A 57,447-nucleotide genomic window follows, 5' to 3' on the forward strand; every position below is an offset into this window, starting at 1 on the left:
AGGCCCAGGGAGACGATCAGGCCGACGCTGCCCAGCGCCGCGAACACGCAGCCGAGCACCCAGCGGGGGTTGCCCAGCAGGACGCGGGCCAGGTGCAGGGGGCGGTTGACGGAGATGGACTCCGAGCCGTGCAGGGCCCGCTGCTCCACGGTCAGGCCCACGGTGTAGACCACGGCGGCCAGCAGGGCGACCACGAGTCCGATCACGGATGCGCCTTTCGGATCGGGGAGGGCGGCGGGGTTCGGGAGGGGGTGTCGCGCCGGGTACGGCGTACCGCTAACGTCATGCTCTGCGGCCCTCTCCGCGCGGAAAGGGTGTGCTCGGGTTGACGGCCTCCATATAACCAGTTCTAGTCTGGTGTGGCCAGCTTTGTGTTGCGCCCGACGCTCCCTGGCAACCGGCTGAGGGCGTGGCGGATGTTGATGTAGAACACGTTCCGATACCGCTGTGGCGGTGGGATTGGGGAACGGTGCGGGAGCCGGGTGGGCCCGACGGGGACGCCTCCGCGTCCTCCTCGGCGGAGGGCGGGGCCGGGCCGAGTGCTGCCCGGGCCACACTGCGGGAGGCGCTCGCCCGCCGCCGAGACGCCCTGCGCACCGCGGTCACCGAACGCCTCGCGCACTGGCGCACCCTCACCTGGCAGGACGTCAGCTGGCGCACCCTCACCTGGCGCGGGCTGGCCGCCTGGCGCCACCGCGGCTCCGGAACCTCCCGTTTCGAGCCCGGGCCCCTGGGCCTGCTCGGCATCATGCTGGCGGCGATGGCCGTCACCCTGCTGTTCATCCAGGCCGGCTCCCCGGGACTGACCGGGCGGGGCGACGAGGGCTCCGACGGCCCGGTCCCGGTGCCCGGGCCGCCCTCGGGCGAGCTGAGGGTGATGGTCGTCGGGGACTCCCTCACCCAGGGCAGCAGCGGCGACCACACCTGGCGCTACCACCTGTGGCGGCACCTGACCGGGAGCGAGGTCGCGGTCGACTTCGTGGGCCCCTACGACGACCTCTACGACCTGGCCGGCGAGGAGTTCGGCGACGACTCCTACGCCGTGCCCGACTTCGACCGCGACCACGCCGCCCGCTGGGGGTACTCGGCGGGGGACCTCTCCGACGAGGTGTCCCGGCTGGCCGCCGAGTACGAGCCGCACTACCTGCTGCTGCTGTCCGGCCTGGAGGACATCCTGGGCGGCGGCACCGCCGACCACGCCCTGGAGGGGGTCGGGGAGACCGTCTCGACGGTGCGGGTGGTCCAGGGGGAGACGCGGTTCGTCGTGGGCGAGCTGCCGCCGGTGGAGGGGACCGCCGACGACGCCCGGGCCAACTCCGAGATCGCCCGCTTCAACATGGGCGTGGTCGCCCTGGCCGAGCAGCTGACCTCGGCCGACTCCCCGGTGGTCGTCGCCCGGGTCGCCGACGGGTACTCGCCCGCGCGGGACAACTGGGACGAGGCGCACCCCAACGCGCGGGGGGAGCTGCGCATCGCCGCGGCGTTCGCCGACGCCCTGGCCGACCCCCTGGGCGTGGGGCCGGCCCACCCGCGGCCGCTGCCCGAGATGGAGGTCGGTCCGCTGACCGCTCCGGAGCCCGGGCACGAGGAGGGCGACGACGGGCTGGTGCTCAGCTGGGAGGCGGTGCCGGGGGCGACCGACTACCGGGTGACCCAGCGCAGGGTGGCCCCCGACCCCGACGGCGAGACGGTGCTGCCGCTGGAGGTCGAGGAGGACGGCGGGAAGTACTCGGCGCTGGTGGAGGGCCTGTTCAGCGGGGCCCGGTACGAGTTCACCGTGATCCCGTTCAAGGGGCGCGACTCCGGCCGGGCCTCCGAGCCCGTCCAGCTGGTGTGGCGCGGGGACCCGCCGCCGGGGCCCGCCTGGATCCGCCTCCAGGACGGGGGCGCCACCCTGGTGTGGGAGCGGGTGGAGGACGCCACCCACTACGAGGTGTGGGTGCGGCCGCTGGAGTGCTCGTTCGCCGACGACCGGCGGGCCCCGGCCGACACGACCGACGGGGTGCGCTCGCCCGACGACGGACCGGTGGAGCCGCCGCCGGGCGGGGGCGACCCGAGCCCGGGGCCCGTGGACCCGCAGCCGACCCCGACGCCCCGGCCCGACCCCGGGCCGGACCCGGAGCCCCCGGTGGCGCCGCCGGCGCCCGGCGACCCCCGGTGCGAGCGGCGCGACGGCCTGGGCCCCGACGACGGGGAGGGGTGGCGCACGCTGGGCTCGGCCGGCGAGGACCCGCGGTGGGCGGTGACGGTGTCGGGCGACTACGAGATCGTCGTCCGCTCCCACCGCGACTACGTCGAGGGAAGGTTCTCCGACTCGATCCTGACGGCGCGTCCCTAGGGCGCAGTGGTACCGGTGAGGAGGTCGCGGATGTCCCGCTGGCTGCCCTGGGCGGTGGGCCTGGTCGCGGCGGTGCTCGCACTGGGCCCCGCGCTGGGGCCCGGCTACGTGCTGCGCTACGACATGGTGTTCGTGCCCGACCTGTCGCTGCCGACGGTGCTGCGCGGTGCGGACGGGTTCCCCCGGGCGATCCCCAGCGACGCCGTGGCGGCGGCGCTGTCGTGGGTGCTGCCGGGGGACGCGGTGCAGTCGGCGGCGCTGGCGGCGGTCTTCGTGGTGGGCGCCGCGGGCGCGGCCCGGCTGATGCCGTCCCCGGCGGCCGCGGTGGTGGCGGGCGCGGCGTACGTGTGGAACCCGTTCGTGGCCGAGCGCCTGCTGCTGGGCCAGTGGGCGATGCTGCTGGGCTACGCCGGGCTGCCCTGGGTGGTGGGGGCGGCGCGCGGGCCGCTGGCGGGGGTGGTGCGTTCACTGGTCCCCGCGGCGGTGGGCGGGTTCTCCTCGGTGGTGCTCACCGCTCTGACGGCGGGTCCGGTGGCGCTGTGGGGGCGCGGCGGCCTGCGCCGCGGCGGGCTGCTGGCGGGCGCGCTGGTCGTGGTGTCGCTGCCCTGGCTGGTGCCGGCGCTGACGGCGGGGGCGGCGGGCGCGACGACCGACCCGGCCGGAGTGGAGGCGTTCGCGCCGCGGGCCGACACCCCGCTGGGGACGGCGGGGTCGCTGTTCCTGCTGGGCGGGGTGTGGAACGCGCACGCGGTCCCGGCGGGGTACGGAGACCCGGTGGCGGTGGCCCTGCGCCTGGCGCTGTGCCTGGCCGCGGTCGCGGGGTGGGCGTGGTGGCTGTACCGGGGCCGCCCGGGGTTCGGCCCGGGGCTGACCGCGGCGGCGGTGCTCGGGTTCGGGGTGGCCCTGCTGGGCGCCACCGAGCCGGGGCGGGGCGTGCTCGCCTGGCTGATCGGCCTGTGGCCGGGGTTCGGCCCGCTGCGCGACGGCCAGCTCTATGTGGCGCCCCTGGCGCTGGTGCAGGCGCTGGGGCTGGGGGCGGCGGCCCTGTGGCTCTCCCGGCCCGCCGGGGGGACCGCGGACGGTCCGGGGGGCGGCGGGGCCGGTGCGGCGACCCGGGGCACCGGGGAGCCCGGTACTCCGGCGGGGTCCGGGCCCGCGGGCCCGGCCGGGCGGCGGACGCCGGCGGCCGGCCGGATCGCCGGGGCGGCCGCCGCCGCGGGGCTGGCGGTGCTGCCGGTGGTGGCGCTGCCCGGGCTGCTCTGGGGCGCGCAGGGGGCGCTGGCGCCGGCGGAGTACCCGCGGGACTGGCTCGCGGCGCAGGCGGCGGTGGCCGCCGACGACCGGCCCGGGACGGTGCTGGTCCTGCCCTGGAGCGCCTACCGGGGGATCGACTGGTCGGGCGGGCCCGCGGTGGTGCTGGACCCGGCGACGAGGCTGTTCGACCGGCGCACCGTCTGGAACGACGACCTGATGGTGGGCACCCCCGACGGCGGGACCGTGGTGGTGCGCGGGGAGGACGGGCTGGCGAGGGAGGCGGCCGCGGTGCTGGGGCCCGACCCCCGGACCGGGCTGCCGGAGTCCCTGGACGCGGCCGAGCTGGCGGCGCTGGGCGTGCGGTACGTGGCGGTGTCCGCCCCGGTCGATAACCGGTTCTGGTCTGATGCGGACGGGTTCTCGGTGGTGGTCGAGGGGCCTGAGATGACCCTTTTGGAAGTGCTCGCAGGGCCGATCAACACCGAAGAAGCGGACATTTCGGGGTTGGAAGTTACCTGCGGGTTAGTTACAGTTGGGGCAATCATCTGGTCTGTAGCTAGATCAGGTTCTAGTCTCGGGTTCCAGCGCACCGGCGTCGAACGGCGTCCGGGCGCGCGGAAGGAGATCCCCTAGTGATCAAGGTAATCGCCGCCTGCGTGATCGGTGCGGCTCTGGCTGGCGGGTCGGCCTACATGGTCACCAACATCGCCACCGAGTCCACCGCCACCGCGGAACCGGTGAACGAAACCCTCTACAACTACGGCGACCGCTAGGCCGCCCGAGTTCATCGAGGTCCTTCGGGCGCCTCGCCCCCAGCGGGGCGCCCATCCGTCCCCCCGTCCCGGCGGTCCTCTGCCCCGACCGCCCCCATCCCCACAGACGTCCGGTCGATGGGCCTGTTCGGCGTGCCCACCGCTCTTCCCGTGCGCCCTCGCCCTCCGTGTTCGATCCACCCCGGAGGGTCTCGGACGCGCCGGGTCCCGGACACCCCGCGGAAGGAGAGCGCGTGGTCTTCTCGAAGGCCCACCACCGAGGCCTGCCCACGGTCACCGCGAACCCCGCCCCGGTCCCGGCGGCCGCCGAGGAGGACCCCGTCGACCTCGGCCCCCGGCTCGACGGCGTCCGCCTGGTCATGATCAACTGGCGCGACCCCTGGCAGAGCGCGGCCGGCGGCGCCGAGGAGTACGCCTGGCGGATCAGCCGCCACCTGGCCGAACGCGGTGCCATCGTCACCTTCCTCACCAGCCGCGAGCCCCACCAGGCCCGCGTGGAGACCAGGGACGGGATCGTCATCCGCCGCATGGGCGGCCGCTTCACCGTCTACCCGCGCGTGATGGCCTGGCTCGCCCTGTGGCGCCGCGAGTACCAGCTCGCCTTCGACTGCATGAACGGCATCCCCTTCCTGTCCCGCCTCGTCCTGCGCCGCCGCACCAGGGTGGTCAGCATCGTCCACCACGTCCACGACCTCCAGTTCAACGCCTACTTCTCGGCGCCGCTGGCGTGGTTCGGCCGGTTCGTCGAGTCGACCGTCGCCTCGTGGGTCTACCGCGACTGCACCACCGTCACCGTCTCGGAGTCCTCCCGCCGCGCGCTGCGCGAGAAGCTGGGCTGGCGCGCGCCCGTCGAGATCATCCACAACGGGGGCGTGCAGGGCCCCCTCAAGCCCCTGGACGACGCCCCCGACGACATGGGCGACCCGGCGATCGTCAGCCTCGGCCGCCTGGTGGTGCAGAAGCGCGTCTCCCAGGTCGCCGACCTGGCCCGCGCCCTGGAGGGGGAGCACCCCCGGCTGCGGGTCCACATCGTCGGCCGCGGCCCCGAGGGCGAGCACCTGGCCGAGCAGATCTCCCGGGACGGCACGGCCGACCGGGTCCGCCTCCACGGGTTCCTGCCGGAGGAGGACAAGAACAGCGTTCTGGCCTCCAGCCACCTGCACGTCACCGCCTCCGAGTTCGAGGGGTGGGGCCTGACCGTCATCGAGGCGGCGCGCCTGGGCGTGCCCACCGTGGCCTACGATGTGGACGGACTGCGCGATTCGGTCCGCGACGGCGAAACCGGATGGCTGGTGCGCGAGGGCGAGGAACTGGCCGATGTCGTCTCCCGGGCGTTGAAGGAGCTGTCCGACCCCCACCGCAGAGCAGCCGTCCGCCGGGCCTGCCGGGCCTGGGCCGACCGCTTCACCTGGGAGGCCAGCGGTGCGCGGATGACCCGCCTGGTCGCCCGCGAACTCGATCTCCCCGGTGGCGCGGACGCCCCCGACACGACCTCAGGCAGGAAAGCAGAGAAGTGACTTCGGCGGAATCCACCGCCAGGCGCGAACCGGAGGATTCCAGGACACCGTCCCCCGTCTCCGGGGGAGTGGACGAGAAGCTGCTGCGGCGGCTCAAGGTCCTCGCGGTGTGCCTTCTCCTGGGCGCGCTGGCGGCCAGCATCGACCCCGGCCGGATCGTCAGCGACACCAAGCTGGACCTGACGGTCAACCCCCTGGGGTTCATGGAGCGCGCCCTGCACCTGTGGGACGCCTCCTACTTCGGGCAGATCCAGAACCAGGCCTACGGGTACTTCTTCCCGAACGGGCCGTTCCACCTGCTGCTGGAGTGGCTCGGCATGCCCGAGTGGCTCGTCCAGCGCTCGTGGATGGCGGTGCTGCTGGTGGCCGCGTTCCTGGGCGTGTACAAGGTCGCCGGAGCGCTGGACATCGGCACCGTCAACACCCGCATCCTGGCCGGCGTCGCCTACGCGCTGGCCCCCCGGGTGCTGACGCTGCTGTCGTACAACTCCGCCGAGCTGCAGCCGATGCTGCTCATGCCGTGGGTGCTGCTGCCGCTGGTCCTGGGCGCCCGGCGCGGCTACCCGCCGGCCCGGATGGCGCTGCTGTCGGGGGCGGCGTTCCTGCTGTGCGGCGGCACCAACGCCGCCTCCGAGCTGGCCGTCCTCATCGTCCCCGGCCTGTACCTGCTCACCCGCTCCCGCGGCCCGCGCAAGCGGCGGATGATCTTCTGGTGGTCGGTGGCGCTGGTCGCCGCCACGTTCTGGTACGTCGCCCCGCTGCTGCTGATGTCGCGGTACGTGTACTCGTTCATGCCCTACACCGAGGACGCCGCCGTCACCACCGGCATCACCTCGCTGCTCAACGCGCTGCGCGGCACCTCCAACTGGATGGGCTTCCTGCCCGACCAGGGCAACACGGCCCTGCCCTCGGGCGCGGCCCTGTCCCTCACCCCCTGGCTGATCGCGGTCACCGCGCTGGTCGCCGGGCTGGGCCTGGCCGGGCTCGTCAACCGGCGCACCCCCGAGCGCTTCTTCCTGGTCACCACCCTGCTCACCGGCACGGCGATCGTCGTCGCCGGCTACACCGGCGACCTCACCGGCCCGTTCGCCGGGACCATGCGCGAGCTCCTGGACGGCGCGCTGGCCCCGTTCCGCAACGTCCACAAGTTCGACGCGCTCATCCGGCTGCCGGTGGTGCTGGGGCTGGCGCACCTGCCCGTGGTGGTCGCCCGCGACCGGGCCGACCGGCGCGGCGAACCGGTCTCGGGCCGGGTGCGGCGCACCGTGGCCGCCGTGTGCGCGACCGCGTTCCTGGTCACCCTCGTCCCCATCGCCACCGTCGGCGTGGCCCCGGCGGGCGGGTTCGTCGCCCTCCCCGGGTACTGGCGCGAGGCGGTGGACTGGCTCAACGACCGCTCCGACGAGCGCGGCATGACGATGGCGCTGCCCGGCTCGGGGCGCGGGGAGTACGAGTGGGGCCGTCCCCTGGACGAGCCCCTGCAACCCCTCCTGGAGGGGGCCTGGACCAACCACCAGATCATCCCGTGGGGCTCGGCGGGGGTCTCCCGGCTCACCCACGAGATCGACCAGCGGGTGTCCTCCGGACGCGGCTCGGCGGGGCTCTCCGCCACGCTGGCCCGGATGGGCGTCACCCACCTGCTGGTCCGCAACGACCTCCAGCGCGTGGACAACCACGGCGGCTGGCCGGCCCGCGTCCACCAGGCGCTCGAAGCCTCGCCCGGCATCACGCCGGTGGCCGAGTTCGGGGCGCCCATGGGCTCCCTGGACCACCACTCCGCCTCGCAGTGGTTCGACCAGCCCTACCCGGCGCTGACGATCTACGAGGTGGAGGGCGCCGCCCCGACGGTGGGCGTGGTGCCCGCCGACGAGGCCGTCCGCGTCACCGGCGGCCCCGAGTCGCTGCTGTACCTGGCCGAGCAGGGGCTGATCACCGACGATCGGCCGGTGCTGCTGGGCGACGACCCCGGCGCCGAGCAGGTGTCCGCGGAGGACACCATCGTCACCGACACCGCCCGCCGCCGCGAGGTCGTCTACCCCGACGTACGCCGCAACGTGTCGGCCACCCTCACCGAGGACGAGGAGCTCGAACGCGACGTCCCCGCCCCCGACATCGTCGACCCGGCCTGGGAGGACTACACCGCCCACGCCGAGGACATCGGGATCGCGTCGGTGCGCGCCTCCTCCTCCGAGGCGGGTGCGGGCGCCCGCGCCGCCGACCGCGACCCCGGGCACGGGCCGCAGGCCGCGCTCGACGACGACCTCACCACCTCGTGGCGGTCCAGCGCGTTCACCGGCGCACTGGGCGAGTGGATCGAGGTCGAGTTCGAGGAGCCCCAGGACCTCACCGGCCTGACGGTCGCGTTCGAGCAGTTCGCGAACGACCCGCCGCCCTCCCGGATCAGCGTCGTCACCGACACCGGCGAGGTGGACGTGCCGGTCGCCCAGACCGGCGACCCCCAGGAGGTCATGGTCCCGCCCGGGGACACCACCACCCTGCGGCTCCGGGTGGAGGAGCTGGCCTGGGAGCCCGAGTACCGGTTCGGCACCCGGGTGGGCGTCACCTCCATCTCCGTGCCCGGCCTGGAGCCCGCCCGGACCCTGCGCGTGCCCGGCCCGGCCGACGCCGGCACCCTGCTGTTCACCGGGTCCACCGGCACCGCTCCCGGGTGCATGGAGGGCTCCCACGTGTGGGTGTGCAACAGCGGCCTCCAGGTGCAGGGCGAGGACGCCCGCCGGCTGGACCGCACCTTCGGGCTGTCGGCGGCCGCGGCCGCCGCACCGCACTCGGTGTCCGGCGAGGTCGTCCTCACCGACCCGCGCGAGGCCGAGAACGCGGCCAACCGCGCAGGGACGTACCCGTACGTCACCGCCTCCTCCACCGCCGTGCAGCACCCGGCGGCGATGGGCCGCGGCGCCCTGGACGACGACGGGAGCACCGTCTGGTACCCCGACCCCGAGGAGAAGCGCCCCTGGCTCGACATCGAGCTGGGCCGGTCGGTCGAGCTGAGCCATCTCACGGTGGACTTCCCGCGCGTCGACAGCGTGCTGCGCCCCATCAAGGTCACGGTCGAGGGCGGCGGCACCGTGCGCGAGGGGTGGCTGGACGGCAGCGGCCGGGTCGACTTCGCGCCGTTCACCGCCGACGCGGTGCGGATCACGTTCGAGCGCCCCGAGGGCCAGGCACTGGAGATCGGCACCATCGCCCTGCCGGGCGTGGACCCGGTCGACCCGGTCCCCGACGGGGACGCGTCCACCGCCTGCGGCCTGGGCCCCACCCTGCGGGTCAACGGGCAGCGGGTGGAGACGCGGATCAGCGAGGGCACCCTGGCCGACCAGCTCACCGGCCGCCCGCTGCGCTACGAGAGCTGCACCGCCCTGGACCTGGTGGAGGGCGAGAACCGCATCGTCGTCGACCCCGGCAACCGGTACGAGGTCCGCTCCGCCGTGGTGGGCTCGGGGGAGTCGGTGGCCGAGCGCCCCGAGGTCTCCCTGACCGCCCCCGCGACCGTGCACGAGTGGGGCCCGGGGGAGCGCCGCTTCGACGTCGAGGCCGTGGACACCGACTCCTTCCTCGTCGTCAACGAGAACTACAACGAGGGCTGGCAGGCCCGCCTGGAGGGCGGGGAGGTGCTGGAGCCGGTCCGCCTGGAGGGGTGGAAGCAGGGCTGGCTGCTGCCGGCGGGCAGCGCGGGCACCGTGACCCTGACCTACACCCCCGACGCCGCCTACCACCGGGCCCTGATCGCGGGCGGCGTCCTGGCCGCCCTGCTGGTGGTCGCCGCCCTGTGGCCGCGCCGGCTGCTGCCGGGCGGCCGCGCCGGGGCCGCCGGGGCCCTGCGCGGAGCGCGCGCGCTGCCCGCGGCCGGGGCGGCCTGGCCGTCGCGGTGGTTCGTGCTCCCGCTGGGCCTGGCGTACGGGGTCTGGGTCGCCGGGGCGGTCGGCGCCGCCCTGGTCGGCGCCATCCTGCTGTGCATGTGGTGGCTGGGCCGCCGCGCGCCCGCCCGGCTCCGGCACGCCAAGCCGGGGAGCCCGTCCATGGGCGGGCGGCTCCTGCCCCGCCTGGCGGGGCCGTGGCCGGTGGCGGTGTCGCTGGGACTGGCGGGCCTGGCGATGGCGGTGGGCACCCACCTGGCGGTCCACATGCCGTTCCACGACATCACCGACGTGGTGGGCCAGCCCCTGCGCGGCTGGGTCGCCCAGTTGCTGTGCCTGCCCGCCCTGGCCCGCCTGGTCCTGGCCCTGGGGCAGCGCCCCGACCCGTCCCGGGCCGACGCCCACCCGCGCGGGACGGGCGGCGCCCGCGGCGCGTCCGGCCCGCCGGGCCCGGGCCGGTCCCCGGACCGGCCCCGGAGCCGGCCGTGGAACGGTGACGGCCCCGCCCCGGAGGCCGGCGGCCGGGAGAGCGACCACGAGGAGGCCCGCACATGAGCGCGGACGACACCGCGGGGCGGCGCACCCTGCCCCGGGGCACGGTCCCGGCGGCGGTCGGCGCCTTCCTGCTGACCCTGGCCGCGATGCTGCCGCTGTACGTGTACGACCGGGTGGCGGTGCTGCCCGCCCAGGGCCGGTTCGAGGTGACGATGGTCGCCGACGGCGCCGGGTACCTGGACACGTCCCGGTGGGCGTGGGTGGACGGGGTGCGGATCGTCCGCAACACGTCCGTCAGCGCCCAGGCCCACGGCCCGGACTGGTCGGCCTGGGAGATGTCGGTGGACACCGTCGCCGAGGGCGCCATGATCGACCACTGGAGCCGCCGGGCCATCGTCGACCGGGACACCGGCCGCGCCGTCAACTGCTGCGGCGAGCACGTGAACGGCGACCGGGCGGTCCGCCAGGCCGGGCTGGTGTTCTCCTGGCCCCCCGGGGTGGGGGAGGCCGACCACCCCTTCTACGACGCCGAGGTGCGGGCCGCGCCCGTCATGGAGTTCCAGGGGACCGACGAGGTCGCCGGGCTTACCGTGCGCCGCTACACCCAGGAGATCCCCGCGACCCAGGTGCCCGAGTCGGCCCGCGAGGTCCCCGCGTGGCTGTTCACCCCCGGAGCGGAGGGCACGGTCACCGCCGGCCGCTGGCTGGAGCTCACGCGCACCTACTGGGTGGAGCCGGTGTCCGGCACGGTCGTCAACGCCCACGAGGCGCGGCTGGAGACGCTGCGCCCGCAGAACGCCTCCGGCGAGGCGCACCTGCTCTACGCGGAGCTGGGCCTGCGGGAGAACCAGATCGCGGGCCGCGCCGAGCAGGCCCGGGTGCGCTCCCTGCTGCTGCGCTCCCTGGACTCGTGGGCGCCCTGGGCCCTGGGCCCGGCCGGCGGCCTGCTGCTGGTCGCCGGGGGTGCGGTCGCCCTGCGCGACCGCTCCCGGGACGCGGGCCGCGACGGCCGCGGGGGCGCGGAGGGGGCGGGAGCGCCCGCGGATTCGGATGTCACGGATGGGAAGCGGGTGCCGTCGGCGTAGGATCGGACGCATGTGCGGTCGTTATGCCCAGTCCAGGAACGTGCAGCAGCTCCGGCTCGACTTCGGCCTCCCGGAGGAGTCCCTGCCCGGCGAGGACGTGGACACCCGCGCCTGGCCGCCGCTGGAGGAGCTGGAGCCGGACTACAACATCTCGCCCGGCCGCCCGGTGTACGCCGTCCTCGGCCCGCCCCCGCAGGGCGGGGAGGAGGCCGCGCCCGGGCCGCGCTCCCTGCACACCCTGCGCTGGGGGCTGATCCCCTCCTGGGCCAAGGACCGCAACATCGGCTACCGGATGATCAACGCGCGCAGCGAGACCGTGGCCGACAAGCCCGCGTTCCGCACGGCGTTCCGGCGCCGCCGCTGCCTGCTGCCCGCCGACGCCTACTACGAGTGGCAGCTCGTCGGCAGGGACGGCACGGTCCAGGCCAGCACCTCGCCCGCCACCGACCCCGACCACAAGAAGCGCAAGGCCAAGGCGGACAAGAAGCCCTACTCCGTCCACTACCCCGGCGGCGGCGAGCCGCTGGCGATGGCCGGGATCTTCGAGCGCTGGCGCGACCCCGAGGCCCCCGAGGAGGACCCGGCGGGCTGGGTGTGGAGCTGCGCCGTCATCACCACCGAGGCCGCCCCCGCGCTCGCGCACATCCACGAGCGGATGCCCGTCATCGTGCCCCGGCAGGACTGGGAGGCGTGGCTGGACCCGGCCACCGGGCCCGACGAGCTGATGCACATCATGGCCGACACCCCGGCGGACCGGCTCGTCGCGGACGAGGTGTCCACCGACGTCAACACCATCAAGAACAACCGCCCCGACCTGCTCACGCCGCTGGCGGCCGGGTCGGGGCCGGAGCCGGACACCCTCTTCTGACCCCGGGGCCCGCCTCCGGGTCCCCCTGCACCCCTGGACGGGACCGGGGTGTCCCTGTGTACAGTGTCCGGGGCCGCCCGTGAACGCGGGCGCGCCCGGGTACGGCCCGACCGTGCCCCACAACGGGATAACGCAACGCGGGAGCTCGCGCCATGGCGGGCTGAGAGGGCGGCTCAACGGTGTCGCCGACCGCAGAACCTGTTCGGGTAATTCCGACGTAGGGAGGCATGCCATGACGGCTTCGCAGAGCCGTGACACCGGTCCCACCACCGGGGAGCACCGGGTGACCACCGGTCCCATCATGGGATCATCCAAGGTCTACCGGGACATCGAGACCCCCGAGGGCTTCACCCTCCGGATCCCCGGGCGCCGGGTGGGACTCACCGACGGCGGCCATTTCGACCTGTACGACACCTCCGGCCCCTACACCGACGACACCGCGCACATCGACGTCCGCGCCGGGCTGCCCGCCCTGCGCGGGGAGTGGATCCGCTCCCGCACCCCCGTCAACGGGGCCGACACCCAGCTCGCCCACGCCAAGGCCGGGACCATCACCCTCGAGATGAGGTTCGTGGCCGAACGCGAGGGCCTGGACCCCGAGTTCGTCCGTTCCGAGGTGGCGGTGGGCCGGGCGGTCATTCCCGCCAACCGCCGCCACCCCGAGTCCGAGCCGATGATCATCGGCAAGAACTTCCTGGTCAAGATCAACGCCAACATCGGCAACTCGGCCGTCACCTCCTCGGTGGAGGAGGAGGTCGAGAAGATGGTGTGGGCCACCCGCTGGGGCGCCGACACGATCATGGACCTGTCCACCGGCAAGCGCATCCACGAGACCCGCGAGCGCATCCTGCGCAACTCGCCCGTGCCGGTCGGCACCGTCCCCATCTACCAGGCGCTGGAGAAGGTCGACGGGGACCCGGCCCGGCTGTCCTGGGAGGTCTACCGCGACACGGTGATCGAGCAGTGCGAGCAGGGCGTGGACTACATGACCGTGCACGCGGGCGTCCTGCTGCGGTACGTGCCGCTCACCGCCCGCCGGGTCACCGGCATCGTCTCGCGCGGCGGCTCCATCATGGCCGCCTGGTGCCTGGCCCACCACCGGGAGAGCTTCCTGTACACCCACTTCGAGGAGCTGTGCGAGATCCTCCGGGAGTACGACGTCACGTTCTCGCTCGGCGACGGGCTGCGGCCCGGCTCCATCGCCGACGCCAACGACGAGGCCCAGTTCGCGGAGCTGCGCACGCTGGGCGAGCTCACCCACATCGCCCGCGCCCACGACGTGCAGGTGATGATCGAGGGCCCCGGGCACGTGCCCATGCACAGGATCGCGGAGAACGTGCGCCTGGAGGAGGAGCTGTGCGGCGAGGCGCCGTTCTACACCCTCGGCCCCCTGACCACCGACATCGCACCGGGCTACGACCACATCACCTCGGCGATCGGCGCCGCCCAGATCGGGTGGTACGGCACCGCGATGCTCTGCTACGTCACCCCCAAGGAGCACCTGGGGCTGCCGGACCGCGACGACGTCAAGACCGGCGTCATCACCTACAAGCTCGCCGCCCACGCCGCCGACCTGGCCAAGGGGCATCCGCGGGCGCAGGAGTGGGACGACGAGCTGTCCAGGGCGCGGTTCGAGTTCCGGTGGAAGGACCAGTTCCACCTGTCGCTGGACCCGGAGACGGCGACGGCGTACCACGACGAGACGCTGCCCGCCGAGCCGGCCAAGACCGCGCACTTCTGCTCCATGTGCGGGCCCAAGTTCTGCTCGATGAAGATCACGCAGGACGTGCGCCGCTACGCGGCGGAGAACGGGCTGGACACGGTCGAGGCCATCCAGCGGGGGATGGCCGACAAGTCCGCCGAGTTCGGGGAGCAGGGCGGGCGGGTGTACCTGCCCATCACCGAACGGTCCGGGTGACCCCGGGGCCCTGACGGCCCGGACGCGCACCGGGCGTCCCTGAACGGGCCGGCGGCGGTACCGCCGGCCCGTTTCCGGCCCAGCACGGCCGTGCCGTCGGCGGCCCTCGAGGGCCGGAGCCTTAGGTGCTGCGTCCAGGTCCTCGCCGATCACCGGCCCCGGCGGACGGCCCACGCCGCGCTTTCCCGTGGACGCCTCCGCCCGGCCTCTTCCCTTGGGCGCCTCCTCCGGGCCCCCGGAACCCCCATGGCACAGGGGGTGTTCGGAGGGCGGGCGCCAGGGCGTGTTCGGCGGATCGTTCCGGGTCGCGGCCGTGGGGCCGCCTCTCACCGCGCCGCCCGCGCTCGGACGGGCCGACCTGCGCCGGCCGCCCTGCGAGAGAACGCCCCGCGGCCGCTCCCGGCATTCGGCGCGAGCGCCGGAACGCTCGAGGGCATCCGCCGAACACGATCTAGAGGGGCTTGCGGGCCGCGGCGACGAGGTGGACGCCGACGTAGTCGTCGGACTCGGTGGCGCGCAGCTCCATCTCGACCAGCCGGTTCATCGAACGCGGGTCGCGGGCGAGCATCATCTCCACCGTGGACGCCGACAGCACCGTGCGGGGCTTGATCCACTCCAGTTCCAGGCCCGCCTCGGTGAGGGTGTCGGTGAGCTGCTCGGCGGTGAAGCAGCGGGTGATGGACCCGTCGGGCCAGGGCACCAGCAGGACGTCGGCGCTGGGCGCGTGGCTCAGCTCGGGCCAGCAGTCCTGCTCGGCGAGCAGGGCCATGCCCAGCACCACCGAGTCGACGCACAGCAGGACCCGGCCGCCGGGCCGCAGCACCCGGGCGATCTCGGCCACCGACTCCTCGGTGGCCAGCTGCCGGGACAGCACCCGGTTGTCGGCGATCACCCCGTCGAAGCTCTCGGCGGCCAGGAAGCGCGGGAACGCCGCGTCCCCCACGATCTGGCGCAGCCGCCCGCGGCGGGCCGGGCGGGGCACCGCGGCGCGTCCGTTGACCAGGCGCAGCGGCCTGCGCACCGCCGAGTCCGCGGAGGGCAGCAGGGCGACCACGTCGTGTCCCGCGGCGACGGCGCGCGGAGTCCCCTGGTAGTCCGGGCTGGACAGGTCCAGCAGCCGGGAGGGGACCTCCGGGAGCCAGCGGGCGATCTGCGCCTCGGCGACGGCCCAGTAGAACCGCCAGTAGTCGGAGAGCCGGTCGGGGGTGGCGAACTGGGCCGCCGGTGACCGGGGGCGGTCGGAGGCCGGAGTCGAGGACGGTCGCACGTGCACTCCTCTCCCATCCTTCAAAGGGTCTTACCCGCACTCTGCCATGCCTCACCTCCCCGGACGCGTCCGATCGGCGAAGTTCCGCGAGGAGGGGACCTTCGGCCCGTGTCCGGACCGGAATCAGCGGGCGGCGGCCGTTGTTGTGACCGAACACCGCGACCGGGGAGGGCCCCGGTCCCACCGCCACCAGGGATTTTCCGAGGAGGACCGCCAGACCATGCCGATCGCCGGTGCGTGCCTCGAACGCGAGGAGGCGTTGTCCACGCCACGTGGTGCCGATGCGCGGCCCCGTGCCGGGGAACCGTATCTTGGAGGTACGGATTTCCCAGCCGGGACCAGTGCGAGGAGGCCGACGGGCTTGGATCAGGGCCAGGAGACAGCCGAGGAGCGGGAAGAGCGCTTCGAGAGGGATGTGCTTCCCTTTCTCGACCAGCTCTACTCCGCGGCGCTGCGCATGACCCGCAACCCCGCCGACGCGGAGGATCTCGTACAGGAGACCTTCGCCAAGGCGTTCGGTTCGTTCCACCAGTTCAAGGAGGGGACGAATCTCAAGGCGTGGCTGTACCGCATCCTCACCAACACCTTCATCAACTCCTACCGCAAGAAGCAGCGCGAGCCGAAGCAGGCCGGCACCGAGGACGTCGAGGACTGGCAGCTGGCGCAGGCCGCCTCGCACACGGCGGCTGGCCTGAAGTCCGCCGAGGCCGAGGCCCTGGAGCACCTCCCCGACAGCGACGTCAAGCGGGCGCTGCAGGAGCTGCCCGAGGACTTCCGGATCGCGGTCTACCTCGCCGACGTCGAGGGCTTCGCCTACAAGGAGGTGGCCGAGATCATGGGGACGCCGATCGGAACGGTCATGTCCAGGCTGCACCGGGGGCGCCGCCAGCTCCGGTCCCTCCTGGAGGAGTACGCGGTCGACCGCGGCTTCCTCCCCGCGGTGCGCGCCACGGCCGGCGCCGCCGCCTCTGGATCGTCCGCGGGCGGGCGGGGTCAGGACGGGTCGGATCGAGGAGATCGGCGATGAGCGGCCAGGGTCGTCACGGGGACACCCCGTGCAGCGAGGTGCTCGACAAGCTCTACACGTACATCGACGGGGAGCTGGAAGAGAACAACTGCGAGCAGATCAGGCGGCACCTGGACGGGTGCGAGCCCTGCCTGGAGGAGTACGGGCTCGACGAGGCGGTGAAGAAGCTCGTCGCCAAGCACTGCGGGTGCGACCCGGTCCCGCTGGACCTGCGGGACAAGGTCCTGGGCCGGCTCGCCCGGGCCCGGGACGAGCAGGCGGCCCGCGAGGCGGCGGGGCCCGGAACGTTCGCCTGAGCCGCGCACGGACGCGGTTCCCGCACGGACCCGGTTCTTTTTTCGGAAGTCCGGAACACCCCTGGGCGGAAGCTGGAATGCCAGCTTCCGCCTTTTTGGTGTCTTGCGGGTTTTCTGGGGTCTTGTCATATGATGCGGCCTTGATGGGGTTTTGCGCTATTTCTTGGGAATGGGTGTTCGGATTCCCCTATGGTGTGGGGGTTTTTGGTCATCGGACTTTCCGGGTGACGCCTTCGTCCTCTCCTGCGACACGCCCGACCCCCTTCGGCCGACCCGGCCTGTGATCGACTCGGAATGATTTTTCCTGCGAGTGCGGGGAGTGGCCACGGGTGATCACTTTGTGTAGTCGGAGCTGATGGCCTTGCGGGGGGCTGCCAGGCAAGTGGGCTCGGGTTCCGGTCTTCCGCGATCACGCCGCCGAGGGCGATGGTCACTCAGGGTAGTCGCCCGTGATTGCTAATTGAATTAGTAATTCCATACTCCGGAACTTCGCATCCCCTTCGGAGTCCGTGGCGCCGATGGTTCGGGTTGTGGGGAATCCGGGTGCCTTCGGGGCCCGTTAAACTGGACGCCATATCCAACGAATGGGGTAATTTACGCGGCGTGCCCGGGGAAAGGCGGCATGCCGTTCAGGGGAGAGGGGACGACGATGTTCATGGCTCTGCTTCACACCGCCGCCGCGGCGATCTTGGCCGCTTCCTCCTTCACGGGATGGTCCTGGTGGTAGAACAGAACCGGTGAAACCATGACAGTCCGGTCGTCGCTGGTGGGAGGTGAACGAGGGTGCGGGCTCTTCCCGGGGGCGCGCGTGTCTACATCGGGATCATCGTTGTCAGTGCTGTCGCCATCCTGCTCATCGGGCCCTATTCGGGCATAGATCTGCAGACGCTCATCATGGTGGCGCTGCTGTTCGTGGTCGCCGAGTCGATCAGTACGAGTGTCGGGTCGGGCGGCAAGGCGGGGATGTCGCCGAGCTCGGCGGTCTCGCTGGCCGCGGTCGTCCTCGTCGGTCCCGTCGGGGCGGCGCTGGTCGGTTTCGCCTCATGCTTCGCGGTCCGGAGGCTGGCCGCGGTCAAACGCGCCTTCAACGGAGCGCAGTTCGCACTGGCGGCGTTCGCGGCCGGACATGTCTACCTGCTGTGCGGCGGCGTGGTGGGAGGACTCGGCGAGGCGGACTTCCCGGCCGTGGTCCTCCCCTACGTCGCCGCGGTCCTGACGCACTCCGCCGTCAACTCGCTGCTGGTCGGGGTCCTGTTCTGGACGCTCGGCCAGGCGCGCCCGCGCGGGCGCGGCCGCTTCAACTGGCGGCCCCTGGTGGCGGTCGAGCTGTCCTCGATGGGCTACCAGATGCTCGGCCTGGCCATCGCGGCGGTCTGGGACGGCGTGGGGATCGTCGCACCGCTGCTGGTCCTGCTGCCGCTGTTCATCGCCCGCTGGGCGTTCGCGCAGCAGGCCGACGAGGCCAGGGCGCACGAGGCCACCCTGGCCACGCTCTGCCAGGCGGTGGAGACCAAGGACTACTACACGCGCGGCCACTGCATGCGCGTCGCCGAGGGCTCGGCCATGATCGCCCGCGAGCTGGGGATGTCGGCCGAACGGGTGCAGAAGATCCGCTACGCGGGGATGCTCCACGACATCGGCAAGCTCGGCGTGCCCACGAAGGTGCTGCAGAAGACCGGCAAGCTCACCGACGAGGAGTACGCCGCCATCAAGCTGCACCCCACCCGCGGCTACGAGATCGTCCGGGAGATCGGCTTCCTGGACGAGGCGCTGGCCGGGATCCGGCACCACCACGAGCGCCTCGACGGCCGCGGCTACCCGATGGGGCTGGTGGGGATGGAGATCCCCGAGTCCGCCCGCATCATCAGCGTCGCCGACGTCTTCGACTGCCTCACCTCCACGCGCTCCTACCGCAAGGCGTGGTCGGTGGAGGACGCCATCGTCGAACTGCGCGCCTGCGCGGGCACCCAGTTCGACCCGCGCATGGTGGAGGCCCTGGTCCGAGCGGTGGAGCGCGAGGGCTGGGAGACGCCCGACATCGCCGAGCCGCCGGGCGGCTGCTACGGCTCGGCCGCGGCGGAGGCCGCCTCCGCGGAGGACGGGGCGGCCGGCGGGACCGGACCGGGCACCGCGCCCGCCGCCGTGCCCGCCGAGCAGGGGACGGCGCCCGTCGAGGGCGCGGCCCCCACGACGGCGCTGCCCACGGGCACCGCGACGGGCGGTCGGGACCGGTGATGACACAACGGCAGACGGAGGGGCCGCCCCCCGGGCGGCCGACGGGCCCCGAGGGCGGCGCGCTCGGCCACCGGCCCCGGAGCGGGCCGGTCTGGAGGACCTCCCGCCCGGTGCGCGCCCTGCTGGTGGCGGTGGTGGGCTCGGTCTCGCTGGTCTCCCTGGTGTGGACCTCGGCCACCGGGTTCGTCGAACCCTATGTGGCCCTGTGCTTCTGCCTGGTCATCGCCGTCGGCGAACTGGTGAGGATCACCCTGCCCGGACACCGGGAGGTCGCGCCGATCGCCTCGGCGGGGGCGGTCGGGTACGCCTTCCTGCTGAACCTGGGGCAGGGGCCCTCGGACCACTCGCCCCTCCAGGTGGTGGCGGTGGTCGCCTGCGGTGTGGCGGTGGGCGAGCTGCCGCACGTCGCGGTGGGCCGCACCCCGCGGGTGGAGGACGTCGCCCGCCGGGTGCTCTCCGCCGGGCTGCTGGCCGTCGGCTTCCGGCCCATCGCCGAGCACCTGGGGCTGTCGGGGCCCTCGGTGGCGGCGACGCTGCTCATGTTCACCCTGGTACTGACCGTGTGGACGGTGGACGCCCTGCTGGCCGCGGTGCTGCGCGCCGAGCGGCTGCGCACCCGGCTGCGGGTCGCGGCGGGCGACGAGATGCGCGCCCAGTTCGCCTCGGGCATGGCCACCGGCTCCAGCGGTGTGCTCATCGCGCTGTCCTGCACCGTCACCGGCCTGGCCGGGCTGCTGGTGTTCAGCGCCCCGCTGCTGGTGGCCCAGGTGGCCTTCCGCAGGCACGCCGAAGTGCGCCGCACCTACCTGGAGACCGTGCGCGCGCTGTCGCGGGTGACCGAGGTCGGCGGGTACGTGGAGAACGGGCACTCGCGCCGGGTCAGCCACCTGTCGCACCTGGTCGGCTGCGAGCTGGGCCTGGCCGAGGCCGAGCTGCTGGAACTGGAGTACGCGGCGCTGATGCACGACATCGGCCAGCTGTCGCTGCGCGAGCCCATCGCGGGCGGGGCGACCGTGCTGGCCTCGCCCCGGGAGCAGCGGCGCATCGCCGAACTGGGCGCGGGGATCATCCGGGAGACCGGGGTGCTGGACTCCGTCGCCGAGGTGGTGCGCCGCCAGTGCGAGCCGGTCGCCGGGGACGACGACGAGGGCGTGCCGCCGCTGGGCAGCCGGATCATCAAGGTCGCCAACGCCTTCGACGACCTGGTGGGCGAGAACGGCGACGCCGAGCGCCGGGAGGCGGTGCTGGACCGGTTGCGCATGGACGCGGGCACCGAGTACGACCCGCGGGTGGTGGAGGCGCTGGCCACCGTCCTGGACCGCGGGTAGCCGCGCGGTGCGGGACCCGGGCGCGGTCCGGGTCCCGCACGCCGCGCCCGTACGGAGGGGGCGCGGGGAGGCGCCGCGCAGGGGGAGAGGGGCCGTCGGCCGGGGGGCTCAGTCGGTCGGGGGGCGCAGGCGCGTGACGAACTTGTAGCGGTCGCCCCGGTACAGCGAGCGCACCCACTCCACCGGGTGCCCGTCCCGGTCGAAGCTGTGCTGGCAGTGCAGCACCAGCGGCAGGCCCACGTCCACACCGAGCAGCCGGGCCTCGTTGGGGGTCGCCAGCACGGTCTCGATGGACGCCTCCGCCTCGGCCAGCGAGACGTCGTAGGCGCTCGCCAGCGCCTCGTACAGCGAGGCGTAGCGGTCCAGCTGCCGGCGCAGGCCGGGGAAGCGCCGGGCCGCCAGGTGGGCGGTCTCCACGGCCATCGGCTCGCCGTTGGCCAGCCGGAGCCGCTCGATGCGCAGCACCCGGCCGCCGGAGCGGATCGCCAGCAGCTCGGCGAGCTGGTCGTCGGCGTTGATGTAGCTCACGTCGAGGATGCGGGTGGCCGGGTGCAGGCCGTGCGAGCGCATCTCCTGGGTGTAGCTGGTCAGCTGGAGCACCTGGGCGACCTTGGGCTTGGCCACGAACGTGCCCTTTCCCTGGATGCGCAGCAGCCGCCCCTCCACGACCATCTCGGTGAGGGCCTGGCGCACCGTGGTGCGCGAGGTCCCGAACTGGGTGGCCAGGGCCCGCTCCGGGGGCACCGGGTTGCCCGCCGGCATCGCCTCGATCAGTTCCAGGAGCTGCTTCTTCACCTGGTAGTACTTCGGCACCCGGGGGTTGCCGTCCAGTGTGCCCTGACCGGTCATCACTCTCCTCGTGCGTTCGGCCGCGCCCGAATTGGTGTGGACCACTGGTCGAGCGCGTACCTCTTGAGTATGCACTCCTCCATGGGATGATTTGTGAGTGCCTCACCTCAGTGATCTCATCAGGCGACACACGTCGCTCAAGCAGGCCGATCTCGAATGGATCCACTCCCTCGTCTCCGATTGGCAGCTGCTGGCCGACCTCTCCTTCGCAGACCTGGTGCTGTGGGTGCGGTTGCGCGAGGACGACGGCTGGGTGGCCATCGCGCAGATGCGCCCCACCACCGGCCCCACCGCGTTCCAGGACGATCTGGTGGAGACCGTCCTCTACGACGATATGACGGACGTCACATCGCGTACCGCGCCCCGGGTGGTGGGCCGCAGGGCCCTCATCGACCGCGCCTGGAGCGAGGGCCGTATCTGCCGCGACGGCGACCCGGACTGGTCGGGCGGGGTCCCGGTGCGCGAGGAGACCATTCCGGTGCGGCGGGAGGGCAACCTCATCGCCGTCATCCAGCGCAGCACCAACCTCAGCTCCGCCCGCACCCCCAGCCGCCTGGAGCTCACCTACCTCCAGAGCGCCGGCGACCTGGCGCAGATGATCGCCGAGGGCGTGTTCCCCTTCATCGACCAGGGCCCGCTCATGGTGCGCTCGCCGCGTGTCGGGGACGGCCTGCTGCGCCTGGACCAGAACGGCGAGGTCGTCTACGCCAGCCCCAACGCCCTGTCGGCCTACCGGCGGCTGGGGCTCACCGCCGACCTGGTGGGCGCGCGCCTGGACCGCATCACCCTGGAGCTGGCGGCGCCGGGGGAGGCCCGCGACGAGAACCTCACCTACACGGCGGGCGGCCGGGCGCCCCAGGAGGCGGAGGTGGAGGCGCGCGGGGTCACCGTGCAGCTGCGCGCGATCCCGCTCATCATCGACCGGGTGCGCATCGGCGCCCTGGTGATGGTCCGCGACGTCACCGACCTGCGCCGCCGCGAGCGCGAGCTGATGACCAAGGACGCCACCATCCGCGAGATCCACCACCGGGTCAAGAACAACCTCCAGACGGTGGCGGCCCTGCTGCGGCTCCAGGCGCGGCGGCTGGACGTGCCCGAGGCGCGGGCGGCCCTGGACGAGGCGGTGGGCCGGGTCGGCTCCATCGCGATCGTGCACGAGATGCTGTCGCACACCCCCGACGAGGTCGTGGACTTCGACGACATCGCCGACCGGGTCATCCAGATGGCGGCGGAGGTCTCCTCCACGTCGGCCGGCAGCACCGTGGTGCCGCGCCGGGTGGGAGGGTTCGGCCTGCTCAACGCGCTGGTGGCGACGCCGCTGTCGATGGTGCTGGCGGAGCTGGTGCAGAACGCCGTGGAACACGGGCTGGGCCAGGGGCCCGGGTCGATCGAGGTGCGGGTGCGCCGGTTCGAGGGCGGGCCGGGGTACACGGGTGCGGGAAGCCTGGAACTGGCCGTGTCCGACGACGGCGGGGGGCTGCCGGAGGACTTCGACCTGGAGGGCACCACGAGCCTGGGGCTGCAGATCGTGCGGACCCTCATCGTGGGGGAGCTCGGGGGGACCCTGGCCATCAGGCCCAAGGAGGGCGGCGGGACCGAGGTGGCGATCACCCTGCCGCTGGACCGGGAGGAGGCGTCACTGCCCTGACCGGCGGGAGCCGTGCCGGGCGGAGGCCGGAAAGGGGCGCGGGCGTCCCCGCTGCGCCGGGCGGGGACCGGGTCCGCTTCCGGCCGTTGGCCGGGGGGCGGTGCGGGCGCCGGGGATCAGCCGCGTACCATCGAACGGTGGGAGATGCCCCGCCGCTTCTTGATCAGGCGGCGCTCGTCCTCGCTGGTCCCTCCCCAGACACCGCCGTCCTGGCCGCTCTCCAGAGCCCAGTTCAGGCAGGCGGAGCTGACGGGACAGCGGTGGCACACGGCCTTGGCCTCTTCGATCTGCATCAGGGCCGGGCCGAAATTGCCGATGGGGAAGAAGAGTTCGGGGTCTTCGTCACGGCAGGCTGCGTCATGGCGCCAGTCCATGCGGTCCACTCCTCATGTCGAGGTCCGGGGGCTTGTGAAGATTTTCACGAACACTGCACGGCGGGCGCCCGATGGATGGGTCCCATCGGTGGAGTCCGGCCCCGGGTTCACCCCGCGGCCACGTGGGAAGCGCCCCAATTAACTCGCCCGTAACTCGCGGCGATATGTCGAGCGTGGCAGGCCCGTCCCCGGCGTGCAAGAGCTCTCGGGGTCAAAGGTCCCGTAAGGGCATGTCGCATGCGTCACAGTGCCGTTGAATGGCGACGGAGCCGACAATTAACAGACGATTCGTAATGCCTTCGGTACGGAATGGAAGTTGACCTCTTCCCGCTCTCCGAGGTACTCGCCGTCGATTTGGAACGCCCGCGGATGGGATGACGTGATCCGCAGAGACTCCTGATCGTGCCAGGTCAGATAGCCGTCGCCGCGGGCGGCGAGCCCTTTGGGGAAGAACATCTGCGAAAGGATCCACCCCGTGAGCGGGTGCCCGGCCTGGGTGAGCGCGAATGCGTCCAGCCCCAGCTCGAAACGGGAGGAGGGCGTGGGCTGGAGCGGCAGCGCACCCGCGTAAGTCCACGGAGTGGTGTTCGTGACGAGGGCGAAATAGACGTCCTTCGCCCCGCCGTCGCCGGTCTGTACCGCCAGTGAGGGATCGCGGATATCGCCGCCGAAGAACAGCTTGACCGCGACCTCCGCGTACAGCGCCGGGGTAGCCTTGCGCCCGTTCGACCTCTCGTGCTCCACCCGCTGGACCACGTCCGCGTCCCAGCCGAACCCGGCGCAGAAGGTGAAGTAGCGGTCGTCCCGGTCGCTGGTGATCCGCCCCAGGTTGATCTCGCGCTCCCGGCCCGCCCGCAGCGCCTCCAGGATCGTCCCCGTGGCCTCCACGGGGTCGCCGGACACCCCCAGCGCGCGGATGAAGACGTTGGCGCTGCCGCCGGGGATGACCGCGTAGCGCGGCCGTTTCAGCTCCGGGGGAGTGGCCAGCAGGCCGTTGACGACCTCGTTGACGGTGCCGTCCCCGCCCAGGCTCAGCACCAGTTCGTACCCGGCCCCGGCCGCGCCGCGGGCCAGCTCGACCGCGTGGTCGCGGTACTCGGTCTCGGCGACGGTGACGTCCAGCTCCGACGCCAGGGCGCCCAGGATCACCTCGCGGGTCCGCGACGTGGTCGTGGTCGCCTGGGGGTTCACGATGAAAAGGGCGCGCACACGGCCAGTGTAGGGCCATACGGGGCGCATCCCGCGGTCCGGGAGCGCCGCGCCCGCCGGACGCGCCCCGGGCCGCGGGAGGGCGGGGCGGGAGCGGGTCCGGCCGGGACGGGGATAACCTCGAGGGGTGTCTTCCGAGGTCTCTTCCCGCCCGTTCACCGTCGTCGTCGCAGCAGCGCTGGAGGCGCTCGTCGGGCTGGCCGCCGGCATCGGCGGGCTCTACAGCATGTTCACCGCGGTCACCGGCCGCACCGGCGAGCTGGACAGCGCCCTGCCGCTCACCGTCATCGGGCTGGGGGTGGCGGCGCTGCTGGTCTTCATCGCCCAGGGCCTGTGGCGGCTCAAGGACTGGGCGCGCACGCCGGTCTTCGTCACGCAGCTCTTCCTCGGCGTGGTGGCGTACTACATGTTCACCAGCGGCCAGTACCTGATCGGCGGCGTGCTGGCGGCCGTGGCGGTGGCCGCCTCGGCGGCGGTGCTCTCGCCTCCGACGACCGCGGCCCTCTTCCCCGGCGAATGGGGCGAGAAGAAGGATCGGTGAGCCGCGGCCGTCGGCGCGCGTCAGTCGTCGGTGGTCAGTGCCTGCCGCAGCTGGGCCAGGGTGCGGGCCAGCAGGCGCGATACGTGCATCTGCGAGATGCCGAGCTCCTGGGCGATCTGCGACTGGGTCATGTTCCCGAAGAACCGCAGCAGCAGGATGCGCTTCTCCCGGGGAGGCAGCTGCTCCAGGAGTGGCTTGAGCGACTCCCGGTACTCCACGCCCTCGAGGGACTCGTCCACGATCCCGAGCGAGTCGGCCACCGCGGGCGCGTCCTCGTCGCCGCTGTCCGGCGCGTCCAGCGACACCGTCGAGTAGGCGTTGGCGGACTCCAGGCCCTCCAGCACCTCCTCCTCGGTCATCTGCAGGTGCGCCGCCAGCTCGGCGACCGTCGGCGAGCGCCCCTCGCGCTGCGACAGGTCGCTGACCGCCTTGGTCAGTGAGAGCTTCAGCTCCTGGAGGCGCCGGGGGACCCGGACGGCCCACCCCTTGTCCCGGAAGTGGCGCTTGATCTCACCGACGATGGTCGGCGTGGCGTAGGTGGAGAACTCCACCCCCCGCTCCAGGTCGAACCGGTCGATCGACTTGATCAGCCCGATCGTGGCGACCTGGGTGAGGTCGTCCAGCCATTCCCCCCTGTTGCGGAACCGGCGGGCCAGGTACTCCACCAGTGGCAGGTGGAGCTCCACGAGCTCGTCACGGATCCTGCGCCGTTCCTCCGAATCGGCGTCGAGTTCGTTGAGGCGTTCGAACAGCGCTCTCGCGCGCGCCCGGTCGGGCACCGCGTGCTCGGTCTTCGCGGTCAGAGCGGGCCCCCTTTCGCTCACGCCGGCTCCAAGGTGCCACGGCGTTTGTACAGGACGATGGAGACACGGTCGTCGGGGCCGACCTCGGCGTCGACCTCCCCGGCCAGGGCGGACAGCACCGTCCAGGCGAAGGTGTCGCGCGCGGGGAGCCGGCCGTCGGCGGTGATCACCGAGACGGAGATGCGCATCCCGTCCGCGGCGAGCTCGAACTCTGTGGTCAGTTCCGTGCCGGGCAGCGCCTGGGAGAGGAGCATGGCGCAGGCCTCGTCGACACCGATCCTCAGGTCCTCGATCTCGTCGAGGGTGAAGTCGAGCCGGGCGGCCAGGCCCGCCGTCGCCGTGCGCAGGACGGACAGGTATGCGCTGTCCGCGGGCATGTTGACGGTGACAGCGTCGCGTACACCGGTGGCGTCGGCCATGGGCACAGCGGTTTCTTCGGTCACGTCCCTCCTTCGGGGGGCGAGGTTGCCGCTTGAATGCAATGTATCTCGTTTCACCCTGCCACTGACGCAGGGAGAACGGACCGTGTCCGCGTGATCGGGTCGAACGCGAGACGATCGGTCGTGATCAGGGGCTCTGGGAGCCCAGAGAGGCTAGGGCTTCGCCGTCCAGGCGGCGGACCGTCCACTCGCTCATGGGACGCGACCCGAGCGCCTCGTAGAAGCGGATGGACGGCTCGTTCCAGTCGAGCACGGACCACTCCAGACGGGTGTAGCCGCGCTCCACGCAGGTGCGCGCCAGGGTGCGCAGCAGCGCCAGCCCGTGCCCGCCGCCGCGCGCGTGCGGGCGCACGTAGAGGTCCTCCAGGTAGATCCCGTGCCTGCCGGTCCAGGTGGAGTAGTTGAGGAACCACACCGAGAAGCCGACGGTGACGGGGGCCCCGTCCGGCCCGGGCGCCTCGGCGATGTGCGAGAACACCTTGGGGTCGGGGCCGAAGAGCGCCGTGCGCAGGTCGTCCTCGGTGGCGACCGCCGCGTCCGGCTCCTTCTCGTACTCGGCCAGTTCCCGGATCATCGCGACGATCTCCGGAACGTCGTCGGGCACGGCGGTACGGATCATCGGATCACCTCGGTAGCGGAAGGGGACAGGGCCTCCTCCAGCCTACGCGCACACCGGCGGGCGTCAGGGGCGGTGGGCGACCATCCGCTCGACCGTCCCGAAGAACAGCCGGTCGTGGTGGCCGACCCGGAAGCCCGCCTCGGCGGCCACCTCGCGCGGTGCCCGCCGGGGGTTCTCGCGGCGGCGCTCCCACAGCCGCGCGGGGAAGCGCGTGTGGCCGATCCGCTCCGCTGCCAGCAGCCGCCCGCCCGGCACCAGGACCCGGTACATCTCCCGCAGCGCCTCCTCCTGGCCGTCGATGGCGCTCAGGGCGAGCGTGCACACCACGGTCTCGAAGCTCTCGTCGGAGAAGTCCAGCGAGCGGGCGTCCCCCTCGGCGAAGCGGGCGACCAGCCCCAGCTCCTCGGCGCGCTTGCGGGCCGCGGCCAGCGCCGCCGAGTCCGGGTCGATCGCGGTCAGGCGCACCTGGGGCGGGTAGTACCGCAGGTTGGCGCCGTCGCCCACACCGACCTCCAGGGTGCGCTCGCGCGCCCCCGCGCACAGGATCTCCCGGGTGCGCCGCAGGGCGGGGCCCTCCCAGGGCACCCCGCGCTCCGTCCACGGCCGCCGTACGCTCATGTCCTCGCCCGCTGTGCTCACCACCCCGACTCTGTGTCCCCCGGGGCCCCGGGTCAAGGGGCGGCGGCGCGTTTCTCCGGGAGAGGGCGCAAAAAAGGGGGCGGCCCGCCCCCGGGGAGGGAGCGGGCCGCCCGGAGCGCGGCTCAGAGCACCTTGGACAGGAAGGCCCGGGTGCGCTCGTGCTGCGGGTTCCCCAGCACCTCGGCGGGGGCGCCGGCCTCCACGACCACGCCGTCGTCCATGAACACCAGGGAGTCGCCGACCTCGCGGGCGAACCCCATCTCGTGTGTGACGACCATCATGGTCATGCCGTTCTCGGCCAGGTCCCGCATCACGTCCAGGACCTCGCCGACCAGCTCCGGGTCCAGGGCGCTGGTGGGCTCGTCGAACAGCATCAGCGACGGCTCCATCGCCAGCGCGCGGGCGATCGCCACGCGCTGCTGCTGGCCGCCGGAGAGCTGGTCGGGGTAGGCGGCGGCCTTGTCGGGCAGGCCCACGCGCTCCAGCAGCTCCATGGCCTTGGCCGTGGCCTGGGCCTTGGGCACGCGCTTGACCTGCACCGGCGCCTCGATGATGTTGCCCAGCACGCTCAGGTGCGGGAACAGGTTGAAGCGCTGGAACACCATGCCGATGTCGCTGCGCTGGGCGGCGACCTCGGTCTCGCGCAGCTCGTAGAGCCTTCCGCGTTTCTGCCGGTAGCCCATCAGCTCGCCGTTGACCCACAGGCGTCCGGCGGTGAGCTTCTCCAAGTGGTTGACGCACCGCAGGAAGGTCGACTTGCCCGACCCCGAGGGGCCGATGATGCACATGACCTCGCCCCTCCGGACCTGGAGGTCGATGCCCTTGAGCACCTCCAGGCGGCCGAAGCTCTTGTGCACGTTCTCGGCGACCACGAGGGCGTCGGAGGGGAGCTCGGCCCCCTCGGCGGTCTCGATGACCGGCTCGTTCTGCTCGCTCATCAGTGCGCCCCTCCGACGATGCGGTTGCGGATGCCGCCGTACTGGCCGGGGTTGAAGCGGCGTTCGATGAAGTACTGGCCGATCATCAGGACGCTGGTGATGGCCAGGTACCACAGGCACGCCGCCACCAGCATCGGGAAGATCTGGTAGGTCCGGGCGCCGATCGCCTGGAGCTGGTAGAACAGCTCGATCGTCACCGGGACGTAGGCGAGCAGCGCGGTGTCCTTGAGCATCGCGATGGTCTCGTTGCCGGTGGGCGGGATGACCACCCGCATCGCCTGCGGCAGGGTGATGCGCCGCAGGACCTTGGCCCGGCTCATGCCCAGCGCCTGGGCGGCCTCGGTCTGGCCCTTGTCGACCGACTGCAGGCCCGCCCGGATGATCTCGGCCATGTAGGCGCCCTCGGAGAGCGACAGCGCCATCAGGCCGGCGACGTAGCCGCTCAGCAGGGTGCGGGTGTCGATCTCGAAGAAGCGGGCGTCGCCTTCGAGGCCGAGCCAGGCCATCCAGTAGTTGTCGAACGGCAGGCCCAGCTCGATGGTCTGGTAGAGGATCGCCAGGTTGCCGAAGAGCACGGCCAGGACCAGGCGGGGCACGCCCCGGAAGAACCAGGTGTAGATCCAGGAGACGGTGCTCAGCACCGGGTTCCCGGACAGCCGCATCACGGCCAGCACGATGCCCAGGGCGATGCCGATGACCATCGACAGGACGGTGGCGCTGATCGTGACCCACACGCCTCGGACGACGGGGTCCGAGAACATGTGCTCCACCATGAACGGCCAGTTGAAGGCGTCGTTCGTGAAGAGCATGTGCACGAACATCGACGCCAGGAGCAGCACGGCTCCGGCGGCGACCCACCGCTCGGGGTAGCGGACGGGGACGGCGGTGATGGGTTCGGCCGGTCGGCCCGGAGCCGGGATCTTGCTCGGCTCCGGGCCGCCCACCGGTGCGGTCGGTGAGGTCAAGGATCGGACTTTCGCTCGGTGACGGACGGGGGAGGGTTTCCCTTACTCCGCGGCGGGGTTCACCTCGGCGGACTCCAGGCCGCCGGCCTCGACGCCCCACTCGCCCAGGACCTGCTCGTAGGTGCCGTCCTCGATCATGGCGTTGAAGGCGGCGGCGATGGCGTCGGCCAGCTCGGTCTCGTCCTTGTGGGTGAGGATGCCGTAGGGGGCGGCGTCGTACTGCTCGCCGATGAACTCCAGGACGCCCTCACCGGTCTGCTCCAGGGCGTACGCCGCGGTGGGCATGTCGGCCAGGGAGGCGTCGTTGACGCCGGACACCACGGTCTCGGTGGCCAGCGGCTGGTTCTCGAACTTCTGGATGGTGATGGGGTCCTCGCCGGCGTCCACGCAGGCCTGGCTGCGGGCCTCGATGTCCTCGTCGTGGGTGGTGTCGGACTGCACCGCGATGCGCATGCCGCAGGCGTTGTCGGGGTCGACGCCCTGCGGGTTGCCCGCCTGGGCGAACCACTGGGTGCCGGAGGAGAAGTAGGACACCATGTTGACCTGCTCCATGCGCTCCGCGGTCACGGTGAAGGAGGAGGAGCCCAGGTCGTAGGTTCCGGTGTCGACGCCGATAATGATGGAGTCGAAGGTGGTGGGCTCCCACTGGGCCTCCAGGCCGAGCTTGCCCAGGGCGGCCTCCAGCAGGTCGACGTTGAAGCCCAGGACGGTCTCGCCGTCGGTGTCCAGGAACTCGCCGGGCGGGTAGGACGCCTCCACACCGATCTTCACGGAGCCGGCCTCGGCGATGTCGGCGGGGACCAGGGCGGCGAGCTCCTCGTCGACCTCCACGGCGGGCGCCTCCGGCGTCGCGGCCTCCTCCTCGGCCGGCTCGGAGCCGCCGCAAGCGCTGAGGGCGAGGACACCGGCCAGGGCGAGGGCGCCGACGGAGAAGGGCGCGGACAGGGGCTTGTGCAGGGCCATCGTGAATCTCCTTCTGGAGCACGAAGTGCCTGGTCGGAGTCGGGTTCGCGGCCCCTCCACCCGAACCAAAGCGACATACGGTGCGATATGTGGCAAATGTGGATACGTCGGTGCCGTCCCATCGTGCCGACCCTGCGATTTTCCTGCGGTCACCGTTGTGAGAGGATTGCGTAACGGGTCATCCCCGTAGTGAGGCGTACGCGCAGAACTCGCATAGGAGTCAGGCGAAGCACGACCTCTCCGGCGACACCACCGGTCATGGCCGACCGGCGCCGGAGGGGGCTCCCCTAGCACGGCACACCGGCTTCGCGCGCGGTACGCACCGACACCATTCGCCCCGTCATGGCCGACGCGGGCGGCAGTAAGACCTTGAAGGGTTTTCGATGACCAGCGATTCTTCTTCGCGTACCCGGAATCCGAACCTGGACGACGACCCCGCGTTCGCCCTGCACCGCGGCGGCAAGCTCCAGATCACCTCCACCGTCGACGTGCACGACCACGAGGGCCTGTCCCTCGCCTACACCCCGGGCGTCGCCCGCGTCTGCAACGGCATCGCCGACTCCCCCGAGCTGGTGGAGGACTACACCTGGCGGAGCAACCTGGTCGCCGTGGTCACCGACGGCACCGCGGTCCTGGGCCTGGGCGACATCGGCCCCGAGGCGTCCCTGCCCGTCATGGAGGGCAAGTCGCTGCTGTTCAAGCAGTTCGGCGGCGTCGACTCCGTCCCCATCGCGCTGGCCTGCACCGGTGTCGACGAGATCGTCGAGACCGTCGTGCGGATGGCCCCGTCCTTCGGCGGGATCAATCTGGAGGACATCTCCGCCCCCCGCTGCTTCGAGATCGAGAAGCGGCTGCGCGAGCGGCTGGACATCCCCGTCTTCCACGACGACCAGCACGGCACCGCGATCGTCACCGTCGCCGCCCTGCACAACGCCGCCCGCCTGACCGGGCGCACCCTGGGCGACCTGCGCGCGGTGGTCTCGGGCGCGGGCGCGGCCGGGGTCGCCGTCACCAAGATGCTCGTCGACGGCGGCATCGGCGACATCGCCGTGGCCGACTCCAAGGGCATGATCTACGACGGGCGGGAGGGCCTGACCCCCGTCAAGCAGGAGCTGGCCGCGATCAGCAACAAGGCCGACCTGCGCGGCTCCATCGAGAGCGCCCTGGCCGGCGCGGACGTGTTCATCGGCCTGTCCGCCGGCGAGGTCCCCGAGGCCGTCGTCGCGACCATGGCCCAGGACGCGATCGTGTTCGCGATGGCCAACCCCAACCCGGAGATCCACCCGGACGTCGCCCGCAAGTACGCCGCGGTGGTCGCCACCGGGCGCAGCGACTTCCCCAACCAGATCAACAACGTCCTGGCCTTCCCGGGCGTGTTCAAGGGCGCCTTCGAGGCCCGCGCCACCGACATCACCGAGAACATGAAGCTGGCCGCCGCCACGGCTCTGGCCGGACTCGTCGGTGACGACCTGTCGGCGGACTACATCATCCCGAGTCCCTTCGACGAGCGGGTGGGCGCGGCGGTCTCGGCCGCCGTCGCCGCCCAGGCCCGCGAGGACGGCGTCGCCCGCCGCTGACCGGACACGGGAAGGGCCCGGAAGGCGCGCCCCCGCGGCGCCCCTCCGGGCCCTTCCCCTTTTGCTCGGTCCGTCGCGGCTACTTGTCGTCGCCGGGGTCGTCGACCACCTGGCTCCAAGGGTCGCCGCCGGAGGGCGGCATGGGCCGCGCGGCCTTGGGCTCCTCGGGCTTCGGGGCCTTCCCGGCACCCTCGGCCCTCGGCTCCCCGGGCTCGCCCGCCTCAGGCTCCCCGGCCCCCGGCTTCTCCGCCTCCGGGCCGGGCGCCTCGGGCTCCTGGGACTCGGACTCCGGCCGCTCGGCGGCGGGAGCCCCGGCCCCGGGCGCCTCGGGACCGTCGGCCTTCTCGGCCTCCGGCTCCGCGGAGTCCTTGCGCGGCGGGCCCCAGGTGCGCGCGTCCCGGCGGATCACCTCGACGGTGTCGTCCAGGATGCGGCGCAGGTCGTGCAGGGCGGCCTCGCCGACCGTGCCCGCCTCCCTGGCCACGTCGCGGACCCGCTCGCTGAAGTCGCGCAGGGCGTGGTCCAGGTCGGGGGTGCGGCCGGAACCGCCCTTGCCCCAGACCGCGCCGAAGGCGCCGAAGCCCTGGGTGAACTTCTCCCACTCGCGCGACCAGCGCTGGCCGTCGTCGCAGGAGTGGTCGGCCTTCGCCTTCTCGCCGCCCTGCTTCCGGGAGTCCCGCTCCTCCTCGGCCTTGGGGGCCTCGGCGGTCGGCTCCTCCTGCTTCGGGGCCTCCCCGGCCGCGGACTCCGGCGCGGGAGCCTCCTCGGCGGGGCGCCGGGCGCCGCCCGCGGCGAACTTCAGCTCCTCGCGCAGCGAGCTGATGGTCTCCCGCACGTCCTGCTTGACCGCCCGGGCGATGTCGCGCACCGAGTCGGTGATCTCCCGCTCCAGGTCGTCCAGGTCGCGCTCGCGCGCCCGCAGCTCCTCGCGCCCCTTGTCGGTGAGGCTGTAGACCTTGCGGCCGCCCTCCTCGGTGTGGGTGACCAGCCCCTCCTCCTCCAGCCGCGCCAGCCGCGGGTAGATGGTGCCGGGGGAGGGGGAGTACACGCCCAGGAACCGGTCCCGGAGCAGGCTGATGATCTCGTATCCGTGCCTGGGGCTCTCGTCCAGCAGCTTGAGCAGGTAGAGCCGGAGTCTGCCGTGTCCGAAGAAAGTGCTCATTCATGCCCCCTCGGGGATCGCGGCCGGAGTCTCGGGCGCGCGCCGCAGCAGCGCGGTCCGGTTGGACGCGGAGTTGATGGTGATGGTCGCCGGGTCCACCCCGCTGCCGATGCGCCCGCTCAGGACGGTGCGGGCGCGCCCGCCGCTCCGCTCTAGGCCGAAGTCGGAGTCGACCGCGGAGCTGGCGTTGCGGATCTCCACCGAGGCGGAGGTGTCCGCGGGCACCCGCAGGGCGACCTCGCCGGAGACGGTGTTGATCCGCACCCGGCCGGCCGGGGCCACGTCGGTGTCGGCCAGCACGGAGCCCGAGACGGTCTTGGCGCTCAGGGAGGAGACACGCCCGCCCGCCACGGCCAGCTGGCCGCTGACGCTGTTGAAGGACAGGCCCCCGGACACGTCCCGCAGGGAGGCGTTGCCGGAGACGGTGCCGATGTCGGTCTCGCCGCTCGCCCCGTCCAGGGTCACCTCGCCCGAGGCGGTCTTGAGCCTGGTGCGCGACCCCACGCCGGCGACGACGATCGGCGCGCTCATGGTGGTGACGTCGACCGGGCAGTCCCGGGGGACGCGCAGGTTCACGGTGGCGCTGCGCCGCTGCACCTGCTTGTAGCCGCCCAGCTGGACCGGGCGCAGCCGCTCCAGCAGTCCGGACCCGGTGAGGTCCTCGTAGTGGATGGTGAGGATGCCCGCCTCCTGGACGGCGAGGAGGGGCTCGCCGACGATGTCGGTCACCTCGAAGGTGACCGGGTCGTCGGTGGGAAGAATGTTGACCTGGCCGCCGAGGATCCGTACCCGCAAGGCCACGATGCCGTCGAGGGTCTGGGTCGTCGGCCTGTCGATGGTCCAACGTGCCATCGTGTGCACCCTTTCGCTCGCTCCGATGCCTTCACGATATGTCGCGAGTGCGGCGAACTCAAGATATGTCGCGGATTACCGGGGGTGTCTCCGGGTTCTCCCCGAGGCCCCCCGGGGGGAGCGGCGCCTCCCGGGACGGGGCCGGACAGCGCGAAGGGGGCCCGGGATCTCTCCCGGGCCCCCTTCACAGGTGGTGCGCCCTACTCTTCGTCCTCGTCGTCCAGCCGGGCCAGCCAGGTGGCCAGCCGGTCGACCGGGGTCTCGAACTCGGGGTGGACGTCGGTGAACGTCCGCAGCTGCTCGGCGAGCCAGGCGAGGCTGACCTCCTCCTCACCGCGGCGTTTCTCCAACTCCTCGATTCCGCGATCCGTGTAGTACAACGCGCACGCCCCTGCTAGTCCGCCGGCGGGAAGACCGTGTCCACCAGGGCGCGCTGCTCCGCCTCGTGCCGCTTGGCCGAGCCGGCCGCGGGCGAGGAGGACGCCGGACGCGAGATCCGGGTGAACGGGCGGTCGAGCTGCTCGGAGAAGACCAGCGCGACGAACGGCCACGGGCCCATGTTCGCCGGCTCCTCCTGGACCCACAGGACCTCGCCCGCGTTCGGGTAGGCCTTGAGCTGCTCCCGGATCTCCTCGATCGGCAGCGGGTAGAGCCGCTCCGCCCGGATGATCGCGGTGTGCTTGTCGCCGCTCTTGCGGCGCGCCGCGTCCAGGTCGTAGTAGATCTTGCCCGAGCACAGCACCACGCGGCGCACCTTCTCCGGAGCGATCGAGTCGTCCGTGATGAGCGGCCGGAAGTGCCCCGAGGTGAAGTCGGAGGCGGCGGAGGTCGCGGCCTTCAGGCGCAGCAGCGACTTGGGCGTGAAGACCACCAGCGGACGCTGGATCGGCGACTTGGCCTGCCAGCGCAGCAGGTGGAAGTAGCTCGCCGGGGTCGTCGGCATCGCGACGGTCATGTTCTCCTGCGCGCACTGCTGGAGGAACCGCTCGATCCGGGCCGAGGAGTGGTCCGGGCCCTGGCCCTCGTAGCCGTGCGGCAGCAGCAGGGTGACGCTGGAGCGCTGGCCCCACTTCTGCTCGCCGGAGCTGATGTACTCGTCGATGATGGTCTGCGCGCCGTTGACGAAGTCGCCGAACTGCGCCTCCCACATCACCAGCGCCTCGGGGCGGGTGAGCGAGTAGCCGTACTCGAAGCCCAGCGCCGCGTACTCGCTCAGCAGCGAGTCGTGGACGTGGAACTTCACGGTGCCGTTGTCGAACTGCTTGAGCGGCGTGTACGCCTCGCCGGTCTCGCGGTCCACCAGGCCGGCGTGGCGCTGGCCGAAGGTGCCGCGGCGGCTGTCCTGGCCGATCAGGCGGATCGGGTGCCCGTCCAGCAGCAGCCCGCCGAAGGCGAGCAGCTCACCGGTCGCCCAGTCCACCGCGTCGTTCTCCACCATCGTGGCCCGGCGGGTCAGCTGGGGAGCCAGCCGCGGGTGCGGGGTGAAACCGTCGGGCATGTTCACCTGGGTGTCGATGACCCGCTTGACGACCTCGTCGCTGATCGCGGTCTCGACGGTGGAGTGGTCCAGGCGGCCCTCGGTGAAGACCTCGGGCTTGACCACGGCACCCGGCTCGATCGGCTTCTTGTCGGCCTCGCGGGTCTCGACGAAGGCCCGCTCCAGCTCGGACTGGTAGTCGCGCAGCGCCGACTCGGCCTCCTCCACCGTGATGTCCCCGCGGCCGATGAGGGCCTCGGTGTACAGCTTGCGGGTGGAGCGCTTGGCGTCGATGACGTTGTACATCAGCGGCTGGGTGAACTCGGGGTTGTCCCCCTCGTTGTGGCCGCGGCGCCGGTAGCAGACGAGGTCGATGACGACGTCCTTGTTGAACGCCTGGCGGTAGGCGAAGGCCAGGTGCGCGACTCGGACCACGGCCTCGGGGTCGTCCCCGTTGACGTGGAAGATCGGCGCCTGCACCATCCGCGCCACGTCGGTGGCGTACACGCTGGAGCGGCTGTCCGACGGCGAGGTGGTGAAGCCCACCTGGTTGTTCACGACGATGTGGACGGTGCCGCCGGTGCGGTACCCGCGCAGCTGGGACAGGTTGAGGGTCTCGGCGACCACGCCCTGCCCGGCGAACGCGGCGTCGCCGTGGATGAGGATCGGCAGCACGGTGAAGCCGTGCGCGCCCTTGTCGAGCACGTCCTGCTTGGCGCGGACGATGCCCTCCAGGACCGGGTCGACGGTCTCCAGGTGGGACGGGTTGGCCGCCAGGGAGATGTCGATCTTCTCGCCCTCGCGGGTCTGGAAGACCCCCTCGGTGCCCAGGTGGTACTTGACGTCGCCGGAGCCGTGCGCGCTGCGCGGGTCGAGGTTGCCCTCGAACTCGCCGAAGATCTGCCCGTAGGACTTGCCGCAGATGTTGGCCAGCACGTTGAGGCGGCCGCGGTGGGCCATGCCGATGACGGCCTCGTCCAGACCGGACTTGGCGGCCTTGGAGATCACGCCGTCGAGCAGCGGGATGAGGGACTCGCCGCCCTCCAGGGAGAACCGCTTCTGGCCCACGTACTTGGTCTGCAGGAAGGTCTCGAACGCCTCGGCGCTGTTGAGCCGGTGCAGGATGTGCAGCTGCTCGTCACGGTCGAGCTTCTCGTGCTCGCGCTCGACGTGCGCCTGGATCCACTCCCGCTCCTCCGGGCTCTGGATGTGCATGTACTCGATACCCACCGTGCGGCAGTAGGTGTCGCGCAGCACGCCCAGGATGTCGCGCAGCTTCATGACCTGCTTGCCGCCGAAGCCCCCGGTCGGGAACTCGCGGTCCAGGTCCCACAGGGTCAGGCCGTGCTGGAGCACGTCCAGGTCCGGGTGCTTGCGCTGCTCGTGGTCGAGCGGGTTGGTGTCGGCCATGAGGTGGCCGCGCACGCGGTAGGCGTGGATCAGCTCCTGGACCCGGGTGGTCTTGTCGAGCTGGGTGGCCTTGTTGACGTGGATGTCCTGCACCCAGCGCACCGGCTCGTAGGGGATGCGCAGGGAGTTGAAGATCTCGTCGTAGAAGCCGTTCTCGCCCAGCAGCAGCTGGTGGATCCGGCGCAGGAACTCACCCGACTGCGCACCCTGGATGATGCGGTGGTCGTAGGTGGAGGTCAGCGTCATGACCTTGCTGATGCCCAGCTCGGCCAGCGTGTCCGCGGAGGCGCCCTGGAACTCGGCCGGGTACTCCATGGCGCCGACGCCCAGGATGGTGCCCTGGCCCGGCATGAGGCGCGGGACCGAGTGCACGGTGCCGATGCCGCCGGGGTTGGTGAGGCTGATGGTGGTGCCCTGGAAGTCCGGCACGCCCAGCTTGTTGGTGCGGGCCTTGCGGACCAGGTCCTCGTAGCCGCTCCAGAACTCCATGAAGTCCATCTCGTCGGACCTCTTGATGGAGGGCACGACGAGCTGGCGCGAACCGTCCGGCTTCTGCAGGTCGATGGCCAGGCCGAAGTTCACGTGCCTGGGCTTGGCGACACCGGGCTTGCCGTCGATCTCCGTGTAGGAGTAGTTCATCTCCGGCATCGACTCGAGGGCCTTGACCATGGCGTAGCCGATGAGGTGGGTGAAGGAGACCTTCCCACCGCGGCCGCGCCGGAGATGGTTGTTGATGACGATCCGGTTGTCGAAGAGGAGCTTGACCGGTACCGCGCGCACACTGGTCGCGGTCGGCATGGCCAGGCTCGACTCCATGTTGGTGGCGGTGCGCGCCGGTGCGCCGCGCAGCCGCTCCTCGTCGACCCGGAGGGCCTCGTCCGCGCTCGGGGCCGCCGCCTTGGCGGGGGCCGGCGCGGCGGGCTTCTCGGGTGCGGCGGGGGTCGTGGCCTGCGCCTTGGCGGCGGTGGTCCCCCCGCTCTTCGCACCGGCCGACTCCGCGGGCTTGTAGTCCGCGAAGAAGTTCCACCAGGCCTTGTCGACCGAGTTCGGGTCGTTCAAGTACTTCTGATAAAGCTCCTCGACCAACCACTCGTTGGGACCAAAGTCTGTCAGGGGTTGAGACGCCTCAGACGACACGGCGGAGATCGCCCACTTCCGCAGCTCGCTCGTGAATGTGTAGGACGACGGGTGGCTGCCGGCTCGGTCGGCTCAAGGAAGAACGGTGGTCGACCGCGTGGCGGAAGACCGGTCTGACCAGGCCGGCGCTCGTCGGTTACCAGGCTACTTGTACCGGCCTCCCGGCGGGGAACGCGGGCCGTGTTGAAACTAGGAGATAGCTAACATTTTTTCACAATCACGTTGTCGCTACGCGCCGGTAACCAAGCGTAGTGTGCCCGCACTGCCTGATTTGTGGGCTTTTGAGGGGATTTGGAGATGTGAAACCCTTGGCCGTTATCGGCCGCCTCCAGTGTGTCCTGTACCACTCTCGATATCGAGATTCCGAGGGAACCCGGTACCGGCGGGCTCCGTCGGAGTAGGTGCAAGCGGCCGGGCAGGACGGCCGGGTCCCGCCGCCGACGTTCCCAGCGGGAGCGGTGGGACCCGGGCCCGGCCGTCGCGCGTTTCCCTCGGTGAGGGCCCTCCGGACTCGCGAAACGCCGGTGAACGGTGCCGAACTTGCGCGGATCTGTGCGCTCTTCGGAGTTCTCCCGCGCCGACGCGCCCCGCGTGCCAGGATCGCGATACGCGCACACCGGACACACGGGGGTGGGAGAGACCCATGAGGGGACTGGGGGAGCTGGAAGCCGCCATCATGGACGCGCTGTGGCGGTCCGAGGAGCCGCTGCCCGTGCGGCTCGTCCACGAGACGATGGTCTACGACCGGGACATCGCGTACACGACCGTCATGACGGTCGCGGGGATCCTGTACAACAAGGGCCTGGTCGACCGGGAGAAGCGCGGCCGCGCCTGGGTGTACTGGACGCTGGAGACCCGCGCCGAGTACACCGCGCGGGTCATGGACGAGTTCCTCGGCACCTGCCCCGAGCCCCAGGCCACCCTGCGCAGCCTCGTCGAGCGCTTCAGCGACGAGGAGGTGGCCTCCTTCCAGCGGGTGCTCAGCCAGGTCCGCCTCAGCCGGGGCGCCGCCGGCTAGGCGGTGTCCTTGTGAACCTCCGCTGCGCTTCAGTCCGTCCGCCGCCCGCCACCGCCCTCGACGGACGGCCCGCGGCCGCGGGCTTTCCTCGAGGACGCCTCCTTGGGGCCGCCGGAACCCCGCCGGGCGCCTCACGAACCCCCGGCGGCACGGGGGAGAACAGGCCTCTAGGCCCGTCTGCGCAGGCGGCGCACGTCCGGCACGGCCAGGGCCGCCAGGGTGGCCGCCGCCGTCAGCGCGGCCAGCGCCGCCAGGGCCCGCTCCGGCCCCACGGCCGCCGCCACCGGCCCGATCGCCGCCTGCCCGACCGGGATCGCGGCGAACGACCCCAGGGCGTCGTAGGAGTACACCCGGGACAGCCGGTCGGCCGGGACGTTCTCCTGCACCGAGACGTGCCAGGCCACCTCGAACTGCTCCACGGCCACGCCCGCCGCGAACATGGCGGCGACCAGCACCAGGGGCGCCGCCGGCAGGGACAGCGCGTACAGCGGGACCGCCTGGACGGCGACCAGCGCCACCCCGAACGCCAGGGCGCGGCGCGGCAGCCACCGCGCGGCCAGGAACCCGCCCGCCAGCATCCCGGCGCTCTGGGCCGCCACCACCAGCCCCCAGGCCGCCCGGCCGAAGGACGCGTCGGCGATCGCCGGGCCCAGCACCGTCACCGAGGCCGACCAGGCGGCGTTGGTGACCATGAACTGCGCCACCACCACCCACACCCACGGGCGGGCGGTGAACTCGCGCCACCCCTCGACCAGGTCGCGCAGCACGCCCACCCGCCCCGTGCCGGCCTCCGTGCCCGGCAGCCGCAGCAGCACGAACGCCCCGCAGGCCAGCGCGTACAGTCCCGCGTCGGCGGCGATCGACCACCCCGGGCCGACGAACGCGACCAGGGCCCCGCCCAGGGACAGCCCCGCCACCATCGCGCCGTTGCCGGTCAGCCGGACCACCGCGTTGGCCTGGCGCAGCAGCCCGGGCGGCACCGTCTGGGGGACCAGCGCGGCGGACGCGGGCAGGTTCACCGCGGCCGCGGCCCCGTTGAGCACGCTCAGCCCCACCATCAGCGGCATCGACGCCGTCCCCGTCAGCAGGGCCGCGCCCAGCGCCCCCTGGGACAGGGCGGCCAGGGCGCAGCCGCCGCGCAGCACCAGGGCGCGGGGCAGCCGGTCGGCGATCACCCCGCCGAGCAGAAGCAGGAGCACGTTGGCCACGGACCGCGCGCCCACCACCAGCCCCACCTGGACCAGGGACCCGGTCACGTCCAGCACGGCGAACGCCAGCGCCACGTTCGCGAGCCCGTTGCCCAGGGACATCAGCAGCCGCCCGGCGGCCAGCGCCCGGAACGGGCCGTGCCGCAGCGGCGCCCCCATCCCGGCCGCGCGCCCCGCGTCCTCCGTCGCCGTCACCTCGGAACCCCGTCCCGTTCCCGGGACCCCGGGCTCACGACAGGATCCAGCTGCGGCCCTCCGCCGCCAGCTTCTCCACGAGGGTCGCGCTGTCGTGCTCCTTGGCGAACAGGTGCTCGGGGCGGGTGATGGGCACGATCCACAGCCACCGCACCGGGTCGCCCTGGAAGGTCAGCCCCGCGGTGTCCGGCGGGGCGTGCCCGGCGGCGGCCACGAGGGGCGAGGGGTCCTCCAGCAGCAGCACCGCCCCCGCGCCCCGGCGCATCGCCCGGTCCTCGGGGTTGTCCAGCCACTTGACCGTGTGCCCGGTCCCGAACCAGGTCACCGCCCGCCACGGGAACGCGCCGATCCACCGGAAGATCCGCGCCGCGTGGTGCGCGGGCATGGTGGTGGCCAGCGCCAGCTCCACCCGCGCGTACCTGGAGGTGTCGGCCATGTACCGGTCCAGGGTGGGCATCCGCTGCCCGCACATGCCCACGGTCGACAGGATCGTGAACGGCCGGTCCTCGGAGGGCGGGCGCTCCGACACCCGCAGCAGCGGCGGGTGGCCGTCGGACACGTCCCAGTAGTGGCCGGCCGCGCCCACCGTCCGGTTGAGGTGCCCCAGCACCGTGCGCTGCACGCTGCGCCACGCGCCCGAGGCCCGCCGCCAGTCCCAGTAGGCCTCCGCGTGCACCACCCGCGGCCACAGCTGTCCCTTGACCGGGTCCAGCTCCCAGGCGTAGGCGCTGCGCCCGATCGCCTCGCGGGCGTACCCGGGCAGGCCGCTGTCGGCCTCCGCCCAGCCGGGGATGACCGCGAGCAGGCCCTCCTCGTCGACCAGCGCGACCCCGTCGCCCTCCTCGAACCACACCGCACGCAGACAGGAGGGGTCGAACCGTGGGCGCCCCTGCGGGTGCTTGGTGTGCCCCTCCGGCATCAGCGGGGCCCGCCCCTCGAAGGAGCCGCCGGGCTCGGCGGCGCGGGGGGCGATCTCGTGGTTGGCCAGCCACACCGGGACGCGGATGCGCCCGCGCGCGTCCAGCAGGTAGGCGGCCGTGGTCCGGGAGTCGCACTCGACGACGACGCGACGGCTCTGGTACGGGCTGACCTCGTCGAGCAGGACCTCGATCCCTGTCACCGGCCCTCCCACATGTGCCGATCCGCCGTCCTTCGCGGGTCCGATCCGACCCGTCCCTGCAATGCGTAGAATCGACGGTAGTGCCCTGACAGGCGGAGCCGTATCCGCAGCCGCGTATAGGTCGTATAACGACCCGAGCCGCTGCCGTCCCGCGCCGGGCCGAGACCATCGACTCCACCCTTACGGACTCTCTATGCCCGCCGAGCTCACCTTCGTCGCACCGCGCCGCGCCAAGCCTCCCCGGCACCTGGCCGACCTCACCCCGCAGGAGCGGGCCGAGGTCGTCTCCGAGCTGGGGGAGAAGCCCTTCCGGGCCAAACAGATCGCCAAGCACTACTTCGGCGGTCTGGAGTCGGACACCTCGGCCATGACCGACCTGCCCGCCTCCTCGCGGGAGAAGCTGGGCGAGGCCCTGCTGCCCCGCCTGCTCACCCCCGTCAAGCACATCACCTGCGACGACGGGATGACCCGCAAGACCCTGTGGAAGGCGTTCGACGGGGTGCTGTTCGAGTCGGTGCTGATGCGCTACCCGGACCGCGTCACCCTGTGCATCTCCTCACAGGCGGGCTGCGGCATGAACTGCCCGTTCTGCGCCACCGGGCAGGCGGGGCTCACCCGCAACCTGTCCACCGGCGAGATCGTGGAGCAGGTGGTGGCCAGCGCCCGCGACCTGGCCCGCGGCCAGGTGGCCGGCGGACCGGGGCGGATCAGCAACATCGTGTTCATGGGCATGGGCGAGCCCATGGCCAACTACAAGCGCGTCCTGGAGACGGTGCGCCGGATCACCGACCCGGTGCCCGACGGGCTGGGCATCTCCCAGCGCGGCGTCACCGTGTCCACGGTGGGCCTGGTCCCGGCGATCGACAAGCTCACCGCCGAGAAGATGCAGGTGCGCCTGGCGATCTCGCTGCACGCCCCGGACGACGAGCTGCGCGACGAGCTGGTGCCGATCAACACCCGCTGGAAGGTCGCCGAGGTGCTCGACGCCGCCTGGCGCTACGCCGGGACGACCGGCCGCCGGGTCTCCATCGAGTACGCGCTCATCAAGGACGTCAACGACCAGGCGTGGCGGGCCGACCTGCTCGGCAGGCTGCTCAAGGGCCACCTGGTGCACGTGAACCTGATCCCGCTCAACCCCACCCCGGGGTCCAAGTGGACCGCGTCGCGCCCCGAGGACGAGCGCGAGTTCGTCCGGCGCCTGCAGTCCCACGGCGTCTCGGTGACCGTGCGCGACACCCGCGGCCAGGAGATCGACGGGGCCTGCGGCCAGCTCGCGGCCGCGGAGAGCTGACCCGGGGGTGGTCGAGACCGGACTGGCCTTCGTCATCGCCCTCGCGGCGGGACTGGTCCCGGTCCTCAACATCGAGGTCTACCTGCTGGGCGCCGTGGCCGTGAACGGCGACGGCGCCCTGGTGGCCATGGCGGTCGCCGCCGGCCTGGGGCAGACCCTGGGCAAGCTGCCCTACTACTACGCGGGCAAGGGGACGCTCTCCGCGCCCTGGCTGCGCAGGCGCACCGAGACGCCGGGCAAGTGGACCGAGCGGGCCGCCCGCTGGCGGAGCAGGGCCGAGGAGCGCCCCGCCTGGGGGGTGGGCCTGCTGGCGCTCAGCTCGTTCGCGAGCATCCCGCCGTTCATGGTGGTCTCCGTCCTGGCGGGCGTGGTGCGGATGAACATCGTGCTGTTCTCGGCCGTCACCTTCGCGACCCGCACCGCCCGCTTCCTCATCATCGTCCTGGCCCCCGCCTGGGCGCTGTCCTTCCTCCCCTGACCCCTTCCCGGCCGGGCTCCGGGCTCCCTAGGATCGGGTGCGGTACCCCCGATCCGAGAGGCGCCCCATGCTGCCCTCCCTCCTCCTCGGCCTGCTGGCCGGACTCCTGCTCGGCAACGGCCTCCCGCACTTCGTCACGGGGATCACCGGCCGCTCGTACCCCAACGTGTTCGGCGACGGACCGGTCCCCAACGTCCTCGGCGGCTGGGTGCAGCTCGTGGCGGCGTCCGGCATCGTCTACGCGCTGACCCGGCTGGACGGCGCCCCGTCCCCGCTCGTGCCGCTGGCCTGCGGTGCGGCGGGGGTCCTGGCGGCCGCCCTGTTCCACGCCCGCGGCCTCGCCGCCGGCGCGCGCCGCGCCGCCCCCGGGGACTGAGGCCCCCCGGGGGCGGCGCCGCTCAGGCGGTGTCCAGGTCGCGGCGGCGGAAGCCCGCCAGCGCCAGGGCCAGGGCGGCCGCGACCGCGGCGGAGGCGATCACGACCGGTGCCGCCTCGAACTCCTCCATCGGCGGCTGCGGCAGCATCCCGAACGCGCTGAGGTCCAGCGCCCAGTCGGGCATCCCCAGCAGGGCGCCGAGCATGGTGGTGAAGACGCTGTACCCCAGCCACAGCCACACCAGCGGCATCAGGCGCGGGGCCGCCCCGACGAACAGCGCGGTGGCCGCGACGAACGCCAGCGCCACCGGCGCCTGCGACAGCGCCGACTCCAGCATCGTGCCGATCCAGGAGGCGTCGTCCGTGGCGCTGAGCGCTCCGATGCCGATGCCGAGCCCGCCCAGGACCACGAGCAGGCCCGTGGACAGGACGCCCACCGCCAGGGCGGCGCCGTACCAGCGGATCCGCCCCACCGCCGTGGCCAGGACGAGTTCGGCGCGGCCCGCCGACTCCTCGCTGCGCGCGCGCAGGACCGACAGGATGCCCTGGGCGGCGGCCGCCATGATCACGTAGCTCGACATGACGCCGAGGAAGCCCGCGGTCACGTCCTCGGCGGCGGAGCCGAGCAGGGCCACCAGCTCGGGGTTGGAGTCGAGCATCCCCTCGACCTCGGTGGCCAGCGTGCCGAAGGAGATCGAGAACAGGAAGGTCGCGGCGCTCCAGGCGATGATCGACCCCCGCTGCTGGCGCAGGTGCAGGGCGAGGACGCCGTTGAGCAGCGGGCCCGCAGCGGCCGGACCGGGGCGGGACGGGACCAGTCCCGCGCCCAGGTCCCGGCGCCCCGCCAGGGCGTAGGCGGTGCCGAACAGGGCCAGGATCGCCAGCGGGTACAGGGCCAGCGGCCACCACCGCAGGTCGTCGAACACCCGGGTCTGCTGCACCCAGGCGAACGGGGAGGCCCAGGAGGAGGGCCCGCCCCCGCGCTCGGCCAGGTCGCCGACGACGCGGGCCATGAAGAGCAGCCCGGTGACGAGGAAGGCCGTCCCGGAGGCGGCCCGCCCGTGCTCGGTGAGCTGGGCGCACACCGCGGTGACGGCGCCGAAGGTGAGGCCGGCCAGCCCCAGCCCCAGCCCGTAGACCAGGGAGTCGACGGCGTCCAGCCCGTAGCCGGCCATGATCGCCCCGGTCAGCCCGCCGATGAGCAGGTTCAGCAGGGCGACGGTGAGCAGCGCCGCCGTCATCTGGGCGCCGCTGCCCAGGACCCCGGCCCGCAGCAGCTCGGCGCGGCCGCTCTCCTCCTCGGCCCGGGTGTGCCGGACCACGTGCAGGATGCTCATGATCGCCATGGCGATGAGCAGGCTCATGGTCAGCTCGTTGACCACCATGGCGCCGAGCGTGTAGTCGTCGAGCCCGAAGCCCGGGCCGCCGAAGAGGATCCCGGTGGGCGTGTCCATGAGCGCCGCCCGGGCCTGGCGCTGGGCTTCGGTGGCGAAGGCCTCGTCCAGGGTGGGGACGGTCAGGCCGACCGTGCCCACCAGGGCGACCACCCACACCGACATCCGGATGCGGTCGCGGCGCAGGATGAACCGGGTCAGGGTCCCGGTCCCGGTGAGGGCGCTCATGCCGCGCTCCCCCGGTCGCCGTTGAGGGCGGCCAGCTCGTCGCCGTAGTGGCGCAGGAACAGTTCCTCCAGGGAGGGCGGGTTGCTCACGAGGGAGCGGACCCCCAGGCCGGTCACCGCCCGCATGACGGTGTCGAGGTGGTCGTTGTCCACGTCCATGGAGATCCGGTCGCCGTCGACCTCCGCGTTGTGCACCCCGGCCAGCCCGGCCAGCGCCGAGGGGTCGCCGGAGACGGTGGCGCGCACGGACGACCGGGTCAGGTGGCGCAGGTCCTCCAGGGTCCCCGACTCCACGGCCCTGCCCTGGCGGATGATGGTGACCGTGTCGCAGAGCTTCTCGACCTCGGACAGGATGTGGCTGGACAGCAGGACCGTGCGCCCCTGCTCCTTGGCCTCCAGCACGCACCCGGTGAACACCGCCTCCATCAGCGGGTCCAGCCCGGAGGTCGGCTCGTCCAGGATGAGCAGCTCGGCGTCGGAGGCGAGGGCGGCGACCAGGGCGACCTTCTGCCGGTTGCCCTTGGAGTAGGTGCGCGCCTTCTTGGTGGGGTCCAGCTCGAACCGGGCCAGCAGCTCCTCGCGGCGGGCCCGGTGCAGGCCGCCGCGCAGCCGCCCGAGCAGGTCGATGGCCTGGCCGCCGGTCAGGTTGGGCCACAGGGTGACGTCGCCGGGGACGTAGGCCAGCCTCCTGTGCAGGGAGACGGCGTCCTTCCAGGGGTCGCCGCCCAGCAGGCGGACGGTGCCGGCGTCGGCCTTGAGCAGGCCGAGCAGGACGCGGATGGTCGTGGACTTGCCGGAGCCGTTGGGGCCGAGGAACCCGGCGACCCTGCCGGCCTCCACGGTGAGGTCCAGGCCGTTGAGGGCCTGGAACCGGCCGAAGTACTTGTCGACGCCGCGCGCGTCGATGACGGGTGAGGACATGGCGGGTGGTCTCTTCTCTCTTCCGATGGGGGGTGCCCGGGGGCCTGGTGCGTCAGCGGGCGCCCTCGGGCGGGTCGCAGACGTACAGCAGGTAGGCGTCGAGCATCTGCCGGTCGGTGTAGAGACCTTCGGTGTACAGCTCCAGTACCGGGAGCATGTGCTCCTCCATCCATTCCCGCAGGAACAGTGGGAAGTCGATGTCGTCGGGGTCGGGTCGGGCGGACAGTGCTACGAGGAGGGAGCCCATGGAGCTCTCGGCCAGCCACCGGGCGCGCTTGGCCCGGTCGCGGCTGGGCCGGATCGTCCCGGCGGCCTCGCCCGCGGCGAGGTAGCCCTGGACGTCCTCGACGATGCGCTCGTACAGGGCCAGGCCGACGGCGCCGCCCTCTTGGAAGGAGCGGATGGCGTAGGCCAGCAGGGGGGCGAACTCCTCGACGTGCGCCACGTATTGGAGGGCGACCGAGGGGTCGGAGGTCACTGTTTCCCTCTTGACCCTGTGCATGACCTCGAAGACGTGGTCGTCGCAGGCCCTGCGCAGACCGTCCTTGGACCCGAAATGGTGCATGACCAGGCCGGGGGAGACCCCCGCCTTCTCGGCGATGGCCCGGATCGTCACCTTGAAGCCGTGCCTTCCGAAGCATTCGAGGGCGGCGTCGCGGATGCGGGCGCGCGCGGTGAGGTCGGAGGCGTCGGCTGAACTCATGTTCAATAGGTTAAACACGCGTTCAGCCCGCTGGCAAGGGGGTGGCCGTACACTCGTGCCCACCCGCGTCGACGAGGAGGATCCGATGGTGCAGGTCGCTGTCGCCCAGTTCGCCCCCGCCCAGGACAAGGCGGAGAACCTGCGCTCGGTGGGGAGGCTGGCCGCGCGGGCCGCGGCCCTGGGGGCGCGGGTGGTGCTGCTGCCCGAGTACACGATGTTCACCGCGTCCCGCACCGACGGCCGCTACGTCGAGGCGGCCGAGCCCCTGGACGGGCCGTTCGTCGCGGCCGCCGCCGACACCGCCCGCCGGGAGGGCGTCCACCTGGTGCTGGGCGTCAACGAGGAGACCGCCGGGGGCACGCACTTCTCCAACACGCTGGTGGCGCTGTCGCCGCGGGGCGAACGGGTCGCGCTCTACCGCAAGATCCACCTGTACGACGCGTTCGGTGTCAGGGAGTCCGACGTGGTCGCGCCCGGGCCCGTCGAGGAGCCGGAGACCTTCACCGTCGAGGGCGTGACCTTCGGCCTGCAGACCTGCTACGACCTGCGCTTCCCCGAGGTGACCCGGCGGATCGCGGACGCCGGGGCGCACGTGGTGCTGCTGGCCGCCCAGTGGGTGCCCGGACCGCTCAAGGAGGAGCACTGGCGGACGCTGGCGCGCGCCCGGGCGGTGGAGAACACCGTGTACGTCGCCGCCGCCGGGCAGTCCGCGCCCACGGGGGCGGGCAACAGCATGGTGGTCGATCCGATGGGGACGCCGATCGCGGCGCTGGGGGAGCAGGGCTTCGAGGTGGCCGTCGCCGAGGTTTCGGCCTCACGGGTGGACGAGGTCCGTACGACCAACCCCGCGTTGGCGATGCGCCGCTTTGTGGTGGTACCCCGTGACTGATTCGATGTGATCGGGGGTAGTCCACCTCCAGGATGTCCGACAAATCCGCTGATCGCTCAGATTTCAGGCGGGGTCTTCCCAGGCTTGGTTACTTAGAGCTATGATCTACCTGCACGGAGTGATTTAGATGGGGACGGACCCTTCCAGGTGCCGAGTGCCTCTGATTGAATAAAGAGCCGGTAACTATCGGCCCGCCAGACTGTCCTAAACCACGGGGGGAGCAGGGACATTGCGCGGAACGAGCACGATGTGCGTATCGGATGCGGAGGCCGACGCCGTATCCGACGGATACGTGTACGACCCGGAATCGCTGAGCGCGGAGCAGTGCACGGGGGATGCCTGCGCCGTCTGCCACACGCGATGGCCCCGGCCGCGGATCGCCCTGGGCGTCCTGCCGGACGGGGTGCCGGTGTTCGGTTGTGGTGACTGCGCGGAGCTCGTCGGCGCCGGATCGTCGGTCGCCGCCGACACCCGGGTCTTCGCCGCCCGCTGAGGAGAACACGGTCGCGCTCCGGGTCCAAGGGGGAGAGAAGGACCCGGAGCGCTCCCGCCGGCGCACCCGCTTCCATGGGGAGGAGGGGAAGTTGAGCGCGCCTTTCCCGGAATGGTCCCGTGATCAGGCCGTCGGCCACGCCCCGTGAGGGGCGGGCGACAACCACGATACTCCGAGTCGCCCGCCGCGACCGTCGGTGGGACGTATCCGTCCGGTATTTCCCGGAACTGCTGACAGTCGGGAATGTCCGTTGTCATTCGCCGGCGGGGGACCTGTCAGCCGTTGGTGGGGAACCCGAGGTCCACGCCGCCGGACGGGCGCGCGCCCGGGTCGGTCCACCGGGCGGTGACCGCCTTGGTGCGGGTGTAGAAGTGCACGCCCTCGGTGCCGTGCGCGTGCGAGTCGCCGAACAGCGACTGCTTCCACCCGCCGAACGAGTAGTAGGCCATCGGCACCGGGATCGGCACGTTGACGCCGACCATCCCCACCTCGACCTCGTTCTGGAACCGACGGGCCGCCCCGCCGTCGTTGGTGAAGATCGCCGTCCCGTTGCCGTAGGGGTTGTCGTTGACCAGCTTCACCGCGGAGTCGTAGTCGTCCGCCCGCAGCACGCTCAGGACCGGGCCGAAGATCTCGTCGCGGTAGCAGGACATCTCCGGGCCCACGTGGTCGAGCAGCGTCGGCCCCAGCCAGAACCCGTCCTCCCCGCCGCCCAGGACCGGGTGCACCCGGCCGTCGACGGCCAGCGTCGCGCCCTCGCGCACCCCCGACTCCAGGTAGGAGGCGACCTTGTCGCGGTGCTCGCGGGTGACCAGCGGGCCCATCTCGCTGCGCTCGTCGTCGCCGGGCCCCACCCGCAGCCGGGAGATCCGCTCCTTGATCCGGGCGACCAGCTCGTCGCCCACCGGGTCCACCGCGACCACCGCGGAGATGGCCATGCAGCGTTCCCCGGCCGAGCCGAACCCGGCCGACACCGCCTGGTCGGCGGCCAGGTCCAGGTCGGCGTCGGGCAGTACCACCATGTGGTTCTTGGCCCCGCCCAGCGCCTGGACCCGCTTGCCGTGCTCGGCGGCCGTCCGGTAGATGTACCGGGCGATCGGGGTGGAGCCCACGAAGCTCACCGCCGCCACGTCGGGGTGCTCCAGGAGCGCGTCCACGGCCACCTTGTCGCCCTGGACCACGCTGAACACGCCCTCGGGCAGCCCGGCCTCCTCCCACAGCCCGGCGATGAGCAGCGACGCCGAGGGGTCCTTCTCGCTGGGCTTGAGGACGAACGCGTTGCCGCAGGCGATCGCCACCGGGAACATCCACATCGGCACCATGGCCGGGAAGTTGAACGGGGTGATGCCCGCGACCACGCCCAGCGGCTGGAGGATGGAGTAGGAGTCCACGCCGGTGGACACGTTCTCGGAGTAGCCGCCCTTGAGCAGGTGGGGGATGCCGCAGGCGAAGTCCACGACCTCCAGGCCGCGGGCCACCTCGCCCTGCGCGTCGGAGAACACCTTGCCGTGTTCGGCGCTGATCGCCGCGGCCAGCTCGTCCCTGTTGGCGTTGAGCAGCTCCCGGAACCGGAACAGGATCTGTACCCGCCGCGACAGCGACGTGTCCCGCCAGCCCGGGAACGCCGCCCGGGCCGCGGACACCGCCGCGTCCACCTCCTCGGGGCCCGCGAAGTCGACGGTGCCGGTGACCGCGCCCGTCGCCGGGTTGTAGATGTCGCCCTGGCGCTCGGCCGGGCCCTGGTAGCGGCGTCCGCCGATCCAGTGGGTGACGTGCTTGCCCATGTCTGGTCTCCTCGGGTCGTGTCAGGCCTGGGCGTCGACCGCGCGGACGGCGTCCAGCAGCAGGTCGCGCCCCTGGGCGGCGTCCTCGGCGGACAGGGTCAGCGGCGGGGCCATGCGCAGCACGTTGCCGTGCACGCCGCCCTTGCCCACCAGCAGGCCCCGCTCGCGGGTGGCCTCCAGCACCCGGCCGGCCAGGGCCGAGGAGGGGCCGCCGGTGCGCGGGTCCGCCATCTCGACGGCGAACATCAGGCCCTTGCCGCGCACGTCCGCCACCGATGCCAGTTCGGTCAGCGGCCGCAGGCCCTCGATGATGAGCGAGCCCTGCCGCAGCGCGTTGCCCTGGAGGTCGTGCTCCAGCACGTAGTCCAGGGTGGCCCCGGCGGCCGCCATCGACACCGGGTTCCCACCGAAGGTGGCCACGCCCAGCGCCGACAGGCCGTCCATGAGGTCGCCGCGCGCCACGACGCCGCCGACGGCGAAGCCGTTGCCCAGGCCCTTGGCGAAGGTCATCATGTCCGGGGTGACCCCGTGGTTCCCGATGCCGAAGAAACTGGTGCCGGTGCGGCCCCAGCCGGTCTGCACCTCGTCGGAGACGAACAGGATCCCGTGCTCGTCCAGCACCTCCTTGTAGGCGGCGTACAGCCCGTCCGGCGGCATGTTGAACCCGCCCACGCCCTGGATCGGCTCGGCGATCAGACAGGCCACGTTCGGTGCGGCGGTGTCCAGGACGTCGCGCAGGTCGGCGACGCAGGCCTCGGTGTACTCCTTCTCCGACATGCCGCGGAACACCGGGGAGGCGTGGTCGGTGCCGTGCAGGTAGTGCACGTTGAGCGGGGACAGCGAGGAGTTCTTCCAGCCGCGGTTGCCGGTGACGGCGATGGTGCCGTAGGAGCGCCCGTGGTAGCTGCCGCGCACGGCCAGCACCTCGTCGCTGCCGCGGGCGCAGGTGGCCAGCAGCAGGGCGGTCTCGTTGGCCTCGGTGCCGGAGTTGGTGAAGAACACCTTGGCGTCGGGGATGCCCGACAGGCGGGCGATCTTCTCGGCGAGCTCGACCTGGGAGCGGATCAGGTACAGCGTGGAGGTGTGCACGACGCCCTTGGCGATCTGCCGCTCCACGGCCTCGCGCACCTCGGCCACGTCGTAGCCGAGCATGTTGGTCACGATGCCGGTGAAGAAGTCCAGGTAGGTGCGGCCGTCTGCGTCGGTGACGCGGGAGCCGCTGCCGGACACGATCTCCAGCGGGGACTCGTAGTACAGGGGCAGCCAGGAGGGCATGACCGCGCGGTGGCGCGAGAGAAGTTCGGACATGCCCCCAGTCTCTCCGCGGACCGCCGCCGTGGCCAGAACCACCGTGTTGACATCGTGCAGGCCGGATTTACGACCTGTAAGAAGGCCGCTTCCCCTGCTCACCGCGGGTTCCGGGCCGCCGGGCCGCGAAAGGGGGTGCACAGTGTCAGGCGGGCCCGGTCGGCTTCTGACACTGTGTCCTAGAATGCGGACGTGCTTCCCACCCTTGCCGAGGTCCTGCGCCTCCCCGCGCTCCAGCGCGCCCGCCCCCGCGTCGTGGTCGGCTCCGAGCACCTGGACGTGCCCGTGCGCTGGGTCCACATCGCCGAGGTCACCGACCTGGCGCACCTGTTGCGCGGCGGCGAGCTCGTGCTCAGCACCGGCATCGCCATGCCCGACGACCCCCACGCGCTCAAGCGCTACATCGACGACCTCGCGGCCGTCGGCGTCAGCGGCATCGCCGTCGAGCTGGGCCGCAAGTACCACGCCGAGCTGCCGGGGCCGTTCCTGGACGCCGCCCGCGAGGCCGGGGTCCCGGTGATCCTGCTGGACCGGGAGGCCCGGTTCGTGGAGATCACCGAGGCCGTGCACATCCGGGTCGTCAACGAGCAGCTGGAGGAGCTGCGCGAGTCCGAGAAGCTCCACTCGGTCTTCACCCGGCTGTCGGTGGAGGGCGCCGACACCGACCGCATCCTGCACGAGATCACCCAGCTGTCCGGCTGCCCGGTGGTCCTGGAGAACCTCTCCCACCAGGTCCTGGCCTGCGACCTCAACGGCGAGGACCCCGGGACGCTGCTCACCTCCTGGGAGAGCCGCTCGCGGGCCGTGCGGTCGGGCACGCGCACCGTCCACGCCCCGGCCACCGGCTGGCTGGTCACCACGGTCGGCGCTCGCGGGCAGGACTGGGGGCGGCTCATCCTCATCGCCGGGGCCAACCCCACCCCCCGCCAGAGCATGCTCATCGAGCGGGCGGCCACCACGCTGGCGCTGGGCCGGCTGCTCGAACGCCACCAGGAGAGCCTGGAGCGCCAGACCCACCGCACGATCATCGCGGGCATCATCGACCGCGCCTACTCCGACCCCGAGGAGGCCCTGGTGCGGGCCCGGGCCGTGGGCGTCCCCCTCAACAACCGCGAACTGCTGGGCCTGGTGCTGCGCCTGCGGGAGAACGGGACCGGCCTGGCCGCGCAGGCCCGCCTGTCCGACACCGCGGAGGGCGCCGCCCGCGCCTGCCGCGAGCTGCGGCTGCCCGCACTGGTGGGCTCCCTGGACGACCTGCGGGTCGGCGTCCTGCTGGCGCTGCCGCCCCGGCGGCGCGTCGACGCCACCCTGCACATGCTCGCCGACCGGCTGGCGGTGACCGTCGGCGACGCCGCGGTGCTCGCGGTCGGCTCCACCTCGGACGACATCCGCGAGGTGCGCCGCTCCTTCCTGGAGGCGCGCCAGGTGGGCGACGTGGCGGTCCGCCAGAGCGACCGGCGGCCCTTCTACCGCCTGCCCGACCTGCACCTGCGCGGGCTGCTGCACCTGTTCCGCGACGACGAGCGGCTGCAGACCTACGTGGAGCGAGAGCTGGGCCCGCTGCTGGACCACGACGCCCGGCACGGCTCGGACCTCACCGACATGCTCCGCCACTACCTGGCGGCGGGGCGCAACAAGGCACTGGCGGCGGGCAACGCGCACCTGTCCCGGCCCGCGTTCTACGATCGGCTGCGCAGGATCTCCAACGTGCTCGACGCCGACCTGGACTCGGTCGAGACCTGCCTGTCCCTGCACGTGGCCCTGCTGTCACTGGATTCGGTGCGCGACGGCCAGCTTTGACCGGCCGGGGTCTTCGTCATTCGAATGACCGTGCAGTAACCTTGGAATCCGTTGTACGGACGTCAGATGTCGATGAAATCCGGCGTTCATACGCACAAAATACGTTGGATTCACGGAGGGCCATGTGAACGGCCAGTCGGACCCCGCCCCCCAGCGCAGGGGCAACGGCATCGTCCTGGACGAGACCGCCAAACGCATCATCGAGGTGCTCCAGGAGGACGGCCGCCGGTCCTACGCCGCCATCGGCAAGGCCGTGGGCCTGTCCGAGGCCGCCGTGCGCCAGCGCGTCCAGCGCCTGCTGGAGTCCGGGGTGGTCCAGGTCGTGGGGGTCACCGACCCCATGATGCTCGGCTTCCACCGCCAGGCCATGATCGGCGTGCGCACCGACGGCGACCTCAACACCGCCGCCGACGTGATCTCCGAGATCCCCGGGGTGGAGTACGTCGTCATCACGGCGGGCTCCTTCGACCTGCTGGTCGAGGTCGTCGCCGAGGACGACGCCCGCCTGCTGGAGATCCTGGCGGCCATGCGCGCCGTCGACTCGGTGGTCTCCACCGAGACCTTCCTGTACCTCAGGCTCCGCAAGCAGACCTACGCCTGGGGCACCCGGTAGGGGGCGATGCCCACCGGGCGGCCCCAGGACGGAGGGGCCGCGGGGTGCGGGCCGGAGAGGGCCCGCGGGGCGCGGCTACAGGCAGGCGAACGCCTCGGCCAGGATGTCCAGGCCCTCGTTGAGGAGGTCGTCGCCGATGACCAGCGGCGGCAGCATGCGGATCACGTTGCCGTAGGTGCCCGCGCTCAGCAGGATCAGGCCCTGGGAGTGGCAGTACGACAGGACCTTGCCCAGCGCCTCCGTGTCCGGGGTCTTGTCCTCCTTGACCAGCTCGATCGCGATCATCGCGCCGCGGCCGCGCACGTCGCCGATCACCGGGTGCTCCTCGGCCAGCTTGCGCAGCCGGCCCAGCATCAGGTCGCCGATCTCGCGGGCGCGCCCGACCAGGTCGTCGGACTCGATGGCCTCCAGCGACGCCAGCGCGGCGGCGCAGGCGGTCGGGTTGCCGCCGTAGGTGCCGCCCAGGCCGCCGCCGTGCACGGCGTCCATGAGCTCGGCGCGGCCGGTCACCGCGGCCAGCGGCAGGCCGCCCGCGATGCCCTTGGCGGTGGTGATGAGGTCCGGGACGATGCCCTCGTGCTCGCAGGCGAACATCTGCCCGGTGCGCGCGAAGCCGGTCTGCACCTCGTCGGCGACGAACACGATCCCGTTGGCGCGGCAGAACTCCACCACGGCGGGCAGGAAGCCGGGGGCGGGCTCGATGAAGCCGCCCTCGCCCTGGATCGGCTCGATCACCACGGCGGCGACGTTGTCCGCGCCGATCTGTTTGGTGATCTGGTCGATGACCATGGCCGCGGCCTCGGGGCCGCAGTTCTCCGGGCCGGTGGGCCAGCGGTAGGCGTAGGCCATGGGCATGCGGTGGATTTCGCCCGCGAACGGCCCGAAGCCCTGCTTGTAGGGCATGTTCTTGGCGGTCAGGCCCATGGTGAGGTTGGTGCGGCCGTGGTAGGCGTGGTCGAACACCACGACGGCCTGGCGCCCGGTGGCGCTGCGGGCGATCTTCACCGCGTTCTCGACGGCCTCGGCGCCGGAGTTCAGCAGGATCGAGCGCTTCTCGTGGTCGCCGGGGGTGATCCGGTTGAGGACCTCGCACACGTCCACGTACGCCTCGTACGGGTTGACCATGAAACACGTGTGCGTGAACCGGCCCAGCTGCTCGGCGGAGCGCTCCACCACGCGTGGGTCGGCGTTGCCGACGTTGGTCACGGCGATGCCCGAGCCGAAGTCGATGAGGGCGTTGCCGTCGACGTCCTCGACGATCCCGCCGCCGGCCCGGGTCACGTAGACGGGCAGCACGCTGCCGACGCCCTTGGCGACGGCCGCGACACGGCGCTCCTGGAGCTCACGGGACTTGGGACCGGGGATCTCGGTGACGACCCGGCGGGACTGGGCGACCTCGGTCACGGCCATGCGTCTGCCTCCTTCAGTGCGACACGGGGTGTGGAACGGGACGGGGCCGCACGGCCCCGACCCGCATGACACTAGGCCGCGTCCGGGCCGGCGGACATGGACACCGTGGATAATCGACGCAGGTCCCTGCGCCAATGCGGCAGGGGCCGCCGAGCACGACGAGTGGAGGCCCGATGCCACCGACCCTGGGCGGACTGGTGCGGACGCCCTCCCTTGGACTGCGCCCGCTCACCGGCGACGAGGGGCTGGAGCGCACGGTGGGGTGGGTCGCGGTCAGCGAGCTCACCGACCCCACCCCCTACCTGGCCGGGGGCGAACTGCTGCTCACCACCGGCGTCCGCTGGGCCGACTCCCGGCCGGACCTGCGCGAATACGTGCGCAGGCTGGCCCGGCGCGACATCGCCGGGCTCGGGTTCGGCGTGGGCGTGGCCCTGGAGCGGACCCCGGAGAAGCTGCGGGAGGCGGCCGCGGAGTTCGGCGTCGTCCTGTTGGAGGTCGCCCGCCGGACCCCCTTCATCGCCATCGGCAAGGAGGTCTCCCGGGTCCTGGCCAAGGAGGAGTACGAGGGCCTCAGCCGCGCCTTCACCGCCCAGCGCGACCTCACCCGCGCCGCCCTGACCGGGGCGGAGGCCGTCGTCGACCGGCTCGCCCGGGACCTGGGCGCCCGGGTGCTGCTGATGGCGGCCGACGGCTCCCCGCGCCACACGGCCCCCGCCGGGGCGGCCCTGCGCCCGCAGGACCTGGCCGGGGAACTGGAGCGGCTCAAGACCGCGGGACCCCGCGCCAGCGTGGCGGTCACGGCGGGCGGCGACCGCGTCTGGGCCCAGCCGCTGGCCACCGGCCGCCGGGTCCGCGGGTTCCTGGCCGTGGGCACCGGCGGGCCGCTGGGACCCGAGCAGCGGACCCTGGTCAACGCCGCCGTCTCCCTGCTGTCCCTGGAACTGGAGCGGGACGCCCACGGCGACATCGCCCGCATGGGCGAGGGGGTGCTCGCCGCCCTCCTCGCCGGGGCCCTGGACCCGGCCCACCCCGGCGCCGAGCGGCTGGTCGCGGTGCTCCCTCCCACTCCCGTGGTGGTCGCCGCCGCGGACGGGGTCCAGGGCGCCCACCCCCCGCACGGCGTCCTCGTCGCCGATCATGAGGGCCGGACCGTGCTGCTGGCGTCGGCCGACACCCCGGCCGCGGCCCTCGCCGACCTGCTCGACGGCCCCGTCGGGATCAGCGAACCGGCCGACTACACCGGGCTCGCCGTCGCCCTGGCCCAGGCCGAGCGCGCCCGCGAGGCGGCCCGCTCCCGGGGTGGGGGGCCGGTGCGCGCCGCCGAACTGCCCGGCGGCCTGCTGGGCCTGGCCGACACCCCCGCCGGGGCCCGGATGGCCGAGGAACTGCTCGCGCCGCTGCTGGCGGAGCGCTCCGGCGCCGAACTGCTCGCCTCCCTGCGCGCGTACCTGGCGGCCTCGGGGCGCTGGGACGCCGCGGCCGATGCCCTGGGCGTGCACCGGCACACCCTGCGCTACCGGATGCGCCGCATCCGCGACCTGCTCCCGGTCGACCTCGACGACCCCGACGTGCGCGCCGAGCTGTGGATGGCCCTGCGCCTGCACGGCGGCCGCGCCTGAAAGTCGGTACGGGTTCCGGCGTTCGGGGGGCCTCGGCCCGCGTTATCCACGACAATGGGCGTTGACAGCGGTGTGTAATCGAATGATCACCGGATCGACGCCGGGGGCGGACGTGAGATCACTACGGGACGATGAGCAGGAGATCGGCGACCTCGGGACACCGGTCCCCTCCGGGCGGCGGCCGGCGGTCATCCGGATCCGCAGGCAGGGGACGGGCGGGGCGTCCCCGCACTGGAAGCCGCCCGCCGCCGAGGACACCGACCCCCGCGCCCTGCTGGGCTACCTGCGCGCCTGCCTGCGCCGCGAGGCCGTGCACACCCACACGGTCCTGCTGGGCCACCTCGACGGCGACACCTGCGCCTGCCTGCCCGGAGGCGCCGAGACACTGTTCAGCGGCGGCGGCGACCGCGTCCCGGCCGGGACCGCGGCCGCCCGGGTCGTGCGCCTGGCCGCCCGGCACGGGCAGGCCCTGCGCTACGGCTACCCCCTCGTCATCCTCGGCGAGGGCGCCGACCGGGCCGCCCTGCCCCTGCTCACCGTGGACGTCCAGGCGGTCGAGGACCCCGCCTTCCCCGACGCCCCCCGGATCCGCGCGATCGGCCCGCCCGACGTCAACGCCGCGCTGCTGGAGCGGCTGGGCGCCACCGACCCCGAGGACCTCTTCGAGCTGCGGACCCGGCTGCGCTCCGGCGCCCGCGGCCCCTACCCCGCGGCTGTCGCCG

49 protein-coding genes and 1 riboswitch (2 of these 50 running past the window's edge) are annotated in these 57,447 nt (G+C 72.6%); of the genes, 25 read left to right on the top strand and 24 right to left on the bottom strand.

Annotated elements, in window-relative coordinates:
- On the bottom strand, nt 1–206 hold the start of the coding sequence (locus ABZ249_RS03935) for a hypothetical protein (RefSeq protein ID WP_220565103.1). It extends 700 nt beyond the left edge of the window; only the first 206 of its 906 coding nucleotides appear in the window; it begins with the start codon at nt 204–206; its stop codon lies off the left edge, out of view.
- A gap of 542 nt (nt 207–748) precedes the next feature.
- Between ABZ249_RS03935 and ABZ249_RS03940 the strand changes: the two genes are divergently transcribed.
- The 8 genes from ABZ249_RS03940 (at nt 749) to thiC (ending at nt 14,123) form a co-directional block, all read left to right on the top strand.
- Nucleotides 749–2,338, top strand: coding sequence for a GDSL-type esterase/lipase family protein (locus tag ABZ249_RS03940; RefSeq protein ID WP_355257111.1), 1,590 nt, complete (start codon nt 749–751; stop codon nt 2,336–2,338).
- 30 nt (nt 2,339–2,368) lie between these two features.
- Entirely contained in the window at nt 2,369–4,225 is a 1,857-nt protein-coding gene (locus tag ABZ249_RS03945; RefSeq protein ID WP_355256882.1) for a hypothetical protein, read from the top strand.
- On the top strand, nt 4,225–4,365 hold the full coding sequence (locus tag ABZ249_RS03950) for a hypothetical protein (RefSeq protein ID WP_220565106.1): 141 nt from the start codon (nt 4,225–4,227) through the stop codon (nt 4,363–4,365). Before ABZ249_RS03945 ends, ABZ249_RS03950 begins: the two co-directional genes overlap by 1 nt.
- A 263-nt stretch (nt 4,366–4,628) precedes the next feature.
- Nucleotides 4,629–5,882 carry a glycosyltransferase family 4 protein gene (locus ABZ249_RS03955; protein WP_255647185.1) on the top strand — a complete coding sequence of 418 codons (1,254 nt, stop codon included), beginning with the start codon at nt 4,629–4,631 and terminating at the stop codon, nt 5,880–5,882.
- Nucleotides 5,879–10,312, top strand: coding sequence for an alpha-(1->3)-arabinofuranosyltransferase (locus tag ABZ249_RS03960; protein ID WP_355256885.1), 4,434 nt, complete (start codon nt 5,879–5,881; stop codon nt 10,310–10,312). The genes ABZ249_RS03955 and ABZ249_RS03960 overlap by 4 nt, the downstream gene beginning before the upstream one ends.
- Nucleotides 10,309–11,337 (top strand): DUF3068 domain-containing protein, encoded by a 1,029-nt coding sequence (locus tag ABZ249_RS03965; protein WP_355256888.1) that lies wholly within the window; start codon nt 10,309–10,311, stop codon nt 11,335–11,337. The genes ABZ249_RS03960 and ABZ249_RS03965 overlap by 4 nt, the downstream gene beginning before the upstream one ends.
- A 10-nt stretch (nt 11,338–11,347) precedes the next feature.
- Nucleotides 11,348–12,205, top strand: coding sequence for an SOS response-associated peptidase (locus ABZ249_RS03970; RefSeq protein ID WP_355256891.1), 858 nt, complete (start codon nt 11,348–11,350; stop codon nt 12,203–12,205).
- A 127-nt stretch (nt 12,206–12,332) separates the two neighbouring features.
- Nucleotides 12,333–12,444, top strand: a riboswitch (TPP riboswitch).
- Nucleotides 12,438–14,123 carry a phosphomethylpyrimidine synthase ThiC gene (thiC, locus tag ABZ249_RS03975; RefSeq protein WP_355256894.1) on the top strand — a complete coding sequence of 562 codons (1,686 nt, stop codon included), beginning with the start codon at nt 12,438–12,440 and terminating at the stop codon, nt 14,121–14,123. Its footprint overlaps the riboswitch before it by 7 nt.
- Before the next feature lie 451 nt (nt 14,124–14,574).
- Here thiC and ABZ249_RS03980 read toward each other — a convergent pair whose 3' ends face one another.
- Nucleotides 14,575–15,396, bottom strand: coding sequence for a methyltransferase domain-containing protein (locus tag ABZ249_RS03980; protein WP_355256897.1), 822 nt, complete (start codon nt 15,394–15,396; stop codon nt 14,575–14,577).
- A 355-nt stretch (nt 15,397–15,751) separates the two neighbouring features.
- On the opposite strand from ABZ249_RS03980, the gene ABZ249_RS03985 reads away from it, so the two are divergent.
- The 4 genes from ABZ249_RS03985 (at nt 15,752) to ABZ249_RS04000 (ending at nt 20,276) form a co-directional block, all read left to right on the top strand.
- Complete coding sequence (locus ABZ249_RS03985; protein ID WP_220565116.1) at nt 15,752–16,417, top strand: sigma-70 family RNA polymerase sigma factor; 666 nt, start codon at nt 15,752–15,754, stop codon at nt 16,415–16,417.
- Entirely contained in the window at nt 16,414–16,713 is a 300-nt protein-coding gene (gene rsrA, locus ABZ249_RS03990) for a mycothiol system anti-sigma-R factor (protein WP_220565117.1), read from the top strand. Before ABZ249_RS03985 ends, rsrA begins: the two co-directional genes overlap by 4 nt.
- A gap of 849 nt (nt 16,714–17,562) precedes the next feature.
- The gene (locus tag ABZ249_RS03995; protein WP_355257114.1) at nt 17,563–18,948 is read left to right on the top strand and encodes an HD-GYP domain-containing protein; all 1,386 of its coding nucleotides are present in this window, start codon (nt 17,563–17,565) and stop codon (nt 18,946–18,948) included.
- Nucleotides 18,948–20,276 carry an HD domain-containing phosphohydrolase gene (locus ABZ249_RS04000; RefSeq protein WP_355256901.1) on the top strand — a complete coding sequence of 443 codons (1,329 nt, stop codon included), beginning with the start codon at nt 18,948–18,950 and terminating at the stop codon, nt 20,274–20,276. Before ABZ249_RS03995 ends, ABZ249_RS04000 begins: the two co-directional genes overlap by 1 nt.
- 108 nt (nt 20,277–20,384) lie before the next feature.
- Here ABZ249_RS04000 and ABZ249_RS04005 read toward each other — a convergent pair whose 3' ends face one another.
- Nucleotides 20,385–21,125, bottom strand: coding sequence for a GntR family transcriptional regulator (locus ABZ249_RS04005; RefSeq protein WP_073378335.1), 741 nt, complete (start codon nt 21,123–21,125; stop codon nt 20,385–20,387).
- 97 nt (nt 21,126–21,222) lie between these two features.
- On the opposite strand from ABZ249_RS04005, the gene ABZ249_RS04010 reads away from it, so the two are divergent.
- Nucleotides 21,223–22,773, top strand: a complete 1,551-nt coding sequence (locus tag ABZ249_RS04010; RefSeq protein WP_355256905.1) for a histidine kinase N-terminal domain-containing protein — start codon at nt 21,223–21,225, stop codon at nt 22,771–22,773.
- Nucleotides 22,774–22,889: 116 nt separating this feature from the next.
- Here the strand turns inward: ABZ249_RS04010 and ABZ249_RS04015 are convergent, their stop codons facing one another.
- Nucleotides 22,890–23,147, bottom strand: coding sequence for a WhiB family transcriptional regulator (locus ABZ249_RS04015; RefSeq protein WP_220565121.1), 258 nt, complete (start codon nt 23,145–23,147; stop codon nt 22,890–22,892).
- A 276-nt stretch (nt 23,148–23,423) separates the two neighbouring features.
- A complete protein-coding gene (locus ABZ249_RS04020; RefSeq protein WP_355256908.1) occupies nt 23,424–24,356 on the bottom strand; it encodes a diacylglycerol kinase family protein in 933 nt (310 codons plus the stop codon).
- A gap of 127 nt (nt 24,357–24,483) precedes the next feature.
- Between ABZ249_RS04020 and ABZ249_RS04025 the strand changes: the two genes are divergently transcribed.
- A complete protein-coding gene (locus tag ABZ249_RS04025; protein WP_220565125.1) occupies nt 24,484–24,897 on the top strand; it encodes a hypothetical protein in 414 nt (137 codons plus the stop codon).
- Nucleotides 24,898–24,917: 20 nt separating this feature from the next.
- Here the strand turns inward: ABZ249_RS04025 and ABZ249_RS04030 are convergent, their stop codons facing one another.
- The 7 genes from ABZ249_RS04030 to ABZ249_RS04060 form a co-directional block, all read right to left on the bottom strand.
- A complete protein-coding gene (locus ABZ249_RS04030; protein ID WP_073378881.1) occupies nt 24,918–25,676 on the bottom strand; it encodes an RNA polymerase sigma factor SigF in 759 nt (252 codons plus the stop codon).
- A gap of 41 nt (nt 25,677–25,717) precedes the next feature.
- A complete protein-coding gene (locus ABZ249_RS04035; RefSeq protein ID WP_073378345.1) occupies nt 25,718–26,143 on the bottom strand; it encodes an anti-sigma factor in 426 nt (141 codons plus the stop codon).
- Between the two features lie 124 nt (nt 26,144–26,267).
- Nucleotides 26,268–26,759, bottom strand: coding sequence for a GNAT family N-acetyltransferase (locus ABZ249_RS04040; protein WP_355256912.1), 492 nt, complete (start codon nt 26,757–26,759; stop codon nt 26,268–26,270).
- A 63-nt stretch (nt 26,760–26,822) separates the two neighbouring features.
- Entirely contained in the window at nt 26,823–27,377 is a 555-nt protein-coding gene (locus ABZ249_RS04045) for a class I SAM-dependent methyltransferase (RefSeq protein ID WP_355257117.1), read from the bottom strand.
- A gap of 143 nt (nt 27,378–27,520) precedes the next feature.
- Entirely contained in the window at nt 27,521–28,336 is an 816-nt protein-coding gene (locus ABZ249_RS04050; protein WP_255647080.1) for an amino acid ABC transporter ATP-binding protein, read from the bottom strand.
- On the bottom strand, nt 28,336–29,301 hold the full coding sequence (locus ABZ249_RS04055) for an amino acid ABC transporter permease (RefSeq protein ID WP_355256916.1): 966 nt from the start codon (nt 29,299–29,301) through the stop codon (nt 28,336–28,338). The genes ABZ249_RS04050 and ABZ249_RS04055 overlap by 1 nt, the downstream gene beginning before the upstream one ends.
- A 42-nt stretch (nt 29,302–29,343) precedes the next feature.
- Nucleotides 29,344–30,264, bottom strand: a complete 921-nt coding sequence (locus ABZ249_RS04060) for an ABC transporter substrate-binding protein (RefSeq protein WP_355256919.1) — start codon at nt 30,262–30,264, stop codon at nt 29,344–29,346.
- Between the two features lie 383 nt (nt 30,265–30,647).
- On the opposite strand from ABZ249_RS04060, the gene ABZ249_RS04065 reads away from it, so the two are divergent.
- Nucleotides 30,648–31,841 carry an NADP-dependent malic enzyme gene (locus ABZ249_RS04065; RefSeq protein ID WP_355256922.1) on the top strand — a complete coding sequence of 398 codons (1,194 nt, stop codon included), beginning with the start codon at nt 30,648–30,650 and terminating at the stop codon, nt 31,839–31,841.
- Nucleotides 31,842–31,920: 79 nt separating this feature from the next.
- Here the strand turns inward: ABZ249_RS04065 and ABZ249_RS04070 are convergent, their stop codons facing one another.
- From ABZ249_RS04070 to ABZ249_RS04085, 4 genes are all read right to left on the bottom strand, one after another.
- Nucleotides 31,921–33,003, bottom strand: coding sequence for a helix-turn-helix transcriptional regulator (locus ABZ249_RS04070; protein ID WP_355256925.1), 1,083 nt, complete (start codon nt 33,001–33,003; stop codon nt 31,921–31,923).
- On the bottom strand, nt 33,004–33,855 hold the full coding sequence (locus ABZ249_RS04075) for a DUF4097 family beta strand repeat-containing protein (protein WP_355256928.1): 852 nt from the start codon (nt 33,853–33,855) through the stop codon (nt 33,004–33,006).
- 200 nt (nt 33,856–34,055) lie between these two features.
- On the bottom strand, nt 34,056–34,235 hold the full coding sequence (locus ABZ249_RS04080) for a DUF6104 family protein (protein ID WP_220565134.1): 180 nt from the start codon (nt 34,233–34,235) through the stop codon (nt 34,056–34,058).
- A 14-nt stretch (nt 34,236–34,249) separates the two neighbouring features.
- Entirely contained in the window at nt 34,250–37,879 is a 3,630-nt protein-coding gene (locus ABZ249_RS04085) for a multifunctional oxoglutarate decarboxylase/oxoglutarate dehydrogenase thiamine pyrophosphate-binding subunit/dihydrolipoyllysine-residue succinyltransferase subunit (protein WP_355256932.1), read from the bottom strand.
- A gap of 643 nt (nt 37,880–38,522) precedes the next feature.
- Between ABZ249_RS04085 and ABZ249_RS04090 the strand changes: the two genes are divergently transcribed.
- Nucleotides 38,523–38,897, top strand: a complete 375-nt coding sequence (locus ABZ249_RS04090) for a BlaI/MecI/CopY family transcriptional regulator (RefSeq protein WP_355256935.1) — start codon at nt 38,523–38,525, stop codon at nt 38,895–38,897.
- A 167-nt stretch (nt 38,898–39,064) separates the two neighbouring features.
- Here the strand turns inward: ABZ249_RS04090 and ABZ249_RS04095 are convergent, their stop codons facing one another.
- Both ABZ249_RS04095 and ABZ249_RS04100 read right to left on the bottom strand, forming a co-directional pair.
- Nucleotides 39,065–40,264, bottom strand: a complete 1,200-nt coding sequence (locus ABZ249_RS04095; protein WP_355257120.1) for an MFS transporter — start codon at nt 40,262–40,264, stop codon at nt 39,065–39,067.
- A 70-nt stretch (nt 40,265–40,334) separates the two neighbouring features.
- A complete protein-coding gene (locus tag ABZ249_RS04100) occupies nt 40,335–41,420 on the bottom strand; it encodes a suppressor of fused domain protein (protein WP_355256938.1) in 1,086 nt (361 codons plus the stop codon).
- A 193-nt stretch (nt 41,421–41,613) separates the two neighbouring features.
- On the opposite strand from ABZ249_RS04100, the gene rlmN reads away from it, so the two are divergent.
- The 3 genes from rlmN (at nt 41,614) to ABZ249_RS04115 (ending at nt 43,565) form a co-directional block, all read left to right on the top strand.
- Nucleotides 41,614–42,711: a 23S rRNA (adenine(2503)-C(2))-methyltransferase RlmN gene (rlmN, locus tag ABZ249_RS04105; protein ID WP_355256941.1), complete on the top strand. Its 1,098-nt coding sequence runs from the start codon at nt 41,614–41,616 to the stop codon at nt 42,709–42,711.
- A 7-nt stretch (nt 42,712–42,718) separates the two neighbouring features.
- On the top strand, nt 42,719–43,189 hold the full coding sequence (locus ABZ249_RS04110) for a hypothetical protein (RefSeq protein ID WP_220565141.1): 471 nt from the start codon (nt 42,719–42,721) through the stop codon (nt 43,187–43,189).
- Nucleotides 43,190–43,256: 67 nt separating this feature from the next.
- Complete coding sequence (locus tag ABZ249_RS04115; RefSeq protein WP_220565142.1) at nt 43,257–43,565, top strand: hypothetical protein; 309 nt, start codon at nt 43,257–43,259, stop codon at nt 43,563–43,565.
- A 22-nt stretch (nt 43,566–43,587) separates the two neighbouring features.
- Here ABZ249_RS04115 and ABZ249_RS04120 read toward each other — a convergent pair whose 3' ends face one another.
- Genes ABZ249_RS04120 through ABZ249_RS04130 form a run of 3 tightly spaced genes read right to left on the bottom strand, consistent with a single transcriptional unit; the run spans nt 43,588 to nt 46,809 of the window.
- Complete coding sequence (locus ABZ249_RS04120) at nt 43,588–45,186, bottom strand: anibiotic ABC transporter efflux pump (RefSeq protein ID WP_355256945.1); 1,599 nt, start codon at nt 45,184–45,186, stop codon at nt 43,588–43,590.
- Nucleotides 45,183–46,106 (bottom strand): ABC transporter ATP-binding protein, encoded by a 924-nt coding sequence (locus ABZ249_RS04125; protein WP_355256948.1) that lies wholly within the window; start codon nt 46,104–46,106, stop codon nt 45,183–45,185. The genes ABZ249_RS04120 and ABZ249_RS04125 overlap by 4 nt, the downstream gene beginning before the upstream one ends.
- A 52-nt stretch (nt 46,107–46,158) precedes the next feature.
- Complete coding sequence (locus tag ABZ249_RS04130; protein ID WP_355256951.1) at nt 46,159–46,809, bottom strand: TetR family transcriptional regulator; 651 nt, start codon at nt 46,807–46,809, stop codon at nt 46,159–46,161.
- Nucleotides 46,810–46,894: 85 nt separating this feature from the next.
- Here ABZ249_RS04130 and ABZ249_RS04135 point away from each other — a divergent pair, with 85 nt between their 5' ends.
- Nucleotides 46,895–47,698, top strand: a complete 804-nt coding sequence (locus ABZ249_RS04135) for a carbon-nitrogen hydrolase family protein (RefSeq protein WP_220565148.1) — start codon at nt 46,895–46,897, stop codon at nt 47,696–47,698.
- Nucleotides 47,699–47,945: 247 nt separating this feature from the next.
- Nucleotides 47,946–48,191, top strand: a complete 246-nt coding sequence (locus ABZ249_RS04140) for a hypothetical protein (protein ID WP_355256954.1) — start codon at nt 47,946–47,948, stop codon at nt 48,189–48,191.
- A 275-nt stretch (nt 48,192–48,466) separates the two neighbouring features.
- On the opposite strand, the gene ABZ249_RS04145 is transcribed toward ABZ249_RS04140, so the two are convergent.
- Both ABZ249_RS04145 and ABZ249_RS04150 read right to left on the bottom strand, forming a co-directional pair.
- On the bottom strand, nt 48,467–49,975 hold the full coding sequence (locus ABZ249_RS04145) for a CoA-acylating methylmalonate-semialdehyde dehydrogenase (RefSeq protein ID WP_355256957.1): 1,509 nt from the start codon (nt 49,973–49,975) through the stop codon (nt 48,467–48,469).
- A gap of 21 nt (nt 49,976–49,996) precedes the next feature.
- Nucleotides 49,997–51,283, bottom strand: coding sequence for an aspartate aminotransferase family protein (locus ABZ249_RS04150; protein WP_355256960.1), 1,287 nt, complete (start codon nt 51,281–51,283; stop codon nt 49,997–49,999).
- 192 nt (nt 51,284–51,475) lie between these two features.
- Here ABZ249_RS04150 and ABZ249_RS04155 point away from each other — a divergent pair, with 192 nt between their 5' ends.
- Both ABZ249_RS04155 and ABZ249_RS04160 read left to right on the top strand, forming a co-directional pair.
- A complete protein-coding gene (locus ABZ249_RS04155) occupies nt 51,476–53,083 on the top strand; it encodes a PucR family transcriptional regulator (RefSeq protein WP_220565155.1) in 1,608 nt (535 codons plus the stop codon).
- Between the two features lie 124 nt (nt 53,084–53,207).
- Entirely contained in the window at nt 53,208–53,696 is a 489-nt protein-coding gene (locus ABZ249_RS04160) for an Lrp/AsnC family transcriptional regulator (protein ID WP_220565157.1), read from the top strand.
- A gap of 75 nt (nt 53,697–53,771) precedes the next feature.
- On the opposite strand, the gene gabT is transcribed toward ABZ249_RS04160, so the two are convergent.
- Nucleotides 53,772–55,106 (bottom strand): 4-aminobutyrate--2-oxoglutarate transaminase, encoded by a 1,335-nt coding sequence (gene gabT / locus ABZ249_RS04165; RefSeq protein ID WP_355256963.1) that lies wholly within the window; start codon nt 55,104–55,106, stop codon nt 53,772–53,774.
- A gap of 173 nt (nt 55,107–55,279) precedes the next feature.
- On the opposite strand from gabT, the gene ABZ249_RS04170 reads away from it, so the two are divergent.
- Complete coding sequence (locus tag ABZ249_RS04170) at nt 55,280–56,725, top strand: PucR family transcriptional regulator (protein ID WP_355256966.1); 1,446 nt, start codon at nt 55,280–55,282, stop codon at nt 56,723–56,725.
- Nucleotides 56,726–56,837: 112 nt separating this feature from the next.
- Nucleotides 56,838–57,447: the 5' portion of a DNA helicase gene (locus tag ABZ249_RS04175; protein WP_355256969.1), read on the top strand. 2,387 nt of this gene lie beyond the right edge of the window; only the first 610 of its 2,997 coding nucleotides appear in the window; the start codon lies at nt 56,838–56,840; its stop codon lies beyond the right edge, outside the window.

The organism is Nocardiopsis sp. NPDC006139 (assembly GCF_040614155.1).
In the GTDB taxonomy this organism is placed as follows: Bacteria; Actinomycetota; Actinomycetes; order Streptosporangiales; family Streptosporangiaceae; genus Nocardiopsis; species Nocardiopsis changdeensis.

Excerpts from the sequence above, each read along its gene's own strand:
- ABZ249_RS03940 (WP_355257111.1), top strand. The coding sequence starts at position 749 with ATGCTGGCGGCGATGGCCGTCACCCTGCTGTTCATCCAGGCCGGCTCC.
- ABZ249_RS03945 (WP_355256882.1), top strand. The coding sequence starts at position 2,369 with ATGTCCCGCTGGCTGCCCTGGGCGGTGGGCCTGGTCGCGGCGGTGCTC.
- ABZ249_RS03965 (WP_355256888.1), top strand. The coding sequence starts at position 10,309 with ATGAGCGCGGACGACACCGCGGGGCGGCGCACCCTGCCCCGGGGCACG.
- ABZ249_RS03970 (WP_355256891.1), top strand. The coding sequence starts at position 11,348 with ATGTGCGGTCGTTATGCCCAGTCCAGGAACGTGCAGCAGCTCCGGCTC.
- thiC (WP_355256894.1), top strand. The coding sequence starts at position 12,438 with ATGACGGCTTCGCAGAGCCGTGACACCGGTCCCACCACCGGGGAGCAC.
- rsrA (WP_220565117.1), top strand. The coding sequence starts at position 16,414 with ATGAGCGGCCAGGGTCGTCACGGGGACACCCCGTGCAGCGAGGTGCTC.
- ABZ249_RS04000 (WP_355256901.1), top strand. The coding sequence starts at position 18,948 with ATGACACAACGGCAGACGGAGGGGCCGCCCCCCGGGCGGCCGACGGGC.
- ABZ249_RS04005 (WP_073378335.1), bottom strand. The coding sequence starts at position 21,125 with ATGACCGGTCAGGGCACACTGGACGGCAACCCCCGGGTGCCGAAGTAC.
- ABZ249_RS04015 (WP_220565121.1), bottom strand. The coding sequence starts at position 23,147 with ATGGACTGGCGCCATGACGCAGCCTGCCGTGACGAAGACCCCGAACTC.
- ABZ249_RS04040 (WP_355256912.1), bottom strand. The coding sequence starts at position 26,759 with ATGATCCGTACCGCCGTGCCCGACGACGTTCCGGAGATCGTCGCGATG.
- ABZ249_RS04045 (WP_355257117.1), bottom strand. The coding sequence starts at position 27,377 with ATGAGCGTACGGCGGCCGTGGACGGAGCGCGGGGTGCCCTGGGAGGGC.
- ABZ249_RS04050 (WP_255647080.1), bottom strand. The coding sequence starts at position 28,336 with ATGAGCGAGCAGAACGAGCCGGTCATCGAGACCGCCGAGGGGGCCGAG.
- ABZ249_RS04060 (WP_355256919.1), bottom strand. The coding sequence starts at position 30,264 with ATGGCCCTGCACAAGCCCCTGTCCGCGCCCTTCTCCGTCGGCGCCCTC.
- ABZ249_RS04065 (WP_355256922.1), top strand. The coding sequence starts at position 30,648 with ATGACCAGCGATTCTTCTTCGCGTACCCGGAATCCGAACCTGGACGAC.
- ABZ249_RS04070 (WP_355256925.1), bottom strand. The coding sequence starts at position 33,003 with ATGAGCACTTTCTTCGGACACGGCAGACTCCGGCTCTACCTGCTCAAG.
- ABZ249_RS04075 (WP_355256928.1), bottom strand. The coding sequence starts at position 33,855 with ATGGCACGTTGGACCATCGACAGGCCGACGACCCAGACCCTCGACGGC.
- ABZ249_RS04090 (WP_355256935.1), top strand. The coding sequence starts at position 38,523 with ATGAGGGGACTGGGGGAGCTGGAAGCCGCCATCATGGACGCGCTGTGG.
- ABZ249_RS04095 (WP_355257120.1), bottom strand. The coding sequence starts at position 40,264 with ATGGGGGCGCCGCTGCGGCACGGCCCGTTCCGGGCGCTGGCCGCCGGG.
- rlmN (WP_355256941.1), top strand. The coding sequence starts at position 41,614 with ATGCCCGCCGAGCTCACCTTCGTCGCACCGCGCCGCGCCAAGCCTCCC.
- ABZ249_RS04115 (WP_220565142.1), top strand. The coding sequence starts at position 43,257 with ATGCTGCCCTCCCTCCTCCTCGGCCTGCTGGCCGGACTCCTGCTCGGC.
- ABZ249_RS04120 (WP_355256945.1), bottom strand. The coding sequence starts at position 45,186 with ATGAGCGCCCTCACCGGGACCGGGACCCTGACCCGGTTCATCCTGCGC.
- ABZ249_RS04125 (WP_355256948.1), bottom strand. The coding sequence starts at position 46,106 with ATGTCCTCACCCGTCATCGACGCGCGCGGCGTCGACAAGTACTTCGGC.
- ABZ249_RS04130 (WP_355256951.1), bottom strand. The coding sequence starts at position 46,809 with ATGAGTTCAGCCGACGCCTCCGACCTCACCGCGCGCGCCCGCATCCGC.
- ABZ249_RS04135 (WP_220565148.1), top strand. The coding sequence starts at position 46,895 with ATGGTGCAGGTCGCTGTCGCCCAGTTCGCCCCCGCCCAGGACAAGGCG.
- ABZ249_RS04140 (WP_355256954.1), top strand. The coding sequence starts at position 47,946 with ATGTGCGTATCGGATGCGGAGGCCGACGCCGTATCCGACGGATACGTG.
- ABZ249_RS04145 (WP_355256957.1), bottom strand. The coding sequence starts at position 49,975 with ATGGGCAAGCACGTCACCCACTGGATCGGCGGACGCCGCTACCAGGGC.
- ABZ249_RS04150 (WP_355256960.1), bottom strand. The coding sequence starts at position 51,283 with ATGTCCGAACTTCTCTCGCGCCACCGCGCGGTCATGCCCTCCTGGCTG.
- gabT (WP_355256963.1), bottom strand. The coding sequence starts at position 55,106 with ATGGCCGTGACCGAGGTCGCCCAGTCCCGCCGGGTCGTCACCGAGATC.
- ABZ249_RS04170 (WP_355256966.1), top strand. The coding sequence starts at position 55,280 with ATGCCACCGACCCTGGGCGGACTGGTGCGGACGCCCTCCCTTGGACTG.